The sequence below is a fragment of the Caulobacter sp. DWR3-1-2 genome (genome assembly GCF_049896225.1).
Classification (GTDB): domain Bacteria; phylum Pseudomonadota; class Alphaproteobacteria; order Caulobacterales; family Caulobacteraceae; genus Caulobacter.
In genome coordinates this window covers 113918-156013 of record NZ_JAFCTW010000010.1, presented here as the reverse complement: position 1 = coordinate 156013, position 42096 = coordinate 113918, and the positions used below count along the sequence as shown (strand labels likewise).

Here is a 42096-nt window from a genome sequence, read left to right as displayed (position 1 = left end):
GCTCGATCCGAGCCCACTGATCGTCCCGAAGAACTTCGCCTTCCAACACCGCCTCCAAAAAGCAGCGTTGAATCAGAACCGCCTCTCGATGGGAATCCTAAATCGTCACTACGGCCTAGTCAGTGGTCTGAACTATGATCCGAGCTGTTTCTTCGGGCTGGTCCCAGTGCGGAAAATGGCCGCACTTGTCAAACAAGTGCAGCTTGGCGTTCGGGAAAGCGGCCTGAGCGCGGTGGGCCTGTCGGGGTAGGAGAAGACGATCCTGACGGCCCCAGCCGATGGTCACGCGTCCGGGCGTGAAAGCCGTTCCAGCTTGTAACGGGCCGCTTGCCAACTCGTGCACCACCTCGTCGAAAACCCGGGTGGCGGCGAAGGTCCGCATCTCAGTCAGGACGATCTCGGGCGCGAGCGCCCACGGTCGGTCGGATAGCTGCGCCAGCAGGAGTGTCCGCGTGCCAGAATGGCGCGAAAGGAACGGCATCACCGGTTGGAGCCCTCGCACAAGCCGAATAGATGCCAAGATGGTGGTCTGGAAGAACCGCGTCTCCCAGCCTCGCCAGAATCCGCCCGGGTCCAAGGCGACGCAGTGGCGACCGACGCCCCGACGCGAGAGCTCCAGGACCAGGCGGGCGCCTACAGAACTGCCGACCAGATCCACCGCGCCAAGTCTTTCACGGTCGATGAAGTCTGTCAGGGCGTCGGCAAAGGCGGACATGGTTTGCCGTCCCGGGACCGGCGGCGACTCACCATGTCCGGGCATGTCGATCAGGATCAACTCGCGCGAAAGGCTGAGCGTCGGCGCGATGGTGTCCCACGACCGTATGCTTCCGCCAAGGCCGTGGACCATCAGCAGGGGAGGGCCAACGCCCATGCGCTCGAAATGCAAAGCCATGCTGACACAACGTCGCGTGGTTGCGGTGGTTCAACATAACACGCTGGCTTCTGAGTAAATGTGCGAAACTATAGGCCTCTCTTGGCGCTGTGTTTCTCACCGAGTTTTCTCGCCTCGATTTTGAGGTGAGCCGGACACGTTTAAGCATGTCACACCTCTTGCGAGGCGAAAGCGCTACAGCGTCTTCCATCTGCCGGAGGCCTCGTGGCCGTGACCAGCAATACTCTTGCGTAACAGCTTTCGCTGCTGCCTGAACGCGGAAAACGAGTGTAGAATTTAGAGGAGGGACGTTGGCGCGCTGGAGGCGTGACATGGCCCAGCTCGACCTTTTTCTTTCGCCCAAGCAACCTTGGAACCATCGCAAGCTCATCGGCCCCAAGCCGCCTTTTCAGCCCAAGCACGTTTGGGGGATCAGGCAGCAATTGAAGACCACGGGGCGTGTTCGTGACCTTACGCTATTCAACTGTGCGATCGATGCGAAGCTTCGCGGATGCGATCTGGTCAAGCTGCGGATTTGCGATGTCGCCCCAGGTGGTTCGCTGCGCGCACGCGCCACAGTCATCCAGCAGAAGACCGGCCAGCCGGTGCCGTTCGAGATCACCGAGCCGACGCGAGACTCTCTGGCTACCTGGCTGCAGCGCCGCGGTCGCCGAGCTGACGACTGGCTCTTCCCAAGCCGGTCCCGGCCTGGCGAGCACATCACGACCCGCCAATATGCTCGGCTCGTAAATCACTGGGTGGCGATGATCGACCTGGAGCCCTGCGCCTACGGCACGCATAGCCTGCGCAGAACCAAGGTGGCGCTGATTTACAAGAAGACAGGAAACCTCAGAGCTTGCCAACTGCTGCTTGGCCATCGAAAGCTCGAAAGTATCGTGCGTTATCTTGGGATCGAAGTGGACGATACTCTTGAAATGTCGGTGCAGGTCGCCCTGTAGCGCGCCTCCAAAATTTTAGGGGTGGAGCTATCGGACTGTCCCGAACGCTCCTCATCATTTTTACGGAAGTACTCGGCTATCGCTTTCCGTCGATCGTCGATTCTGAGGACTCGCGTCTCAAGCTGAGCAGCAAAATGTTCTGCTTGCGGGCAGCGCGTTAGGCCCGAGATATTGTTGTTGATGATCACCTGCTCACGCTGCCAAGCAATGTCGGCAGGATCTGAATAATTCGAGACCATAGCGTTGATAAGTGCGCGGTATCGCATCATAACATCGGTCAGACGTCGCACTAGCCAGGTGATTGGCTAGTTATCCATGCTTGGTGCTCGAAAAATGCTCTAGACATCGGTGAGCCTGAGGCTGCGCACCTCGGCGACCTGCTCGATCCCCGGATTGCCGGGAGCGGCCACCAGCCGGCGCACAGCGGCAACCGGCGATCTTCCAAGCCAGGGTGTGTTCGCGCCCACCGGATCCGACGAGGAGAATGGTCAGCTATTCTCTGAGCCGGGGCGTCGCGCGGGCCGGGCGCCGGGTCAAGGCGACTGCGCCGTCCACCAAACCGAACGCCCTCGACCAACAAATACCCCTTATCGTAGATATAATTGACACAACTCTCTATAAGGTAGCACCCTCCCGCCGCGTCTTGAGCGGTCTTGAGAACGCCAACCCGGGGGCATTGCCATGACGATCCAGAACATCGAACACATCGTCGTGCTCATGCTGGAGAACCGCTCGTTCGACAGTATGCTGGGGTGGCTCTACGAAAAGGACTCGCCCGCAGCCTACGTCCCGACGACCACCGGCGCGCCTTTCCGGGGGCTGCAGGCGATCAATCCGAACGACTTCGTCAACACCGCCTTGAACGGCAAGCTCAGCGTCAAGCCCACGCGCGGCGTCCAGGGCTTCACTGTCCCCGACATCGCGCCTGGCGAAGAGTTCGACCAAGTCCTAACCCAGTTCTACGGGACCAACAGCCCCGCCCCAGGCGCACCGGTCACGATGAAGGGCGTGCTGGAGGATTTCGTCGAGGTCCTGCAGAAGCGCAAGGTCGCCGAAGCCGACATCCTCCGCCTGGCGCCGATGGTCATGCAGAGCTTCACCCAGGGCCAGGCGCCAGTGCTGAATCAGCTGGCGCGGCACTATGCCGTCAGCGACGCCTGGCACGCCTCGGTGCCCTCGCAGACCAATCCCAACCGTTCGTTCCTGATGTGCGGCACCTCCAACGGGATGATCAACAACGGCGACCTGGAGACCGACCCACAGGCCAAGGCCCTGGAAAAGATCCTGGGCATGGCCATCGGCGACGACCGGGTAGACGCCCCGACGATCTTCAACGCCCTGCAGACGGCCGGCGTCGACTGGAACGTGTTCTACCAGACCAGCTACCTGCCGCAGAAGATCTCGGCGCTCCTGGAATACCGCACCGCCCTGCTGGCGCTGCTGGTGGTCAGCCCCCTGATGGCCGCCGCCGTGGCGGCTCTGCTGGTGGCGCTGGATCCCTACGTCAAATATCTGATGGACCTGACCTCGGGCGAGCTGGGCTCCTGCTACACTTGGCGCCTGTTCCCGCAGATCAAGGACAAGGTCCCCAACGCCGCCCAGAAGTTCCAGAAGCTGGACGACTTCCACCGCAAGGCTCGCGCCGGCCAGCTGCCGAAGTTCAGCTATATCGAGCCGTTCTGGTCGATCGCCCACAGCACGACCGACAACCCGACCTACGAGAACCTGTTTTCGGCGCTGGGCAACGACTACCACCCGCCCGGCAGCGTCCTGGCGGGCGAGCAGTTCGTCAAGGAGGTCTATACCAGCCTGATCTCCAACCGGGAGGCCTGGAACAAGACCCTCCTGCTGATCACCTTCGACGAGTTCGTCGGCTCGTTCGACCACCAGACGGCCGACATGCAGGCGGGCGCCGTGCAGCCGCCCTGGGCGCCGAACGGCCAGCCGCCCTACAAGAATTCGGCCGGCTTCAAGTTCGATCGCCTGGGTGCGAGGGTGCCGACGATCGTGATCTCGCCCTACGTCCAGAAGGGCACGGTGTTCCGGTCCTCGACCCAGACGCCCTTCGACCACGCCTCGGTCATCGCCACCACCCTGAACGCGATCGGCCGCAAGGACCTAGTGGCGCAGTTCGGCGCGCGGGCCAGCGCGGCGCCCACCTTCGACGGCGTCCTGACGCTGAACCAGCCCCGTTCGGACGCCGCGTCGCTGGCCTTCCTGGACACCCCGCGCGCAGCGGGCGACCTGGTTCACTACGGCGACACATTCAACCTGAAGAACCAGAACGGCCAGTATCTGAGCCCGGCCTACTGCACAATGAAAGTCGCCGGCGGCGGGTCGGTGATCCCAACCTCGCTGACGGAAATCTGCGCGGACCTGGGCGTGGCCGCCTACTTCCCGACGCTCGGCGCCCAACCGGCCCCGATGACCTTCGTGACGTCCGCGCCAGATCCGGCCGCCCAGATCGCCAACAACAGCCAGGTCCTGTTAGTGTCGCGCGAGTGGACCTCCGGGGCGCACAACATCCTGGGCGACTGGGCGGACTCCCACGACTGCTACTATTACGACGAGTACCTGGACGGCGATAATCTCAAGAAGCAGACTTGGATCGTCCAGAAGCTGGCCAACCCCGACCAGCCCCTGCGCTTCGGCGACCAGATCCACCTCGCCAACCTGTACGCCCAGGACAAGCGCCTGACGCGCGACACCCGGTTGTGGCAGTCCGAATGGATCGCCATCGCCGCCGAAGGGGACTACTGGACGGTCGAACCGGCTCCGGCCCAGGTGGCGTCCAACGGCTGGAACGGCGCGCCGCCCTTGGCCGCGATCGCCGCGTCGCAGCAAGGCGGCTCGCGCGGCGCCCAGCTGTGGGGGATCGACACCTCCGGCCAGCTGCGCTCGACCTTCCAGATCAGCGCCGGCGGTCCCTGGTCGGGGTGGTCGGAGGTCTGGAACGGCCTCTCGCCGGGTCAACTGCGGTCCCTGGCCGCCGCCCAGCAGAACGACGGCAAGGTGCGGCTCTGGGCCGTGGACGTCGGCAATGTCCTCTATTCCAACGCGCAGACCGCGCCGGGCGGCAACTGGACGGGCTGGTCGCCCGGCGGCTGGTCCAATCCGCCGCCGCTGCGCCTCATCGCCGCGTCGCAGCAGGGCGGGCCACGCGGCGCCCAGTTGTGGGGCGTCGACACCTCCGGCCAGCTGCGCTCGACCTATCAGGAGACGCCCGGCGGATCCTGGTCGGCCTGGTCGGGCGTCTGGAATGGCGCCTCGCCGGCCAGTCTGGTCTCCCTGGCCGCTACCCAGCAGAACGACGGCAAGGTCCGCCTCTGGGTGGTCGACGCCAACCACTTGCTCTATTCCAACGCCCAGGCCTCCCCGGGCGGCAACTGGACGGGTTGGTCGCCCGGCGGCTGGTCCAACCCGCCGCCGCTGCGCACCGTCGCCGCGTCCCAGCAGGGTGGTGCGCGCGGGGCCCAGCTGTGGGGGATCGACACCTCCGGCCAGCTGCGCTCGACCTTCCAGGAAACGCCCGGCGGATCCTGGTCGGCCTGGTCGGGCGTCTGGAACGGCGCCTCGCCGCCCAACCTGGTCTCGGTGGCCGCCGCCCAGCAGAACGACGGCAAGGTGCGGATCTGGGTGGTCGACGCCAACAATGTCACCTATTCCAACGCCCAGACCTCGCCGGGCGGCAACTGGACGGGGTGGTCGCCGGCCCTCTAGCGATCCTGTGACGGTAACTCGATCACTCAATCATCATCGACGAAGCCTTTTTGGCCTTGGCTCGCCGCACCATGAGCCAAGACCGCGTGGCTGGCATCGAAGTATCAGGGGAGCGCGCTTATTCGCGCGGCGAATGCTGGAACTGCTGGCGAGGGCTAACCGAATGGCCGCACCCTTCTCAACTTGGCTGCGCGCTTGCGCCGATAGGGTTTCTCCGGCGGCGCCCACAAGGATACAGAGTTATCGCTTGGCGCGCCTCGGGCCGACACGCCGTGATCTACGACGCAGGCGCGAGGGCATGATTGGGGACAATAAGGTCCTGGCCTCGTCGCCGGCGGTGGTCGTTGGCGGCGATCATTGCCGATCGGGCGCCGGCCTGACGGTCGTCTTTCCGGACCGACGCCAAAGTCCGCTTATGGCGCTAAACGCTGAAAACGAGTGTAGAATGGAGAGGAGGGACGTTGGCGCGCTGGAGGCGTGACATGGCTCAGCGCGACCTTTTTCTTTCGGCCAAGCAAACCTGGAACCATCGCCGACTCTTCGACCCCAAGCCGCCTTTCAAGCCCAAGCACGTTTGGGGGATCAGGCAGCAATTGCAGGCCGCGGGGCGTGTTCGTGACCTCGCGCTATTTAACTGTGCGATCGATGTGAAGCTTCGCGGATGCGACCTGGTCAAACTGCGGATTTGCGATGTCGCCCCAGATGGCTCGCTGCGCGCACGCGCCACGGTCATCCAGCAGAAGACGGGCCAGCCGGTGCCGTTCGAGATCACCGAGCCGACGCGAGACTCCTTGGCGATCTGGTTGCAGCGCCGCGGTCGCCGAGCTGACGACTGGCTCTTCCCAAGTCGGTCCCGGCCTGGCGAGCACATCACGACCAGCCAATATGCTCGGCTTGTAAATCACTGGGTAGCGATGATCGACCTGGAGCCCTGCGCCTACGGCACGCACAGCCTGCGCCGAACGAAGGTGGCGCTGATTTACAAGAAGACGGGCAATCTCCGAGCCTGCCAGCTTCTGCTTGGTCATCGAAAACTTGAAAGCACCGTGCGTTATCTCGGGATCGAGGTGGACGATGCGCTGGAGATGCCAGAGCAGATCGACCTTTGAAGTCACTTCACAGCTTGGATGAGGTCGTCCGTGGGTCGGGCTGTTGCTCTGCCCACTCCTGCGCCCTTCCCAGAAAATACTTTCAGCGCGGCCCGCTGATCTGCGGGGCTGAGATCCTGCGCTTCAAGCTCGGCGGCGAACCGCTCTGCGCGTGGACATCTGGCCAGGCCTGCGATGTGCTCATCTGCTCACGCGCCAAGCGATGTCGGCAGGGTCTGATGAGGTCCAGCGGCCCATGGCTTACCCTGTGCGCAGCCCCGAACATATCACCGGGGAAGACGTGGCGTCAGGTGAAACGAACGTCGTGTTCCTGGAGCGATCCCAAGGTCCGCTCCTGGCGCAACTCAGCTGCGCTTTCGTAGGGCGCGGGTGAAAATCTCGCCGCTTTCGACAAAACCCGTGGCGAGACAGAATGTGTGCAGATCCCCGTGCTCGGTCGGCGCGTGAAGCACAAGCTCGCCGCACCCCGCGGAGCGGGCGGCCTGGGAGACTGCCTTGAGAAGCAGGCGGGCGACCCCGTTTCGACGCCGGTCTGGATCGACGAGGAGGGCGGAGATCCACCCCACCTTCAGGTCGGCCGTGAGAACCGAATGCCAATGCACCGCGATGACACCCGACGGCGGACCCCATTCGTCGGCGATGAGCAAGGCCCCAGATTGGTCCTGCATGGCGCTCAGGCGCGGGGCAAGTTTGTCCCGGGCGATGGTCAGGCCCGCTGTTTTGAGCAGTTCAACCAATCCGTCCACGTCGCCATTGTCGGCGGCTCGAATAGACAGGCCATGGCGGCTCGACATGGCGGTTGCGTCTCCTGGTCGCGCGGGGTTGCGGTCCTGGCCGCTCACGCGCAAGCCATAGAACGCCTGTCTGGCTGTTGGAAGCGCGCCAGGGTTCTGGTTTGGCGGCAACGCCGCGGGCCCACATCGATTTTGTGGAGGTCGTGAGCGGAGGTTTGCCGCTCAGGCGAAGCGCTCGATCAAAAAGCGCGCGCCGAGCTGAAGACCCAGCTCGTCGATGCTGTGGCCCAGACCTGGCGAGACGTGGGATGCGACCTCGAAGTCCAGGCCTTTGAGCTGGACGTCGGCCTGATGCAGGGCTTCGACGGGTAGGACCTCGTCGCGGTCGCCGTGGATAAGCAGGATCGGTGGCTTGGTCACGACCTCGGCGGCCAGGGCGTCGGGGTCGGCCAGCATGCCCGAGAAGCCGATGACGCCGGCCAGGGTCCTGGTCCGGCGCGGTCCGATGTGCAGCGCCATCATCGTGCCTTGGCTGAAGCCGACCAGCGCCAGCTTGTCTTCGCTGAGGCTGTGGGCGGCGAGCTGGGCGTCGATATAGGCGTTCAGGGCTGGGGCCGAGACGCGCACGCCCGCCGCGCGCGCCTGCGGCGCCAGGCTGGTCAGGGGCCACCATTGACGGCCATAGGGCACGCCGTCGCAGGGCTGGGGCGCGTCGGGCGCGAGGAACAGCGTGTCGGGCAGGGCCGAGGCCCAGTGGGGCGCCAGGTTGATGAGGTCCGCGCCGTTAGAGCCGTAGCCATGCAGGAAGATCACCAGCGACTTGGCCGGGCCGCCGGAGGCGGGCGCCGCGCGGGGACCATCGTGCGTGGGAATCTGGGTCATGGTGGTTCCTGATCGGTTTGGCGGCTGGGCGCTCTTTATAGCCGCGTGGATTTCGGCGCGCCTAGACTTGAACAGAGCGTCGTCGGATCGTTTTGCGACCTTCGTCGGCGGCGTGAACCTGCCGATCGCCTGTCTTTGTACGCCACGGTACGACCGGCCGATTTGGCTGTTGAGATCGGCCGGGTCTAGGTCTTCTTACTCGTCCCCGTAAGCAACGGGGACCCGCCGTGGACCTTTCCGAAACCAAAGCCGGACTTGAGCGCAGCCGCCAGATGCTGCGCACCGCCCTGGGCCCCAGGCTGCTGGGGTTGCTGGAGGATCCGGGCGTGGCCGAGGTCATGCTCAATCCCGACGGCCGCGTCTGGATCGACCGCTTCGATGTCGGCCTGGTCGACGCCGGGTTGACCATTGGTGCGGCCGCCGCCGAGCGAATCTTGCGGCTGGTGGCCCATCACGTGGCCGCCGAGATCCATGCGGATCGGCCGCGGCTCTCGGCTGAGCTCCCCGGCACGGATGAGCGCTTCGAGGGCCTGTTGCCGCCCCTGGTGGCCGCCCCGACCTTCTCCATCCGCAAGCCCGCCAGCCTGGTGTTCTCGCTCGGCGACTATGTCCGCGCAGGCGTGATGACCGAGCGGGAAGGGCGGGTGCTGGCCGCCGCCGTCGCTGATCGGGCCAACATTCTGGTCGCGGGCCCGACCTCCAGCGGCAAGACCACCCTGGTCAACTCCCTTCTGGCCGAGGTGGCCAAGACCGGCGACCGGGTGATCCTCGCCGAGGACCTGCGCGAGATTCAATGCGCGGCCCCGAATCAGGTGGCCCTGCGCACGCGCGAGGGGGTGGCGAGCCTGTCGGACCTGGTGCGTTCGTCCCTGCGCTTGCGGCCCGATCGCATTATCATCGGTGAGGTGCGCGGGGCCGAGGCCCTGGACCTCATCAAGGCCTGGGGGACAGGCCACCCCGGCGGGGTTGGCACGCTTCACGCCGGCTCGCCGCTGGGCGCGCTCCTGCGGCTGGAGCAGTTGATCCAGGAAGCCGTGGTCACCGTGCCACGCGCCCTGATCGCCGAAACCATCGACCTGATCGCGGTCCTTTCCGGGCGAGGGCGACAGCGTCGCCTGGCGGACCTCGCGCGTCTGGACGGCCTGGCGTCCGACGGCGCCTACCAGCTCAGCCCTGCCTGAGATCCCGCCCCTAAAACCCCGGAGTTTTCCATTGTTCCACCGACATCGCGCGGCGGCTTCGCCGCACGCAAACCCTCACCCGCGCCCGCTGCTCAGCGGCTTGATGCTGGCCTCGCTCCTCGTGGCCGGCAGCGCCCAGGCCGCCGGCTCGTCCATGCCCTGGGAAGAGCCGCTGCAGCGCATCCTCGAGTCGATCGAGGGATCCGTCGCCAAGATCATCGCAGTGATCATCATCATCGTCACCGGCCTGACCCTGGCCTTCGGCGAGACCTCCGGCGGCTCGCGCAAGCTGATCCAGATCGTCTTTGGGCTCAGCATCGCGTTTGCCGCGTCCAGCTTCTTCCTGTCGTTCTTTTCGTTCGGCGCAAGCCCAGGCCTATCCGGTCAGCGCCTTTCCCGATCCGGTCTCGGCCTTGGTCGACGAGGAGCGCAAGGCCGCCTTCGTCCAGACCGGCGATCACTTCGAGAGCCGCTACTTCCTGACCCTGACCTATCTGCCGCCGGCCGATCGCCGAGGTCGCAATGAGAGTCTGTTCGTTGAGGGCCGAGCCCGGGCGGGGCTCGATTGGCGCGCCGAGCTGGCCGGCTTCGTTGATCGCTCCGATCGCCTTCTGGCCCTGCTGGATGGCCTGATGCCCAAGGCCGACTGGCTGACTGACGCCGCGACCTTGAGTTTCCTGCACGGGGCGGTCTCCACCACCCGCTAGGCGGTGGGTGTTCCCACGACGCCCATGCACCTGAACGCCCGGCCGGCGACGGAGGCCCTGACGGGCGGGCTCTAGCCGCGCCTGGGCCTCTTGTACCTGCGGGTCCTGACCCTGACCGGCTTCCCGTCCGCAACGGCCCCGGGCCTGCTCGACGAGCTCAATCGCCTGGGCATGACCTATCGCTGGACCACCCGGGCGATCTGCCTGGACAAGACCGATGCGGCCAGCCTGCTGGGCAAGATCCGGCGTCAGTGGTTCGCCAAGCGCAAGTCGGTGCTGGTCCTGCTGCGCGAGGCGCTGACCCAGGAGCCGTCGCCGCTCGTCGATAACGACGCGGCCAACAAGGCCGCCGACGCCGATCTGGCCCTGCAGGACCTCGGCGGCGACGCGGTGGCCTATGCCTATGTCACCGCCAGCCTGGTGGTCTGGGACGAGGACGCAGGATTAGCCGCCACCAAGCTGGCCCTTGCCGAGAAGGTCATCCAGGGCCGCGACTTCACCGTCATCCGTGAGAGCGTCAACGCCGTGGAGGCCTGGCTGGGTACCATCCCGGGTCATGCCTATGCCAATGTCCGCCAGCCGCCGCTCTCGACCCTAAACCTTGCCCACATCGCCCCGATGTCGGCGGTCTGGGCCGGGCCTGCGCGCAACGCCCATCTGGATGGCCCGCCTCTACTGATCGCCAAGACGGCCGGCTCGACCCCGTTTTGGTTGAGCCTGCATGTCGGCGACGTCGGCCACACCCTGATCGTCGGGCCGACCGGAGCGGGCAAGAGCGTGCTGCTGGCGCTGCTGGCCCTGCAGTTTCGGCGCTACCCGCAAGCCCGGGTCTTCGCCTTCGACTTCGGCGCCTCCAGCCGGGCGGCCGTGCTGGGCATGGGCGGGGAGTTCCACGACCTCTCCGGCGACGGCGGGCCGGCCCTGACCCTGCAGCCCCTGGCGCGCATCGACGAGCCCGACGAGCGGGGTTGGGCGGCCGGCTGGCTCGCTGCGGTTTTGGCGCGGGAGGGCGTGGCCATCACCCCGGCCGTGCGCGACCACCTCTGGGCGGCGCTGGCGAGCCTGGCCAGCGCGCCGGTCGCCGAGCGCACCCTGACAGGCCTGGTGGCCCTGTTGTCGAACCAGACGCTCAAGGCCGCGCTCGGGCCCTTCATCCTGAGCGGACCGTTCGGCCGGTTGCTTGACGGCGCGGGCGAGGCGTTCGGGAAAGCCAGCGTCCAGGTCTTCGAGACCGAAGGCCTGGCGCGCGGCGCGGCTGCCCCGGCGGTCCTGGCCTATCTCTTTCACCGCATCGGACGGCGGCTGGACGGTCGGCCGACCCTGATTCTGATCGATGAAGGCTGGCTGGCGCTCGACGACCCGGCCTTCGGCGCCCAGCTGCGCGAGTGGCTTAAGACCCTGCGCAAGAAGAACGCATCGGTGATCTTCGCCACCCAGTCGCTGGCCGATGTCGTCGAAAGTCCAATCGCCGCCTCGATCGTCGAGAGCTGCCCGACCCGGATCTTCCTGCCCAACCCGCGCGCCCTGGAGCCGCAAGGGGCGGCGGCCTATGCCCGGTTCGGATTGAACGATCGGCAGATCGAGATCCTCGCCCGGGCCACGCCGACCCGCGACTACTACCTGCAATCGCGGGTCGGCGACCGCCTGTTCGACCTGGGTTTGGGGCCCGTGGCCCTGGCCTTTTGCGCAGCCTCCTCCAAGGCCGACCAAGCCGCGATCGGCGAGGTCTGGCCGCCCATGGCCCCGAAGGCTTCGCCGCCGCCTGGCTGCGTCGCCGGCGCTTGCCCTGGGCCGCCGGACTGCTGGTCGGCTCCTCGGCGGACGCCACGCGCGCGCCCCGTCACCTTCCAACCCCCTCATCGGAGATGCTGTCATGACCCTGACCCGACGCCGTCTGGCGGCGGCGCTTCTGGCCGGCCCGGCCCTGGCCGGTCGCCCACGACGAGGTCCATGTTTTCTGGTCGCGCTAGGCGCCGGGCAGGAGGTACATGAGCGCCCAGGCGGCCGCGCCGACGATCAGCGTCACGGCGAGCAGGCTGGCCCAACCGGCGGGGGTCAGCAGGCGGGCGGTGGGGCGAAGGCGAGGGGGCATGGAGAGAACCTAGAGCAGGGCGGAACGGCGCGCTAGCCGATCAGCGCCGGTTGGGGCAGGCGCTCGGCCGGCGCGGCTTGGAAATTGGACACCGTCACCCCGACCAGGCGGACGCCCTTGGGCGAGGGCAGGACCGAGCCGATCAGGTCGCGGCCCAGGCGGCGCAGGTGCTCGCGGTCCGCCACCGGGCCGGGCGCCGAGCGGCTGCGGGTCGCTTGCTGGAAATCGGCGAACTTGATCTTCACCGTCACCGTGCGGCCAAACGCCTGGGCGGTCTCGCACCAGCCCCAGACCTTGTCGGCCAAGGCCAGGACCTCCGCCTCGATGGCGGCCGGGTCGGTCAGGTCGGTCTCGAAGGTGGTCTCCGAGCCCGATGACTTGCGCACTCGCTCGCCATTGACCGGGCGATGGTCCTCGCCGCGCGCTATGGCGTGGTACCAAGGCCCAGACTTACCGAAATGCTGCTGCAGGAAGGTCAGCGACTGGCGGTTCAGGTCCTCGCCGGTGTGGATACCCAGGCGCTTCATCTTAGCTTCGGTCACCGCGCCGACGCCATAAAAGCGGCCGATCGGCAGGGTCTGGACAAAGGCTTCGCCCTTGCCCGGCGCGACCACGAACTGGCCGTTGGGTTTTCGCTGGTCGGAGGCCAGCTTGGCCAGGAATTTGTTGTAAGAAATCCCCGCCGAGGCCGTCAGGCCCGTGGCCTCCAGGATGCGGGCGCGGATTTCCTTGGCCGTGTCGGTGGCGGTGGCCAGGCCCGCGCGATTGGCGGTGACATCCAGATAGGCTTCGTCCAGCGATAGCGGTTCGATCAGGTCGGCATAATCGGCGAAGATCTCGTGGATCTGGCGCGACACGGCCTTGTAGACCTCGAACCTGGGCGGCACGAACACCAGCTGCGGACATTGGCGCAGCGCCGTGGTCGAGGGCATGGCCGAACGCACCCCAAATTGGCGCGCCTCGTAGCTAGCGGCGGCCACCACCCCGCGTCGCGCTCCATGGCCAACGGCAAGGGGGCGGCCCTTCAGGCTGGGATCGTCGCGCTGTTCCACCGACGCATAGAACGCGTCCATGTCGATATGGATGATCTTGCGCGGGAACTTGGTCATGACGACCCCGACCCTAGCAGAGCTAGAACGGAACAGGAACTGTTCGCTGCTTGAGTCTGGCTTTACCCCGGTTCGCCGGCCATCATGTGGAAGAGCGCCAATTATCGATTGAAGCCGTCGTAATGGGCGTCCGAAAAAGATGCGAAAGTCAGCAAATTTGGGCGACTATAACGCGAATTTTATGTCAAAAAGTCTAAGTTAAAACAAGGGTTTAGCGCGATCCAAAATGACGTAATTGGTGACGGCGTTTAACGAAACGTACAGTAGGAAAAGTGGGTCAAAATAGCCGCTTGGCTGAACCGTTGATGATTGAATGGGAATGACGGGGCGTCGTTTCTAGGCTGATCCGGCCGCTGGCTTTGCGTTCGCTGTAGCGATCAACCAGGTAGTCGGCACGGTCTCGGGTCAGCAGCGTGAATTTCACCAGCTCCTCCATCACGTCGACGACGCGATCGTAATAGGCGGAAGGCTTCATGCGGTCGTTATCGTCGAATTCCTTGTAGGCCATCGCGACCGACGACTGGTTGGGGATGGTGATCATCCGCATCCAGCGACCCAGCAGGCGCAGGGTGTTGACCGCGTTGAACGACTGTGAGCCCCCGCTGACTTGCATGACGGCCAGGGTGCGGCCCTGGGTCGGCCTCACGCTGCCGATCTCCAGCGGGATCCAATCGATCTGGGCTTTCATGATCCCGCTGATGGCGCCGTGGCGTTCCGGGCTGCACCAGACCTGGCCCTCGGACCATAGCGACAGCGCCCGAAGCTCCTGGACCTTGGGATGGTCCGGACCCGTCGCGTCGGGGAGCGGCAGGTCGCGCGGATCGAAGATCCTGGTCTCGCACCCCAGCAGTTGCAGAATGCGCGCCGCCTCCTCGACCAGCAGCCGGCTGAACGAGCGTTCGCGGAGTGACCCATAGAGCAGCAGGATCCGAGGCGCATGAGCCGCGGGCGCCTTTGGCTCAAGCTGGCCCTGCATTGGCGCGGTGAGAAATTGCGACTGGAGCGCGGGCAGGTCGGTCATGATTTCCAAATTCCTCGAACTGTCTTGGCTTCGTCACACGTTTCCATTAAATTAGAAATATGGAATCTAAGGTCGCCGTCGCAAGTCTCTCCGCACTCGGCCACGAAGGCCGGTTGGCGATCTTCCGTCTGCTCGTCAAGGCTGGCGACCTGGGCGTTTCGGCCGGCGAGATCGCGCGCCAGCTTTCGATGATCCCCAACTCCCTGTCGGCCAATCTCAATGTTCTGAGCCATGCCGGACTGATCGTGTCTCGCCGCGATGGCCGCTCGATCATCTATTCGGCCGCCTACGGCGCGATGACCGGCCTGCTGGGCTTCCTGATGGAAGACTGCTGCGGCGGCAATCCCGAGATTTGCGCGCCCCTGAACGAAATCGTCGCCCGGGCCGCCGAGTGCGATGGGACCTGCCTTGTCGAATTGGAGACAGCATGACCGCCACCCAAGCTGACGTGAAGCACGTCCTGTTTCTCTGCACCCACAATTCGGCGCGATCGGTTCTGGCCGAGTCGATCATGAACCGGGTCGGAGCTGGGCGTTTCAAGGCCTATTCGGCCGGATCGATGCCCAGCGGCACGATCAATCCCTACGCCATCAACCTGCTCAAGCACCTCAACTACAAAACCGACACCCTGCGCTCCAAGGCCTGGGATGAGTTCGCCAAGGCGGGCAACCCCGACGCGCCGGATCTCGATTTCGTGTTCACCGTTTGCGACAACGCCGCCGGGGAGGTTTGCCCGATTTGGCCCGGCCAGCCGATGAGCGCCCACTGGGGCATTCCTGATCCGTCAGCGGCCGTCGGAACCGAGGCTGAGATCGCCTTGGCCTTTGCTGAAGCCTATCGCCAACTTAACAGCCGCATCACCCTGTTCTGCGCGCTGCCGATGGCGTCGATCGACAAGATGTCGCTGCAAAAGCGGCTCGACGAAATCGGCAAGTCCAGGGCGCCCGACGAGCCTGCCGCCTAACGCTCTTCCTCCGACCAAGGCTGCTTCATGTCTATTTTCGAACGCTACCTCACCGTTTGGGTGGGGCTGTGCATCATCGTGGGCGTCGCCCTTGGCCACTTCTTCGCGCCGGTCTTCCACGGGATCGCCGCGCTTGAGGTCGCCCAGGTCAACCTGCCGATGGCCGGCCTGATCTGGCTGATGATCATCCCCATGCTGATCAAGGTCGATTTCGCCGCCCTGGGCGAGGTCAAGAACCACTGGCGCGGGATCGGCGTGACCCTGTTTATCAACTGGGTGGTCAAGCCGTTCGGCATGGCGGCGCTGGGCTGGGTGTTCATCGCCCATGTCTTCCGCCCCTACCTCCCGGCCGACCAGATCAACAGCTATATGGCCGGCCTGATCCTGCTGGCGGCGGCTCCTTGCACGGCCATGGTGTTCGTCTGGAGCAATCTGACCGACGGCGAGCCCCACTTCACGCTCAGCCAGGTGGCGCTCAATGACACCATCATGGTCGTGGCCTTCGCGCCCATCGTCGGCCTGCTCCTGGGCCTGTCAGCGATCACGGTGCCGTGGTCGACCCTGACCCTGTCGGTCGGGCTCTACATCCTCGTGCCGGTGATCGCCGCTCAATTGATCCGGAAGGCGCTGCTGTCGTCCGGCGGTCAGGCCGCGCTGGACGCCTTGATGTCCAATCTGCAGCCGCTGTCGATGATCGCCTTGCTGGCGACGCTGGTCCTGCTGTTTGGCTTCCAGGGCGACCAGATCCTCAAGCAGCCACTAATCATCGCCATCCTTGCCGTGCCGATCCTGATCCAAGTCTATTTCAACTCTGGCCTGGCCTACATTCTCAACCGCCTGACTGGCGAAGCCCACTGCGTCGCGGGCCCGTCGGCCCTGATCGGCGCCAGCAACTTCTTCGAGCTGGCCGTGGCCGCCGCGATCTCGATCTTTGGTTTCCAGTCCGGGGCTGCGCTAGCCACTGTGGTCGGGGTGCTGATCGAGGTCCCGGTTATGCTGTCAATCGTCGCGATCGTGAACGCCAGCAAGCCTTGGTACGAGCGCGGCGCCGCAGTTCGCAAGCTCTCGCTAGGCCGTAAACCCCTTTCTTCCTCTTCGCACCGGTGACCCATGAGCGACGCTGACTTTCCTGTGGTGATCTTTCACAATCGCGCTTGTGGTACGTCTCGCAACGTCGTCGAGATGGTCCGCTCCGCCGGCTACGAGCCCAAGATCGTAGAATATCTGCAAGCCGGCTGGACCCACGATCAACTGCGCGCTCTGGCCCGTGAAGCCGGCCTGACCTTTCGCCAGTTGATGCGCGAAAAGGGCACGCCAGCCGCCGAACTTGGCTTGCTGGGGGACGGCGTCAGCGAGGATGCGATCCTCGACGCCATGGTCACAACGCCAGTTCTCGTTAATCGCCCGCTGGTGGTCACGTCCAAGGGCGTGAAGCTGTGTCGGCCGTCCGAAGTCGTCTTCGATCTGCTCGATCGCAAGCCCGACAGCTTCACCAAGGAAGACGGTGAAGTCGTTTCCCTGACCGCCAACCCCCAAGACTGATCAGGAACATCCCGATGAAAACCTTGCTATGCGTCGCCGCCGCCGTAGCCCTTCTGATCGGCGCCTCGACCGCCTAGGCCGTCCGGGACACGGTTTGGGCGGTGGGATCCTCGACCGTCTATCCGCTCTCCATCACCGTGGCAGAAGCCTTCCACAAGAAGACCGGCAAGAAGCCGCCGCGCATCGAGAGCCTGGGCGCCGGCGGCGGCTTCTAGCGCTTTTGCGCCGGGACCGGCGACAAATTCCCTGACATCGCCAGCGCCTCGCGCCCGATGACCAAAGCCGAGTTCGCCGCCTGTCAGGCGGCCGGGGTGAAAGGCATCGTCGAACTGAAGATCGGCCTGGACGGCATCGTGGTCGCCACCGACGACAAGTCGCCCGACTACGCCTTCAAGCTTGAACACCTATACTTGGCACTTTCCGCCAACGTGCTGCGCGGCGGCGACCTCGTGAAAAACCCCTACAAGCAATGGAACGAGGTCGGCGCCGAACTGCCGGCCAGCAAGATCATCGTCTATGGTCCGCCCGCCAGCTCGGGTACTCGCGACGCCTGGGTGGACCTGGCCATCGAGCCGGGGGCCCGCAAGTTTCCGACCAACGAGGCGCCGCGCGCTCAGGATCCGGCGGCCTTCAAGGCCAAGGTCGATCCGATGCTGTCGGACGGCGGCTGGGTCGACGCCGGCGAGAACGACGAGGATATCGTCGGCCTGATCGAAAAGATCCCCGGCACGCTGGGGGGCTATTCGTTCCTTGACGAGCACAAGCGGCAACTGAAGGCCGCTTCCATCAATGGCGTCAAACCCACCCCGCAAACCATCATCGACGGGTTCTACCCCTGTCTCGCCCGCTCTACATCTACGTCAAGAAGGCTAATGTCGGCGTGACGGCGTGCCTGCGTGCCTGCGGGAATTCGTGGCCGGGTTCGTCTCCGACGCCGCCATCGGGCGTGGAGGGTATCTGCAAGGCCACGGCTTGGCGCCGCAGCCGCGGCCCAGCAACAGGCCGCCAAGACGACCGCGATCAAGCTGACGCCGATGGCGGCTTCGTCCAAATAGCATCGCCATCGGCATCGGCATCGGCATCGGCATTGGCTGGCGTCGCGGACGGCTCGACGCCCGCGACGCCAGGCTGGGGCAACCGGACAATGACCAGCAAGGGGCTACGCCCGCTGTCGGATCTGGAGCGGGAAAGCCTCGCCTGGGTCAATCGCCTACTATCTGGCGCTTTCACCCTTGAGAACGCCGAAGACCTCCTGCGCAGTCTGCCGCGCGCCGCGCATGACGCCCACCAGTGTCGCCGAAGCAAAGCCCGTCCATTCGCCATAACCGACCAGCCAGAGCCTTGGCTCGAGAACCGACCGCGTACCTTGGACGTCGATCTTGCCTTCCGTGTTGACGACTCCCAGCGAGTTCAAGTGTTTCAGAGCCGGCCGAAACCCGGTGCACCAAATTACCGCATCAACCGTACTCTCGCTCCCATCCTCCCAAAGGACGCCGGTCGCGACGAACCTGGTGAATGGGCGCACGGCATGGAGCACGCCACGACCGCGCGCTGCTTGAACCGCCGGGACCATCACGATGTCGCCCAGGCCACCAGGTGGCGGACCTTCCGGCCCTGTCCCTCCCTGAGCCTTCCAACGTTGGGTGGCGCGCTCAAATAGAACCCGCCCGTCGACATCGTCAGGCAGAAAGCTTGGAGGTTGCTGTGTCACCCAGGCCGTCCCGGCCACTTGCGAAGCCTCGGCTAGGATTTGGGCTCCGCTATTGCCGCCGCCGACGACCAGAACGGCTTGGCCGGCGAATGGCTCGGGGCCTTGATAATGGGCCGAATGGACCTGACGGCCCCGGAATTGGTCACGGCCTTGGTAGTCGGGGATATGGGGCGCACGCCAGGTGCCGGTGGTGCTGATCACGGCGCCGGCGCGCCAGGTCCCCTTGTCTGTCGCCACCTCCATGCCGTCAGAATTCGCGGTCACGTTCAGGACCTCGACCGGACGTTCGATTCGCAAGCCGTACCGAGCCTCGTAGCGACTCAGATAATCGATGACCTCCTCGCGGCTGGGATAGGCGTCCCCGGTGGGCGCCATCGGCCAGCCCGGGAGTGAACTCCATTGCCCCGGGGAAAAGAGACGCAAGGAGGGCCAAGCGTGACGCCATGCGCCGCCAGCCGCCGGTTCGCCGTCGAGAATGACGAAGGACAGGTTGGTGCGGCGAAGAAAGTAAGCCGTCGCCAAGGCTGATTGGCCACCGCCGATGATCGCGACATCGCGGGTCCGAGTTTCATTGGCGACCATCTCATCACCTCCGGGCAGCTTCGATCGAGAGCACTATCGCTGCTGGGGCGAGGCCCTCGACGCGTTCGGCGGCTTAAAAGCTCATTGAGGACCCTCTGTCCGCTGGATCGTCCAACGCTCGACGACGGTGAGGACCTCGCGATGGCCCGGTGGGGTCGCATAGTCCACCAGGGTGATGATTTGAGGTTGGGCTTCCAGCAGAACGACGCTGTTGGCGCCAGGGTGCGGTGTGAACCCGGACTCGGGTGGTAGGGCCTGGATCGTCTTGTTCAGGCGTTCGATCAGTTCGAAGTCGCGAACTTCGGTGGCATGGGCGGACATCGACAGGCTGTAGGGACCCGCCGCGCCGCCGCCGATGGCGATCGACACCCGCGGGTCTCGGGTAATGTTGGCGAACTTCTGGCTGCCGGTGGCGACCACGAAATAGAGCGCGTGCTCGCGCCGGAAATAGTTCACCAGCGTGACCTGGGGCCAACCGTCGGGCCGGTTCGTCGCCAGGGCCATCAGATGGCGACTGTCGAGGACAGAGAGGATGCGCGCCTGAAGGTTGGCTTCATCGGCGCTCTGCGGGATCTGACTTGGAGGCGGGGGCGTAAGGGGCATTGCTGTCTTCCTTTTCTAGCGGCTGAGATGGGTCATCAAGTTGAGCGGCTTGGCAGGCGCGCGCCCAGGGTTCGGACCAAGCCAAACCAGCCGCCACTGGCGAACCCGACCAGCAGGGCGCTGGCCAACAGGCCCGGTGAGGGCGGCGCGACCTTGAAGATGGCGTCCAGGGTCGGCACAGCGAAGATCAGGGCCAGGAAGCCCGCTGCGGCCGAGGTGATCAGCCAGTAGATCTTGCGATGCGGCGCGAACAGACGCCCCCCTGACGACGAGGCGTCGGCCAAGGCCAGCGTGAGGTTGCCGGCGACAAGCGTCAGGAAGGCCGCGCCTCTGGCCTGCTCCTCCCCTTGATGGCCGAGCGACCAGAGATAGACACCCAACACCCCGGCCAGGACGCCGGCGCCCTGCAACATGGCCAGGCCAAGTTGCCTGGGGCCAAATAGCGGCTCATCACGCGGTCTGGGCGGCTGCTTCATCGCGCCGGCGCCGCCCGGTTCGGCCTCGAACACCATGGCGCAGACCGGATCGATGACCAGTTCCAGAAACACGACGTGCATGGGGTAGAGCAGGGGCGGCAGACCCATGACGATCGGGATCAGCGCCACCCCGGCGATGGGAACGTGGATGGCGGTGATATAGACCAGCGCCTTGCGCAGGTTGGCGAAGATCCGTCGGCCCAATCGGACGCCACCGACGATCGAGGCGAAGCTGTCGTCGAGAATGACGAGGTCGGCGGCCTCGCGGGCCACATCGGTGCCCCTCTGACCCATGGCGATGCCGATATGCGCCGCTTCGAGGGCCGGCGCGTCATTGACGCCGTCGCCGGTCATGGCGACGACCTGGCCGCCGGCCTTGAGAGCCTGGACGATGCGAAGCTTCTGCTCGGGCATGATGCGGGCGAAGACCTGGGTCCGGCCAAGGCGCTCCGCCAGGGCGGCGTCGTCCAGGGCGGCGATCTCGTCGCCGAGCAAGACGCCGCCAGAGACATCCAGGCCCGCCGCCTTGGCGATGGCCAGGGCGGTGGCGGGATGATCGCCGGTGATCATCAGCACGGAGATCCCGGCTTCTCGCGCCTCTCTCAGGGCCGCGGGCACGTCTGGACGGACGGGATCGAGGAAACCGACAAGCCCAGCAAATGCGAACGGCGCCTCCACGGGGTCATCCGGGAAGGGGGTCTTCGTCTGGCAGGAGGCCACGCCCAGGACGCGCAGACCCTGGACGGCGAACTCTTCGACAAGGGAAGTCAAGCGCTCGGCCTGGTCATCGGGCAAGCGGCAAAGCCTGAAGATCGCCTCGGGCGCGCCCTTGGCGGCGGCCTGCCACTCACCTCCGGGCGCTGACCAGACCTGGATCATGGCCATCATTTCGGGGCGAAGCGGCCAGGTCCTGGCGGGCTCACTCGCGGTAACGGGCGAGACCGTGTCGCCTGGCGTCAGGAGCGCTCGAACGGCCTTGTCCATTGGATCGACCGGGCGAACGGCGCAGGCCAGTCCGGCGATCTCCAGCAGTTGCTCCGCGCCGCCGCCAGGCGCTGTATCCGGTTCGACGAGGCAGTCGCCGTCTTCCGTCCACAGGCGCGCGACCCGCATCTTGTTTTGGGTGAGGGTGCCGGTCTTGTCGACGCAGAGAAAGGAGGCGCCGCCCAGCGCCTCGATCGCGGCGCTACGACGGACCAGCACCTTTTGCCTGGCCAGCCGCCCGGCGCCCAGCGCCAGGAAGACGGCCAGCACCATCGGGAATTCCTCGGGGATCAGGGCGATGGCGACAGTGATCCCGGCCAGCATGCCCCCGACCCAGTCCTGGCGCAGCAGACCGTAGGCAAGGGTGACGAGGCCGCAAAAGGCGATGGCCGCCAGGCCAAGCAGCGTGACCAGGCGTCCGGCCGTTTTTTGCAGCGGCGTAGGCTCATGGACGATGGCCGCCAGCGACACCCCGATCTTGCCCAGCGCCGTTCTGGGACCGGTCTTGCCGATCCGGGCCACGGCCTGGCCGCGAACCACCAAGGTGCCGGAGAACAGATAGGGTCCCGTCTCGGCGCCGGGCTGGGTGTCGGCATCGGCCGTTTCACCGTCCGTCAACGGACGTTTTGAAACCGGTGCGGACTCGCCCGTCAACGCGGACTCGTCGACGCTCAGGACGTCGCCGGCCACCAGCGCGCCGTCGGCGGGCAGGCGCTCGCCTTCGCCAACCAACACGATGTCGCCGGGGACCAGGTCACGCGCGGCCAGGCGCGCTTCTACCCCATCGCGGATTACCCGGGCGTGCGGTTGCGAGAGATCACGCAGCGCCGAAAGGGCGCGCTCGCTACGGGCTTCCTGCAGGACCACCAAGCCGATGGTGGCTAAGGCCCCGGCCATCAGGAATAAGCCCTCGCCCAGGTCTCCGAGCACCAGATAGAGGCCGGCGGCGCCGATCAGCAGCAGGAACATCGGCTCACGCAGGGTGTCGAGGATGATCCGCGCCAGCCCTCGGGCCGAGGCTTGCGGCAGGGCGTTGGGACCAAATTCGGACAGGCGCTGGGCGACCTCGGTCTTGGTCAGTCCCCTCAGGACGTCGCGTGCCATAGTGCAGATCCGATCCGCCGGCGCTCGCCGGTCTTAGAGGTCAGTGCGACAGAAGGACGGGGCAGCCTGGACGCGCCAGCATGTGCTGGGTGGCGCCGCCCAGCAGGAATTCCTGGGTGCGGGAATGGCCGTAGGCGCCCATGACCAGCAGGTTCGGCGCCGTCCCATCGAGATATCGGTCAAAGGCCGGTCCGATCGCTTCGCCGCCGGCATCCACCTCGTCCAGCGTGGTGTTGACCCCATGAGCAGCCAGATGACGCTGCGCCTGGGCGCCGGTCGTCGATAGGACGCCAGGCTTCTCGTTCAAGACGGTCAGGATCCGCACATGCTTGGCGCGGATCAGGATCGGCAGCGCGTCCGCCAGGGCTCGGGCGGCGTTGCGGCTGCCGTCCCAGGCGACCACAACCTCCTTTGGGCCTTGGGTCAGCGCCGCCGCCGTACCCGGTCGGAAGGTCAGAATCGGTCGTCCGGACTCGAAGATCACACTTTGCGCGGTGTCGAGCTGACCGTTGGGGCCATCGACCAATGGCAACAGGCAAAGATCATAGGTCCTGGCGACCTTGGCGACCTTGCCGGCGACATCATAGTGATTTGCTTTGGCGGAGATGGCGTCCTTGTAGACCCCCGCGTCCCTCGCCCGGCCGATAAAATGCCCCAACACGTCCTGACAGGCTTGGCTGCTGCGCGACTCCTCGGCGGCGGCCATGGCGCTCAGCCCGATCAGGTAGTCGGCCAGGCGATTGCTATGAACGGCGATCTCGATCTCGAAGGCCAGGCCGGTGACCTTGTCGCCAAGGCTGGCGGCCAACAGGACGGCTTCCTCGATCACGGCCTCCGGCGTGGGCGTCGGATAGGTGTCGATATGCATCAACAGGTCACGGAAGGCCATCTCGACAACTCCGGATTTTGGTGGGATCAAAGGTGTCATCGGGCGGCGCGCGTGCCCGTCGGCCGATATCGACGACAGCGGAACGTTGGGGGAGAGCAGGTCACGGGGCTTGCCTAGGATCAGAGGCCAAGGGAGTGAGCTCGGCGATGACCGGTCGCCCAAGGCCAAGGTCATAACGTTCACCCTCGACCCAGAGCACCATCGCCCCGCCGGATTCCAGGGTCGCCTCCAGCCGACACGTCCTGCGGTCGATCTTGATCCTGACTTGGCGACCGCGCCATTGGACGGGGAAGGTCAGGCCGAGCCAGGCGTCGGGCAGTCGCGGTTCCAATGACAGGCCGTCGTCGCGCAGGCCCAGGCCCGCCAACCCGAGCACGGCGATCATCCAGACCCCGCCCTGGGCGGCGGTGTGGATGCCGCCGGCGATAGCCACATGGGTGTCGCCCAGATCTATGGCGGACGACTGCAGCAAATAGGACAACGCCTTGTCGAGCTGTCCCAGGCGAGCGGCGACCAAGCCATGCAAGGCCCGACTAAGCGAACTGCCGTGACCGCATCGCGCCTCGTAATAGGCGAAGTTTGCGCGTGTGGCTTGCGGCGTGAACTCGTCCGGTAACAGCGCCAGCAGGGCTACCACGTCGGCCTGTTTGATCACCTGGGACCGGGCGGTGCGATCGCGACCCAGCACGGTATCCATCGGCACGGACCGCCCGGCATAGGCGGCCAGGTCGATGTCTTCCAGATCGAGAAAGCCCTTGAACTGTGCGGTCAGGCCCGTCGCCAGGTCCTCGCCCGTAGCCATCGTTTCGGCGACACGGGACCAGTCGCTCATCTCGACCCGCGTCAAGCCAAGCCGACCCGAGAGCGCCGTCCACGCCGCTGGCCACCGCGCGGAGAAACAGGCCGCGACCTCCAGGGCCCGGCGGATGTTCCAGCGTGCCATGAGGTTGGTGTAGGCGTTGTCATCAACGCCTACGTGATACTCGTCAGGCCCGATCACGCGCCGGATGTGATGCACACCGTCTGTGTCCGGAGCGGCGCGGCTGGCCCAGAAGCGTGCAGTCTCCAGTAGAATCTCCGCGCCCGCTTCGCGCAGGAACGCCTCATCGTCGGTCGTCCGCCAATATTGCCAGACCGCATAGGCGACGTCGGCGCTGATGTGCTGTTCCTGCTCGCCGGTGAGGATATCGAGGACCTGACGATCGGGACCGACCCACTGGTCTGGGGTCGTTTCCGCGCCGGTGTCGGCTGACTCCCAGGCATATAGGGCCCCGCGCCAGCCCATGGCCGCCGCCTTGGCGCGCGCGCCTTCCAGGGTGTGGAAGCGGTACATCAACAAAGCCCTCGCCGCGCTTGGCCAGGTGAAGGTGTAGAAGGGCAGCAGGAATATCTCGGTGTCCCAGAAGGTATGACCCAGATAGTCCTCTCCGGTCAGGGCCCGCGCGCCGATAGACACGTGCTCGTCCTCCGGGTCGGCCGCGCCGTTCAGGTGATGCAGGGCGAACCGCAGGGCCTGCTGAGCGGCCGGGTCGCCGTCAATTTGCACGTCGCTTGATGTCCAGCGCTCGGCCCAGGCGGCGGCATGGTCCGCGATCAAGCCCGCAAAGCCGCGCCGGACGGCTCGGGCCAGGACCGACGGGGCCGCCTTGACAACATCGACGTCAAAGTCGGCGGCGTCCGTGCGGACAAAAGCAACGATGCGCTCGAAATCGATCTGCTGCCCCGGACTGGCCTTCCACGTCCAGCGCCGATGGAAGGGACTCAAGACTTCGCCCGCCAGCGTTTCGCCATCGATCAACACGGACGCCGTCGAGGCGATCGCCAGTCGCTTTGCCGAGCGCCGCGTGCGCCAAACGCCCCGGTCCCGCTCCTGGCATTCGGGGATGAGCCCCAGATCGAGGCCCTCGAAGTCGGCCTCCAGCGTCAGGTCACTCTCGCCGTCATCGACGCGGAGACGCAGCCCCTGAAGCCCGATCTGTCTTTGGCTCAGCGACACCAGGCGCAGCGACCGCACACCCAGGCGCAAGCCCCTAGCCTCGACGGAGTGGCAATCGCTCGATACAAGGCCGCGCCTCATGTCGAGCGTCATGCTGTGCTCGGAGATCGCCTCGGGATCGTGGGCGAGGAGTCCCGCAGCGGTCGCGAGCCGAACCCGTAGCCAATCGGGACCGGGCGCCAGGGCCGAAACCGACCCTTGCGCCGAGGCGGTGTCGAACAGGCCCGCGACATAGGTGCGGCTTGGCGCGACCCGGCCTCCGCCGCGATTCAGGGCCGGAGCGCCCCTGACACCCAGAAAGCCATTGCTGATCGCCAAGCGTGTCTCGCGGCTGCTCTGGCGCAGCGGGTCGCAGCCCGCCTCCGTCCATAACCAAGTGGGATCGGCTGTCGGCGCGAACGGGTCGGTCATCGCTCAACGTCCGTTCCCGCCAGGCGAAGGCCAAGTCGGCCCTGCTTAAGGCTGCGCAGGCTTATTTCATCGAGGCTGGAGACCACCAGATCGGCTCCGGCCGCGCGCAGCGGCGCCGCATCGTCCAATCGCGCGACGCCCAGCGCGGTCATGCCCGCGGCCCGCGCCGCCATGATCCCGGACGTCGCGTCCTCGATGACCAGACAACGATGGGGGTCAATGCCGAGTTCCGCTGCGGCCAGGCTGAAAATCTCGGGGTCCGGCTTTCCCCGGGCCAGGTCACGGCCACAAATCTCGGCGGCAAAAAAGTCAGCGAGGCGGCGGCCGCCCGTCAAGGTGATCACCCGCAACATGGCGCTCGCGTTCTTGGAGGCCGAGGCGACCGCCATGGGAAAGCCAAGGCTCGCCAAAGCCGCCACCAATCTTAGGGCGTCAGGAAAGGCGCGCACGCCGCCCTTTGCGATCAGGGCTTCGAGGCGGGTCTGCTTGGCTTTGGCATAGGCGCCCGCCTGGATTTCCCAGTTGGCCACCCCCAAGGCCTCAAGCGCGGCCCGCGCCCCATCCTGGCGCGACTTTCCAGCGACCTTGGCTTGATAGAGCCCCGTCGTGAATTGCGCCGAATCGCCGAATCCGGTCAGCGCCTCACGCCAGGCCCGCTCGTGAGGCGACGCCAGCAGCACACCATCTACGTCGAAAATGACGGCGGCCAGCGTGCTGGGTTCGCGCTGGGCGATGGGGCCGGGGGCAAGTCCCTGGACTTCAGGCGGGGGAACCATAAGGTCCTTCAGGCCGCCGCCAGGCAGGCCTGCCGGGTGTGTTGCAAGACCCGAAAGCGGCGGGCTCCGTCGAACACCACCAAACCTTCGGCCTGAATCTGGGTGACCATCCGCGACACGGTTTCGATCGTCAGGCCCAGATAATCGGCAATGTCCTGGCGGCTCATGGACAACTGGGTCCATGCGCCACGCGCTGGAGCGCCTATCTCGAACAGGAAACCCGACACGCGCTCGAAAGCGCTCTTGCGGGTGAGAAGCATCATGTGGTCTTCGGCGCGCTGAAGTTCGAGCCCCGTGGCTAGCCAACTCATACGCTCAACGCGGACCCCGTCTTCGCCATGGTATTTGAGCGCCGAGCGCTCGATGACGAGCACCTTCGCCGCATCCAAGGCTTCGGCCGAGGATCGGTGCTGGCCTCCGATCTCAAGGCCAAAGAAGTCGCCTGGGAAGTAGAAGCCGCCCACTTGCCGGCGGCCGTCTTCCAGCAGGCGGGTCCGGCGCACCGAACCCACCAGAACCCGGTAGAGCAGATCGGCGTCTTCCTCCTGAGCATAGATCTCCTCGCCCGCCTCGAAGCGCAGATGCGCGCCGATGGCCTCGAAAGAATCTTGCGGGGCGCATCCGGCGATCGAGATCGGCGCGCGATCAGGCGTGAGGGTGCAGAAGGTCATCCGGCGTCTCCAGGAACGCCATCATGGATATGGCGTCGCGGGGAGCGGTGACATTGGTGACAATACTTAGAGCGCCGCCGCCGCTAGAGCATTTTTCGAGCGAAGTGGTTCCGGTTCGCGTGAAGAAAAATGCGTCAAAACAGAAGATTAGAGCTCACGGCCTGACGAAGTCAGGTCGGGAAATGCTCTAGCGCCGGTTAGACGGCCAAGACCGAAGCGCGAACCCGCTGGAGAAGATCGTCGGCGGCGTCCTGGCGCATGGGGGCGACGATGCCGCCCAGGTGCTCATGTCCCAGGACCCGAAGGCCCGTCACCGCCGCCAAATGTAGATCGAACACGCTCATCAGGGCATTGAGGGCGCCGGTGGAGTCGATCCAATGTTCCGGCGCGCCAGAGGTCGAGAAGGTCATCAGGGTCTTGCCGACTAGAAGGGGATCGCCGCCGTGGGATCCAGGCTGGTAGCCAAAACCCATGCTGAACACCCGATCGATATAGCCCTTGAGAATGGCTGGCGGCGCGTTGAACCAGAAGGGGTAGACGAACACGAAATGCTCGACGTCAGCCAGGAGAGCACGTTCGGCGATGATGTCGGGCGCCATGGTCCAGCCTTGCGGCGTCGGGAGCTCGCCGGTCTTGAGGCGAGGATCGAAGTCCATCGCATAAAGATCCCGCAGCACCACCTCCGCGCCCGACGCCTCGATCGTCTCAACACAGGTGCGGCTGACCGCGGCGCAGAAGCTTGACGGCTTGGGGTGGGCGAGGATGACGGCGGTCTTCATGACGACTTCCTAGGAGGTGGACGGGCTGCTGGCGCCATCGCTAGCGGCAATTGGGCGCCTCGCCTTGATCCGGATCATGCGCCTTCGAGATCGGATGGCATGCACCTAAGGGAAATTGCGGATGTCGGCGGCGATCAGGGTGAACGACAACGAGCCGTGCCGCTGCGGGAGATCTCCATGCTCAGTTCACAATCGGACTTTGAGTTCGCCGAAAGTTCTCATCGCGAAACGATTCACGACCTGCGCAATCTTTTCACGGTCATCGTCTCCGCGCGACGTCTGCTGGGCAGGGACCGCACCTCCCAGCGGGGTGAGGATCTGTTGGCCGCCATTGAAGACGCGGCCTTTCGCGGAAGCCAGCTGACGACGAACCTCTTGGCGAGGGACGGGCAGGAGGCGGCTCCGCTCACGCGCGCGGAATAGCGCGGAGCCCTTCCCGGCTCAGCCGCCTGGCATGAGCGAGGCGGGCAGGGTGAGCCTGCGCTCCACGATGCGCAGCGCCGGCTCGTCGGGCAGGCGCGGACCGTGAAGCCCATCTCGCATTCCAGGCGGATCGCCCGATCACTGTCAGCGCTCTCGATCGATTCCACGACCTTCGCGCCCCGGGCGCGCGTGTAATGCAGGACATGGTCGAGCAGGGTCCAGCCCAGACCCTTGCTCTTCGGGTCCGAGCGCACCGAAAGGACGACCTCGGCGCGCTCCGGATCGGCTCCGGTGGCGAGCATCGCCGTAGCGATCACCGTCTGCCCGTCCTCAGCAAAGGCCAGGAAGGTGATCGTGCGGCAATAGTCCACCTGGGTCATCATCGCCAGGCGGCCACCATCGGCGGCGCTCAGGCTGCTGAGGAACCGGAGCGCAGGTCCTCGGGCGTCAGATCGGCGAAGAACGTGGTGATCGCCGGCTCGTCGTCGGGGCGAACCGGGCGAACGTGGAGGGCCAGGCCAGAGCGGGTCTTCAGATCGGCTGCGCAGTCAATGGCGCCGGCGCGATGACCATGCGTGTGCCTTGGCTGGCGTGCGCCGTTATGACGATCCGGGCGTCGAGCGCCAGGACGCCTTGGGCGTCGACCAGCAGGGGGTTGATGTCGAGCTCCAGGATATCGGGCAGGTCGACGGCGATCGCCGACAGCGCCTCCAGCACGGCGATCACGCCCGACACATCGGCGGGCAGCTCATCGCGATAGCCCGCCAGGAGCCGCGATATACGGGTCCGGTCGATCATGGCGCGCGCCAGGGCGTCATCGAGTGGCGGCAGGCCGAGCGCCTTGTCGTTCAGGACCTCGACGGCCTTGCCGCCAGCCCCGACCATGATCACGGGGCCGAAGGTGGCGTCGTCGGCGATCCCGACGATCATCTCGTGGCTTCCCGCGCGGACGACCATGGTTTCGACGGCGAAGCCCTTGATGTCGAACTCCGGATGCTCCCAGCCGATCCGCTCCGCCATGGCCCGTGCCGCCGCGACGGCCTCGTCGGCGTCGGCGAGGTCTAGAACCACGCCGCCGACGTCCGACTTGTGACTGATCCGTGGGGAGATGATCTTGACGGCGTAGGGCGCTTTGAGCCCTTCACAGGCCTGGCCGACATCGTCGGCGGTGGCGGCGAACCGGGTCGGGACCACGGGAACCCCGTAGGCTGCGAGCAGCGCCTTGGCCTCGATCTCGCTGAGCAGGGTGCGGCCTTCGACACGCGCCGAAGCGATCAGCGCCTGGGCCGCAGCCTGGTCGCCGACCCCCTCGACACGACCGGTCGGGGCGTCCGTCAAGCTCGCGCGGGCGCGTTGCGCGGCGACGAGGTAGCCGAACCCGCGGATCGCGGCGTCCGGCGTGTCGAACAGCGGGATCCTGGCCGCCGCGAAGATCGGGCCGACGGCCTCTCGATTGGTGTCGCCCAACCAGCAGGCCAGGATCGGCTTGAGCGATCGGCGCGCCGGCGCCTGCGTAAGGCCGGCGATCAGGTCCCTGGCGATTTCGTCAGGGGAGGAGAGGGCGGTCGGGCAGTTGATCACCAGGACCGCATCGACCCCGGCGTCCTCAAGCACGATATCGAGCGCCGCGCGATAGCGGCCGGCATGGGCGTCGCCCATTACATCAATCGGATGGCCATGCGACCAGCCTTCGGGAAGCGCGAGGTCGAGTTTTGAAAGCGTCTCCGGAGACAGATTGGCCAGTCTCGCGCCGGTGGAGGTCATAGCGTCGAGCGCCAGGATGCCCGCCCCACCGCCGTTGGTGACGATCGCCAGGCGGGAACCGGGAAGCGCCGATCGCGACGACAGGGCCGTGGCGGCGTCGAGCAGGCCGCTCAGCGTCTCGACCATGACAATGCCCGCGCGCTCGAACGCGACGGCATGGACGTCGTAAGCCCCGGCCAAGGCGCCGGTATGGGAAAGCGCCGCCTTGCCGGCGGCCGCGGTTCGTCCTGCCTTCAAGGCGATCACCGGCTTGATTCGCGTCGCCGCTCGCGCCGCCGACATGAACTTGGCGGTGTTGGTCACGCCCTCGACGTACATCAGGATGGCGTCGGTGTGCGGGTCGGCGGCGAACAGGTCGAGGAGGTCGCCCAAGTCCGCCTCGGCCATGTCTCCCACCGAAACGATCCCCGAAAAGCCGATATCCCGCGTCGAGGCCCAATCGACGATGCCGCTGATCAGGGCCCCGCTCTGGGAGATCAAGGCCAGGCGTCCGGGCGCGGCCGCGCCGCGCGCGAAGGAGGCGTTGAGCCGCGCCGGCGGAACCAGGAGGCCCAGGCCGTTTGGGCCGATGATCCGCAAGCCCGACGGCTTGGCCGCCGCCAGCATCGCTGCGCGCAATCCATTGGCGTGAGTGATTCCGGAAGAAATCACGACCGCCACCTTCACGCCCCGCGCGCCAAGTTGAGCGATGACCTCAGGCACGGCAGGTCCTGGCGTGATCACCACGGCCAGATCGGGAACCGAGGCAAGACCCGCGATACTGGCCGACCACAGGGCGCCGGCAACTTTCACCCGACGTGGATTGACGATGTGAACGGCGCCGGCAAAGCCCCCCACCATCAAGTTGGAAACCACAACCTGTCCCACCCCGCCTGGACGGTCCGACCCGCCGACAACGACCACGGAGTCCGGTGACAGCAGCTTGGAAAGGTTGTGCAGGGACATGGCGACCTCGGGCGGCGCACGCGGCGCGTGAAAGCCCAGGGACTTGGCTCAGGCGAGCGCGGTCCGGCTATCCGTAGAGTCCCTCAATCAACCGGCGAGGCCGGTTGTCGTTTGCGCCACGCTCACCAGACGGGCATGGTTGATATCTGGTGCGCGGTCCGGGGCGTCCTGTCCGCGTCGCGCTCCAGCGATGCCTGGCGGAGGGCCCATGCCAGACATCCGTCGCAGAGCCCAGATCCTTGCGCAGGGCTACGGCGCCACGTTCGTTACGGTCCTGCTCGCGGCTCTGGTCGGTTGGGTTTTGCAAACCTGGTTCGGGCTTCGCTCGTCCTACCTCCTGTTCATGGTTCCGGTCGTCGCCGCCGCGGCGTTGGGCGGGGTCGGCGCCGGGGTATGCGCCGCTGTCCTGGGGTTGCTTGCGAGCTTGCTCATCAGTGGCGGCCTGTCGCCGCAAGGAGAAAGGTTGATCGAACCGATCAGCTTCGTGATCGCCGCCAGTGGCGTGATCTTTATCGGAAGCCGGATCGGGGGCTTCCGGCGGCGTGCCATCGCCAGCGAGCTGGGCGCCGAACACCGCGCCCAGGAAGCCGCCCGCGTGGCTCGCGAGCTCAATTTGCTAATCGACGGCGCAACGGAATACGCGATCTACATGCTCGATCCGCAAGGTCGCGTGATGATCTGGAACGCGGGCGCCGAGCGTCTAAAGGGGTGGGAGGAGGGCGAGGCCTTGGGCCTCGATCTGTCGACTTTTTATCCGGAGGACGCCCGGCAGGCCGGAAAGCCTCAAGCCGATCTGGCGCGCGCTCGGGCGCAAGGTAAGTTCGAGGAGGAAGATTGGCGGCTGCGCAAGGATGGGTCGGAGTTCCTGGCTCATGTCTCGATCACCGCGCTACTTGACGAGACCGGAGTCCTCCAGGGGTTCGCCAAAGTCCTGCGTGATATCACCGACCAGCGGGCCAGCGAGCAATCCTTGAGCGCGGGCGCCAACCATCTGCGGTCCATCCTCGCGACCGTCCCGGACGCCATGATCGTCATCGACCAGAGTGGATCCATCCTGTCGTTCAGCGCCGCGGCGGAGCGTCTGTTTGGCAGTCCGGAAGCGCAGATGCTGGGCCTTAACATCCGATGTCTCATGCCGCAGCCGGATCGCGAGCGACATGACGGCTACCTCGAACGCTACGTCACGACCGGCGAGCGTCGCATCATCGGTATCGGTCGGGTGGTGGTCGGCATGCGGCGGGACGGATCCACCTTTCCCATGGAGTTGTCGGTCGGTGAGGCGGTCGGGGACGGGCAGAGGGTGTTCACCGGCTTCATCCGCGACCTCACCGAAAAACAGCGTACCCAAGCCCGACTAGAAGAGTTGCAGGCCGAACTCATCCATGTCGCCCGGGTCAGCGGCATGGGAGCCATGGCCTCAACCCTGGCCCACGAACTCAACCAGCCGATCACCGCCGTGACCAACTATGTCGAGGCGGTGCGTGATCTGCTCGCCACGCCTGATCTGAACGATATGCCGATGATCCGCGAAGCTTTGGCCGATGCCGCCGGCCAAGCCCTCCGGGCTGGCCACATCGTGAGACGTCTGCGTGATTTCGTCGCGAGAGGCGAGGTCGACAAGACTGCGGAAAATGTCGAGGCCTTGGTGCGCGAAGCCGCGGCCTTGGGCCTGATGGGCGCGCGAGAGAGTGGCGTGGCCTTGGAGTTTTCCCTCGATCCGGCGATTGGCGCCGTCCTGGTGGATAAGGTGCAGATCCAGCAGGTACTGATCAATCTGGCGCGCAACGCCGCGGAAGCGATGGCGGATCGTCCCGATCGGCGACTGTGGCTGTCTAGTCGCCCGGACGGTGAGAACCTGGTGCGGATCACCGTCGCTGATAATGGACCTGGCGTCGCGCCGGCTGCCGCCGACGGACTGTTCACCGCCTTTGTCAGTACCAAGAGCGATGGCATGGGCCTGGGGCTGTCGATCTGTCGCACCATCGTCGAGGCCAATGGCGGCCGCATCTGGTTCGAGGCGCGTCCTGGCGGCGGCGCGCAGTTTCACTTCACGCTGGTCAGAGCAGAGCTGGAGCCTGGCGATGGCCGATAGGCGAATGATCCACATCGTCGATGACGACGAGGCAATCCGGCGCTCGGCCGGTTTCATGCTCAAGACATCGGGCTATGCGGTGACGACCTTCGCGTCGGGTGTCGCCTTCCTGAGCGCCGCCAAGACCGTCGAGCCGGGGTGCGTGCTTCTGGACGTCCGCATGCCGGACATGGACGGCCTGGAGGTGCAGCGCCAGTTGGCCGAACGGGGTGTCTCGATGCCGATCGTCGTGCTCACCGGCCATGGCGACGTGTCCATTGCCGTGCGGGCGATCAAGGCCGGCGCGGTCGACTTCATCGAAAAGCCGTTCGAGAAGATCGTCTTGTTGAGCGCCATCGTGGCGGCGTTCGAGCGGCTCGACGACGCCAACGGACGCTCGGCCCGCGCCACCGACGCCGCAGTGGCCATCGCGGCCTTGACGGGGCGCGAGCAGGACGTCCTCGGAGGCCTGGCTCAGGGCCTGCCCAACAAGACCATCGCCTTCGATCTTGGCATCTCGCCCAGGACGGTCGAGGTGCATCGCGCCAATCTGATGACCAAGCTGCAGGTCAACAGTCTGTCCGAAGCCCTGCGGATCGCTTTCGCAGCGGGGCTTCAGGATGGGCAGCCTAGGACCAATACGTAACGACGGCCTGGTAATGCCGTGCGACATGGTGCCCAAGCGTCACCTTTGTCAGGCCGCGTCCGACAGGCCCTAAAATGAACCGCGATTTGATCCCGTCCGAGCAAAGTCGCCCCCAGGTGTTGCTGGTCGAGGATGACCACGGGGTCCGACGCTCTCTTCAATTGCTCTTGCGCGGCCGGGGCCTGGATGTCCGCGCCTACGCCTCAGGGGCGGCGCTGCTCGCCGACCCTCGTGCGCTATCGGCCGCCTGTCTGGTGGCCGACTACAAGATGCCGGAGCTGAGCGGGTTCGACGTTCTGAGGGGACTGCTTGATCTGGGTTGGACGGGCCAGGCGCTGCTGATCACCGGTTTTCATACCGCCGAACTCGTGGCGCGCGCTCACCAGGCGGGGTTCAGCGGTGTGGTCGAAAAGCCGCTGGTGGACAGCGTTCTGGTCGAGGCCGTGGAGCGACTGACCCGGGTCCCCCTCGATCCGGCGACCTAAGTAATAGTCCCAAATGCGCTCGCCGCGCCGGGTCGATATCCAAGGTGTGGATACACGCCGACCGGCTCTTGCTTGGTCCTGCGCCTTTGGAGATACGCCATGGACAAGACCATGAAGGCCGCCTCCGTGCGGTCGTTCGGCCAGCCGCTGGTCATCGAGGAGGTGAAGATCCCCAATCCCGGCCGTGGCCAGGTCCTGGTGAAGATCGCCGCCTGCGGGGTTTGTCACACCGACCTTCACGCGGCGCATGGCGATTGGCCGATCAAGCCGTCTCCGCCATTCATCCCCGGTCACGAAGGGGTGGGAACCGTGGTGGCGGTCGGCGAGGGCGTCGAGCACGTTAAGGAAGGCGACAGGGTCGGCGTGCCCTGGCTGTTCTCGGCTTGCGGCCACTGCGTCCATTGCCTGGGTGGCTGGGAAACGCTCTGCGAGGCCCAACAGAACACCGGATATTCGGTGAATGGCGCATTCGCCGAATATGTCGTCGCCGACGCCGACTATCTGGGTCACTTGCCCGACAACATCGGCTTTCTTGAGATCGCGCCGATCCTCTGCGCCGGAGTCACCGTATACAAGGGCCTAAAGGTCACCGACGCCAAGCCGGGCGACTGGGTAGCGATCTCCGGGATCGGCGGCCTGGGCCACATGGCGGTCCAGTACGCCAAGGCCATGGGCTTCAAGGTCGCGGCCGTCGACATCGACGACGACAAGCTGAGCCTGGCCAAGAGCCTCGGCGCGTCTGTCACCGTCAACGCCCGCAACATCGATCCGGGTCCGTTCCTGCAAAAGGAGATCGGCGGCGCCCAGGGCGTCCTGGTCACGGCGGTCTCGCCCACGGCGTTCGCCCAGGCGATGGGTATGGTCCGGCGCGGCGGAACGGTGGCGCTGAACGGCCTGCCCCCCGGCGATTTTCCCCTGTCGATCTTCGACACCGTGCTGCGCGGGATTACCGTACGCGGCTCGATCGTCGGCACCCGCCTGGACCTCCAGGAGGCGCTGGCCTTCGCCGCCGACGGCCGGGTGAAGGCCATCGTTCACGCCGAGGGGCTTTCGAACATCAATAGCATCTTTGATCGTATGAGCCGTGGCGAGATCGAGGGCCGGGTGGTGCTCGATTTCCAGGATAACGCCTGATGAAGACGTTCAATGTCGCGACGCTGGCCACCGGCGTTCTGCTGGCCAGTCTGGTCGGAGCCTGCACGTTGGCCGGGGCCCAACCTCAACGGCCGCCGACCGGGATGTCGGGCGGCCAACGGATCGCGGAACGTAACTGCGGCGGCTGTCACGCGGTGGCGGCGGGCGACAGCAAGCTCGCCGATGCGCCGCCGTTCCGCACGCTGCATGATCGCTATCCGCCTGGCGGCCTCGACGTGATCCTGCAAGAGGGCATGTTGCGTCCCAGCCGCATGCCCGAGGAAGGCTCACCGCCGTCTCACCCGCGCATGCCGATGGCCGATCTCGACGATGACGAGGTCGCTCAGCTCAAAGCCTATCTAAGAAACCTCGATCCGCGCCCGCTGGCCATCCAACCGCCAAGCCGCTGAAGCTCGACGCCGGGCCAAGGCTTGCTGCACCGCTCAAGCAACTGAAGCTAGGTGGAGCGCATTGGAGATTTCATGAATTCGCACCCGATCCCTTCGCCCTCGACCACCGTCAAGGATCCGGTTTGTGGCATGAGCGTCGATCCGGAAACCGCGCGCCACCATGTCGAGGCCCAGGGAGCAACGGTCTATTTCTGTTCAGCCAGGTGCCTGGGCAAGTTTGTCGCCGATCCAGGAGCCTACCAAGCCAAGCCCGAGCCCCCTCGGGCCGCCGCGTCAGGCGGGGCGCTCTACACCTGCCCGATGCACGCGCAAATCCGCCAGGTCGGTCCCGGCGTCTGTCCAATCTGCGGCATGGCTCTGGAGCCCGTGACGGTGACGGTCGACAGCGGCCCCAACCCCGAACTGGCCGACATGACCCGGCGCTTCTGGGTTGGTCTGGCGCTCGCCCTGCCGGTCTTTGTCCTGGAGATGGGCGCCCACGTGATGGGCCATGGCCGATGGGTTCCGGCTCAGATCTCCAGCTGGATCCAGTTCGCCCTCTCGACCCCGGTGGTGCTGTGGGCCGGCTGGCCGTTCTTCACGCGCGGCTGGACATCGTTGGTGACGCGCAAGTTCAACATGTTCACCCTGATCGCCATGGGCGTGGGCGTGGCCTACGGCTACAGCCTGTTTGGCCTGTTCGCGCCCGGACTGTTCCCGCCCGCCATCCGCGACGCCATGGGCGGCGTGCCGGTCTATTTCGAAGCCGCTGCGGTGATCACCGTCCTGGTGCTGTTGGGCCAAGTGCTGGAATTGCGGGCCCGCGAGCGGACGTCGGGCGCGATCAAGGCCTTGCTGGACCTCGCGCCCAAGACCGCTCGGCGGATCAAGGCCGACGGATCGGACGAAGAGGTGACGCTGGACCTGGTGGCTGTGGGCGATCGTCTGCGCGTGCGCCCCGGCGAGAAGGTCCCCGTGGATGGAGAATTGACCGAAGGCCGGGTGTCGATTGACGAGTCGCTGGTCACCGGCGAGTCCATGCCTGTCACCAAGGAAGCGGGAGCCAAGGTGATCGCCGGCTCGATCAACAAGACCGGGTCCTTCGTCATGCGGGCCGAAAAGGTCGGTGCCGAGACCCTGCTGTCGCGCATCGTCCAGATGGTGGCGGAGGCTCAACGCAGCCGCGCTCCAATCCAGCGCATGGCCGACCAGGTCTCGGCATGGTTCGTGCCGGCGGTGATCGGCGCGGCGCTTCTCGCCGCCGTCGTCTGGGCGCTCGTCGGACCCGAGCCGCGTCTGGCCTATGCGCTCGTGGCGGCGGTGTCGGTGATGATCATTGCCTGCCCCTGCGCGCTGGGACTGGCGACGCCGATGTCGATCATGGTCGGGGTCGGCCGCGGCGCCCAGGTCGGCGTCCTGATCAAGAATGCCGAGGCGCTGGAGCGCTTCGAGAAGATCGACACCCTGGTGATCGACAAGACCGGCACCTTGACCGAGGGGCGACCGGCGGTGACGGCGATCAAGCCGGCCGCCGGCTTCGACGAGGTCGAATTGCTGCGCCTCGCCGCCAGTCTGGAGCGCGGCAGCGAGCACCCCCTGGCCGACGCCGTTCTGCGGGCCGCCAAGGATCGCCAGCTGACCCTTTCCGAAGCCTCGGAATTTGACTCGCCCGTCGGCAAGGGGGTCGTCGGTGTGGTCGATGGCAAGCATGTGACCCTGGGCGGCGCCCGCTTGATGGCCGAACAGGGCGTGGATCTTTCGTCGCTGGAGGCCACGGCCGACGCCTTGCGCAAGGATGGCGCGACGACGATCTTCGCGACGGTCGACGGCAAGCTGGCCGGTGTCCTGGGGATCGCCGATCCGATCAAGGCCACGACGGCCGAGGCCATCCGCGCCTTGAAGGCCGACGGTGTGCGGTTGGTGATGATGACGGGCGACAACCGCACGACCGCCCTGGCCGTGGCCGCCAAGCTGGGCATCGACGAGGTCGAGGCCGAGGTGCTGCCGGAAGACAAGGCCAAGGTCGTGCAGAAGCTGCGCGCGCAGGGTCGGTCGGTCGCCATGGCGGGCGATGGCGTCAATGACGCGCCCGCCCTGGCCGCCGCCGAGGTGGGCATCGCCATGGGCGCAGGCGCCGACGTCGCTATCGAGAGCGCTGGGGTGACCCTGCTGCAGGGCGATCTGCAGGGCATCGTCCGGGCCCGGCGGCTATCGCGGGCCGTGATGCGCAATATTCGCCAGAACCTGATCTTCGCCTTCGCTTACAATGTCGCTGGCATTCCGATCGCGGCGGGCGTTCTCTATCCGACCCTCGGATGGCTGCTCTCGCCGGCCGTCGCCGCCCTGGCCATGGCCTTGTCTTCGGTCAGCGTAATCGGCAACGCCCTGCGACTCCGCACAGTGAAGCTCCGGGCATAGCGGGGTTGGGGGCTAATCGTCTCTCGGAGTTGCCGCCGTTGTCCAAATTCCCGGAACACTACGGGTCTTCGCGAGGGCTTATCTCACAGGCCAAGGTGAGCATAGGTTGATGAGCCCAAAACAGCTCCGCCCCTGGCGCACTTCGGATCGGCTTCCGCCCAAATTCGGTCGTGACGGGAGCGGTCGACAGGCTGGTCAGCAACGCCCTGCGGCCGGGTCCCCGCGAAGCCACCCCTCCGTAGTCGGTCTTGACCCTGCCGGTCGTCTTCCAGGCCACGCTCTACTGCGCCGTTTACGGACCCACCGACGCTCGATCGGACTTTGAAGGCCTTAAGCTGTGGCTTATCAGACACTTGGGTCGACGTCAGCCATGGGGCTTAATCGGCTCAGCGCCCCGCGCCACCGGAAGAGCAAGCACGGCCGTGAGCGTCAAAAGGGCTATTAATGCCCACGCTTCGTTGATTGCGCGGACCAGCGCGAGGTGTTGCACCATTGGCGCCAGGATCGCCACGGTGTCCGCGTCGGCGGGTCCTGGTCCGCGGGCGAGGAACAGGTCCAGGGGTATGCCTACGGCCTTTGCGGTTTCGACGTCGCCGGCCTCCAGCCGTCCGGCGATTGCCCGGCCGAGGATCGGCGCTCGGCTGTAGATCACCGTGTCGATCAGCGCCAAGCCAATCGCGCCGCCGAGGTTGCGCATCAGGTTGAAGAGACCACTGGCGTCCGGAACCCGCGACGCTTCCAAGTGCCCCAGAGCCAGACGGGTGGGCGGCAGCAGGCAGAACATGATCGCCACGCCGCGCAACACCTGCGGCCAGAGCATCTGCGAAAAATCGGTGTCGGCGGTCTGGAAAGCGCTGAGGCCAAGGCCAACGGCGAAAAGAAGAAACCCCGCGCCTGATAGCAGCCGCGCATCGACGCGGCGTTCCAGCGCCACGGCGATCGGCGCGGTGATTAGTTGGGCCATACCCGTCACCAACATGATCTTGCCGATTTCGAAGGCGTCATGGCCGCGCACGAAGGCCAGGAAGACAGGCATAAGATAGACCGAACCGAACAGCCCAATACCGAGGACAAAGCTCAAGAGGCAGCCGATGGCGAAGTTGCGATCCTTGAAGGTCCGCAGGCCCACGATGGGATGACCCGCCCTGAGGGTGCGCCGCGTGAAGAACCCAGACGCCACCAGGCTGAAGGTCAGGAGGCTCACCACCAGCGGCGAAAGCCACCCACGCTGCGGCGCCGCCTTGAGCGCCAGCTCCAAGGCCGCCAAGGCCAGCGCCATCAGCACAAGTGACAGGATGTCCAGGCGCCGGGCCTCCCCCGCCACCGGTCGTTCCACCGGCAGCAGCCAGGCAGCCAGCAAGGCGCAGATCAATCCCGGCCCGACATTTACGAGAAAGAGCCACCGCCACGAAAAGGTGTCGGTGACCCAGCCACCGACGATCGGGCCAATCGTGGGAGCCAGGACGGCCAATACGCCGGCGATGGTCGTGGCCACGGCCTGCCGGCGTTCAGGAAAGAGCAGAAATACCGCCGAGAACACCGCCGGGATCAGCGTGCCACCTGAAAATCCCTGTAGCACCCGCCAGGCGACGAGAGGCGCGAAGCCAGTGCTCATGGCGCAGCCCAGAGAGGCCAAACTGAACACGCCGATGGCAAGGACGAAAAGCCAGCGCATGGTCAGCAGGCGCGTCAGAAACCCGGTCAGTGGAATCGCGATCACTTCGGCGATCAGATAGGCCGTCTGGATCCAACTCATCTGGTCGGGCGCGATCGCCAGGGCCTGCTGAATGGTCGGCATCGAGGTAGCGACGATCTGGATGTCCAGGATCGCCATGAACATGCCGAGGCACATGATGGCGAAGCCGGCCCAGACCCTGGCCGGCACGCGGTCGTGTTCGAAGATATGGGGCAAGGCGAGCGTCCCGCAGCCGTGCCGGCCCCCCGGCGAGGCCGTGACGCGACGCTTGGCAAATGCGTTGGCGATGGATGACGTTCCGTCGTCCGGCGGCCAATACCACATGGGCGGAACCTTGAGCGCCGTCGACTGGTTAAGCTGATGACCACAAACCGACCGCGCGTCCGCCGCCGCGAGCGCCTGGTCGGAGTTGCATCATGCCAGCCCCCGTCGCCTTGCTGTCGCTGTCGACCGCGTCGCCGCCCCATCAGATGCCGCAGGGCCAGGTGGCCGAGGTCGCCCGGAGGCTTTTCGAAGGAAAATTTCCGCAGTTTGACCGGATGGCCAAGGTGTTTGAGACCGCCGGGATCAGCACGCGCCAGTCGATCTTGCCGATTGAATGGTACCTGCAACCGCGTTCCTGGCCAGAGCGGACTGCGGCCTATCTGCACGGCGCCGTCGAACTCTTCGTCGAGGCAGCTCAGACCGCGCTCGATGAGGCCAGATTGAAGGGGGCTGATGTCGACATCATCGTCACCGTCTCCTCGACGGGCATCGCCACGCCAAGCCTTGAAGCCCGGGCCATGGCGCGCGTCGGTTTTCGGTCCGACGCGGCGCGAGTCCCGGTGTTCGGCTTGGGATGCGCGGGCGGGGCCACCGGCCTGGCGCTGGCGAGCCGCCTGGCCAAGGCCACGCCGGGGGCAGTCGTGCTCCTGGTGATCGTCGAGCTTTGCACCTTGGCCTTCCGGCTCGAGGACCTGTCCAAGGCCGACATCGTGGCCACGGCGCTGTTTGGCGATGGCGCGGCCGCCGCTGTCCTGCGCTGTGACGAAGGCGGCTTTGCTCATGTGGAGGGCATGGCCGAGCACACCTGGCCGGGTACCCTGGACATCATGGGCTGGCGCGTCGATCCCCAGGGGCTGGGCGTGATCTTCGCCCGCGCCATCCCGCCGTTTGCCCGCGCCAATCTGCGGCCGGCCATGATTGAAATGCTCGCAAGCCAGAGACTGGGTCTGGAAGACGTCGATCGTTTCATTTGCCACCCGGGCGGCATGAAGGTGATCGACGCCATGGAGATGGCCCTGTCGATGGAGCAGGGATGCCTGGATCACGAACGTGCGGTGCTTCGCGACCACGGCAACATGTCGGCTCCGACGGTCCTCTATGTTCTTGATCAAGCGCGCCGCGCCGGCCTTCCGGGCAGGTCGGTCGTGACCGCCTTGGGCCCGGGCTTCACATCAAGCACCGTCACCTTGAGATCTGCGGCATGACGCTGTCGATCATCGTTCTCGGCCTGGTGACCGTCCAAAGACTGGGCGAACTCGTGCTCGCCAATCATAACACCCGCCGTTTGCTGGCCCGAGGCGCGGTGGAGACGGGGGCAGAGCACTATCCGCTCATCGTCATCCTGCATGCGGCATGGCTGGCAGGACTGTGGCTGCTGGCCTGGAACCGGCCGACCAACCTATTGTTGCTGGCGATCTTCATCGCGCTGCAATTGGCGCGGGTCTGGGTGATCGCGACCTTGGGCGATCGCTGGACGACGCGGATCATCACCTTGCCTGGGGCGGATCTCGTGCGAAGGGGACCATACCGCTTCGTGTCTCATCCAAACTACGTGGTGGTCGCCGCCGAGATCGCCATCCTTCCCCTGACTTTCGGCTTGCTCGGCTTCGCCGTCCTGTTCTCGTTTTTGAACGCCGCTGTCCTGTGGATACGCATTCGCAGCGAGGAGCGCGCGCTCGCGTCGGCGACCCAGGACCGGCCGCGCTCATAGCCGCGCGCACGTGGCGCGAAGATCTGAGTGTCCTAGCCACCGTGCTTGCGGACATAGGCCTCGAGATCGGCCTTGGCCTTGGTATTCTCGTCCACCGTGGCTTGGGCCAGCCTGCGGGCTTCGGGATCATCGCCGGTCTTCAGCACGCTTTGGCTCATGTCGATGGCGCCTTGGTGGTGAGCGATCATCACCTTGGCCCAAAGGACATCGATGTCGGGCGCGCGTGCCGACATCATGCCGCGGCTCATGCGCATGCCGTCCGATTTCAGCGCTTCAG

The 42096-nt window shown here is 65.8% G+C and carries 35 protein-coding genes and 4 pseudogenes (1 of these 39 running past the window's edge); 20 read left to right on the top strand and 19 right to left on the bottom strand.

The features are described 5' to 3' along the window. Positions 1–115: 115 nt before the first annotated feature. Positions 116–892, bottom strand: a complete 777-nt coding sequence (locus tag ACP696_RS14975) for an alpha/beta fold hydrolase (RefSeq protein WP_426011308.1) — start codon at positions 890–892, stop codon at positions 116–118. A 311-nt stretch (positions 893–1203) separates the two neighbouring features. On the opposite strand from ACP696_RS14975, the gene ACP696_RS14970 reads away from it, so the two are divergent. After that, positions 1204–1830 (top strand): tyrosine-type recombinase/integrase, encoded by a 627-nt coding sequence (locus ACP696_RS14970; protein WP_426011309.1) that lies wholly within the window; start codon positions 1204–1206, stop codon positions 1828–1830. A gap of 344 nt (positions 1831–2174) precedes the next feature. On the opposite strand, the pseudogene ACP696_RS14965 reads toward ACP696_RS14970, so the two are convergent. Then, positions 2175–2322, bottom strand: a pseudogene (locus ACP696_RS14965) (phosphoribosylamine--glycine ligase N-terminal domain-containing protein); the annotation flags it as partial. A 189-nt stretch (positions 2323–2511) separates the two neighbouring features. Between ACP696_RS14965 and ACP696_RS14960 the strand changes: the two are divergent. Together ACP696_RS14960 and ACP696_RS14955 are read left to right on the top strand one after the other, a co-directional pair. Then, a complete protein-coding gene (locus ACP696_RS14960) occupies positions 2512–5550 on the top strand; it encodes an alkaline phosphatase family protein (RefSeq protein ID WP_426043982.1) in 3039 nt (1012 codons plus the stop codon). Between the two features lie 482 nt (positions 5551–6032). Beyond that, entirely contained in the window at positions 6033–6659 is a 627-nt protein-coding gene (locus ACP696_RS14955; RefSeq protein WP_426043981.1) for a site-specific integrase, read from the top strand. Positions 6660–7003: 344 nt separating this feature from the next. Here the strand turns inward: ACP696_RS14955 and ACP696_RS14950 are convergent, their stop codons facing one another. Next, positions 7004–7453 carry a GNAT family N-acetyltransferase gene (locus ACP696_RS14950; protein ID WP_426043980.1) on the bottom strand — a complete coding sequence of 150 codons (450 nt, stop codon included), beginning with the start codon at positions 7451–7453 and terminating at the stop codon, positions 7004–7006. A gap of 162 nt (positions 7454–7615) precedes the next feature. Further along, on the bottom strand, positions 7616–8275 hold the full coding sequence (locus tag ACP696_RS14945; RefSeq protein WP_426043979.1) for an alpha/beta hydrolase: 660 nt from the start codon (positions 8273–8275) through the stop codon (positions 7616–7618). Between the two features lie 272 nt (positions 8276–8547). On the opposite strand from ACP696_RS14945, the gene trbB reads away from it, so the two are divergent. The 3 genes and pseudogenes from trbB to trbE all read left to right on the top strand — a co-directional run. Next, positions 8548–9456, top strand: coding sequence for a P-type conjugative transfer ATPase TrbB (gene trbB / locus ACP696_RS14940; protein WP_426043985.1), 909 nt, complete (start codon positions 8548–8550; stop codon positions 9454–9456). A gap of 103 nt (positions 9457–9559) precedes the next feature. Then, positions 9560–9820: pseudogene (locus ACP696_RS14935) on the top strand (TrbC/VirB2 family protein); the annotation flags it as partial. 1 nt (position 9821) lies between these two features. Beyond that, a pseudogene (trbE, locus tag ACP696_RS14930) lies at positions 9822–12040 on the top strand (conjugal transfer protein TrbE); the annotation flags it as partial. An 89-nt stretch (positions 12041–12129) separates the two neighbouring features. Here the strand turns inward: trbE and ACP696_RS14925 are convergent. The 3 genes from ACP696_RS14925 to arsH all read right to left on the bottom strand — a co-directional run bounded on the left by ACP696_RS14925 (position 12130) and on the right by arsH (position 14385). After that, on the bottom strand, positions 12130–12255 hold the full coding sequence (locus ACP696_RS14925; protein ID WP_426012443.1) for a hypothetical protein: 126 nt from the start codon (positions 12253–12255) through the stop codon (positions 12130–12132). A gap of 32 nt (positions 12256–12287) precedes the next feature. Beyond that, complete coding sequence (gene dinB / locus ACP696_RS14920) at positions 12288–13364, bottom strand: DNA polymerase IV (RefSeq protein WP_426043978.1); 1077 nt, start codon at positions 13362–13364, stop codon at positions 12288–12290. A 277-nt stretch (positions 13365–13641) separates the two neighbouring features. After that, the gene (arsH, locus tag ACP696_RS14915; protein WP_426043977.1) at positions 13642–14385 is read right to left on the bottom strand and encodes an arsenical resistance protein ArsH; all 744 of its coding nucleotides are present in this window, start codon (positions 14383–14385) and stop codon (positions 13642–13644) included. Positions 14386–14444: 59 nt separating this feature from the next. On the opposite strand from arsH, the gene ACP696_RS14910 reads away from it, so the two are divergent. The 5 genes from ACP696_RS14910 (at position 14445) to ACP696_RS14890 (ending at position 17775) form a co-directional block, all read left to right on the top strand. After that, positions 14445–14816, top strand: coding sequence for an ArsR/SmtB family transcription factor (locus ACP696_RS14910; RefSeq protein WP_426029679.1), 372 nt, complete (start codon positions 14445–14447; stop codon positions 14814–14816). After that, positions 14813–15349, top strand: coding sequence for an arsenate reductase ArsC (locus ACP696_RS14905; protein ID WP_426043976.1), 537 nt, complete (start codon positions 14813–14815; stop codon positions 15347–15349). Before ACP696_RS14910 ends, ACP696_RS14905 begins: the two co-directional genes overlap by 4 nt. Positions 15350–15376: 27 nt before the next feature. Further along, complete coding sequence (gene arsB / locus ACP696_RS14900; protein WP_426011319.1) at positions 15377–16456, top strand: ACR3 family arsenite efflux transporter; 1080 nt, start codon at positions 15377–15379, stop codon at positions 16454–16456. A 3-nt stretch (positions 16457–16459) separates the two neighbouring features. After that, complete coding sequence (locus ACP696_RS14895) at positions 16460–16891, top strand: arsenate reductase family protein (protein ID WP_426043975.1); 432 nt, start codon at positions 16460–16462, stop codon at positions 16889–16891. A gap of 272 nt (positions 16892–17163) precedes the next feature. Continuing rightward, a complete protein-coding gene (locus ACP696_RS14890; protein ID WP_426011321.1) occupies positions 17164–17775 on the top strand; it encodes a substrate-binding domain-containing protein in 612 nt (203 codons plus the stop codon). Positions 17776–18104: 329 nt separating this feature from the next. Here the strand turns inward: ACP696_RS14890 and ACP696_RS14885 are convergent, their stop codons facing one another. From ACP696_RS14885 to ACP696_RS14850, 8 genes are all read right to left on the bottom strand, one after another. After that, positions 18105–19184 (bottom strand): ArsO family NAD(P)H-dependent flavin-containing monooxygenase, encoded by a 1080-nt coding sequence (locus ACP696_RS14885; protein WP_426043974.1) that lies wholly within the window; start codon positions 19182–19184, stop codon positions 18105–18107. Between the two features lie 81 nt (positions 19185–19265). Next, positions 19266–19787 (bottom strand): pyridoxamine 5'-phosphate oxidase family protein, encoded by a 522-nt coding sequence (locus tag ACP696_RS14880; RefSeq protein WP_426043973.1) that lies wholly within the window; start codon positions 19785–19787, stop codon positions 19266–19268. A gap of 35 nt (positions 19788–19822) precedes the next feature. Beyond that, positions 19823–22360, bottom strand: coding sequence for a cation-translocating P-type ATPase (locus tag ACP696_RS14875; RefSeq protein WP_426011826.1), 2538 nt, complete (start codon positions 22358–22360; stop codon positions 19823–19825). 31 nt (positions 22361–22391) lie between these two features. Next, positions 22392–23240: a universal stress protein gene (locus ACP696_RS14870; RefSeq protein WP_426011324.1), complete on the bottom strand. Its 849-nt coding sequence runs from the start codon at positions 23238–23240 to the stop codon at positions 22392–22394. 100 nt (positions 23241–23340) lie between these two features. Beyond that, a complete protein-coding gene (locus ACP696_RS14865) occupies positions 23341–25647 on the bottom strand; it encodes a glycoside hydrolase family 65 protein (protein ID WP_426011325.1) in 2307 nt (768 codons plus the stop codon). Then, positions 25644–26423 carry an HAD family hydrolase gene (locus ACP696_RS14860; protein ID WP_426011326.1) on the bottom strand — a complete coding sequence of 260 codons (780 nt, stop codon included), beginning with the start codon at positions 26421–26423 and terminating at the stop codon, positions 25644–25646. Before ACP696_RS14860 ends, ACP696_RS14865 begins: the two co-directional genes overlap by 4 nt. A gap of 8 nt (positions 26424–26431) precedes the next feature. Continuing rightward, a complete protein-coding gene (locus tag ACP696_RS14855) occupies positions 26432–27094 on the bottom strand; it encodes a cyclic nucleotide-binding domain-containing protein (protein ID WP_426011327.1) in 663 nt (220 codons plus the stop codon). Positions 27095–27291: 197 nt separating this feature from the next. Next, positions 27292–27873, bottom strand: a complete 582-nt coding sequence (locus ACP696_RS14850; protein ID WP_426011328.1) for an NAD(P)H-dependent oxidoreductase — start codon at positions 27871–27873, stop codon at positions 27292–27294. A gap of 99 nt (positions 27874–27972) precedes the next feature. On the opposite strand from ACP696_RS14850, the gene ACP696_RS14845 reads away from it, so the two are divergent. After that, positions 27973–28296, top strand: a complete 324-nt coding sequence (locus ACP696_RS14845; protein WP_426011848.1) for a hypothetical protein — start codon at positions 27973–27975, stop codon at positions 28294–28296. Positions 28297–28460: 164 nt separating this feature from the next. Here the strand turns inward: ACP696_RS14845 and ACP696_RS14840 are convergent. Next, positions 28461–28598 (bottom strand): annotated as a pseudogene (locus tag ACP696_RS14840) (hypothetical protein); the annotation flags it as partial. Between the two features lie 229 nt (positions 28599–28827). Then, complete coding sequence (locus ACP696_RS14835) at positions 28828–31005, bottom strand: acetate--CoA ligase family protein (protein WP_426011329.1); 2178 nt, start codon at positions 31003–31005, stop codon at positions 28828–28830. Between the two features lie 208 nt (positions 31006–31213). Here ACP696_RS14835 and ACP696_RS14830 point away from each other — a divergent pair, with 208 nt between their 5' ends. From ACP696_RS14830 to ACP696_RS14805, 6 genes are all read left to right on the top strand, one after another. Continuing rightward, complete coding sequence (locus tag ACP696_RS14830; RefSeq protein WP_426043972.1) at positions 31214–33097, top strand: PAS domain-containing sensor histidine kinase; 1884 nt, start codon at positions 31214–31216, stop codon at positions 33095–33097. After that, entirely contained in the window at positions 33087–33722 is a 636-nt protein-coding gene (locus ACP696_RS14825) for a response regulator transcription factor (protein WP_426043971.1), read from the top strand. The genes ACP696_RS14830 and ACP696_RS14825 overlap by 11 nt, the downstream gene beginning before the upstream one ends. A gap of 74 nt (positions 33723–33796) precedes the next feature. Next, positions 33797–34207 carry a response regulator gene (locus ACP696_RS14820; protein ID WP_426011332.1) on the top strand — a complete coding sequence of 137 codons (411 nt, stop codon included), beginning with the start codon at positions 33797–33799 and terminating at the stop codon, positions 34205–34207. A gap of 99 nt (positions 34208–34306) precedes the next feature. Continuing rightward, positions 34307–35341, top strand: a complete 1035-nt coding sequence (adhP, locus tag ACP696_RS14815; RefSeq protein ID WP_426043970.1) for an alcohol dehydrogenase AdhP — start codon at positions 34307–34309, stop codon at positions 35339–35341. After that, positions 35341–35751 (top strand): c-type cytochrome, encoded by a 411-nt coding sequence (locus tag ACP696_RS14810; protein ID WP_426011334.1) that lies wholly within the window; start codon positions 35341–35343, stop codon positions 35749–35751. Before adhP ends, ACP696_RS14810 begins: the two co-directional genes overlap by 1 nt. 72 nt (positions 35752–35823) lie before the next feature. Continuing rightward, positions 35824–38148, top strand: a complete 2325-nt coding sequence (locus ACP696_RS14805) for a heavy metal translocating P-type ATPase (RefSeq protein WP_426043969.1) — start codon at positions 35824–35826, stop codon at positions 38146–38148. A gap of 364 nt (positions 38149–38512) precedes the next feature. Here the strand turns inward: ACP696_RS14805 and ACP696_RS14800 are convergent, their stop codons facing one another. After that, the gene (locus tag ACP696_RS14800; protein WP_426043968.1) at positions 38513–40060 is read right to left on the bottom strand and encodes a DHA2 family efflux MFS transporter permease subunit; all 1548 of its coding nucleotides are present in this window, start codon (positions 40058–40060) and stop codon (positions 38513–38515) included. A 200-nt stretch (positions 40061–40260) separates the two neighbouring features. Here ACP696_RS14800 and ACP696_RS14795 point away from each other — a divergent pair, with 200 nt between their 5' ends. Further along, on the top strand, positions 40261–41313 hold the full coding sequence (locus ACP696_RS14795) for a type III polyketide synthase (protein WP_426043967.1): 1053 nt from the start codon (positions 40261–40263) through the stop codon (positions 41311–41313). Then, positions 41310–41819 carry an isoprenylcysteine carboxyl methyltransferase family protein gene (locus tag ACP696_RS14790; protein WP_426043966.1) on the top strand — a complete coding sequence of 170 codons (510 nt, stop codon included), beginning with the start codon at positions 41310–41312 and terminating at the stop codon, positions 41817–41819. Before ACP696_RS14795 ends, ACP696_RS14790 begins: the two co-directional genes overlap by 4 nt. Before the next feature lie 32 nt (positions 41820–41851). On the opposite strand, the gene ACP696_RS14785 is transcribed toward ACP696_RS14790, so the two are convergent. Continuing rightward, positions 41852–42096, bottom strand: partial view of a DUF305 domain-containing protein gene (locus ACP696_RS14785; RefSeq protein WP_426043984.1) — the 3' portion only. Its footprint extends 139 nt past the window's final position; only the last 245 of its 384 coding nucleotides appear in the window; its start codon lies off the right edge, out of view; the stop codon is at positions 41852–41854.

Excerpts from the sequence above, each read along its gene's own strand:
- ACP696_RS14845 (WP_426011848.1), top strand. The coding sequence starts at position 27,973 with ATGCACCTAAGGGAAATTGCGGATGTCGGCGGCGATCAGGGTGAACGA.
- ACP696_RS14855 (WP_426011327.1), bottom strand. The coding sequence starts at position 27,094 with ATGACCTTCTGCACCCTCACGCCTGATCGCGCGCCGATCTCGATCGCC.
- ACP696_RS14790 (WP_426043966.1), top strand. The coding sequence starts at position 41,310 with ATGACGCTGTCGATCATCGTTCTCGGCCTGGTGACCGTCCAAAGACTG.
- ACP696_RS14865 (WP_426011325.1), bottom strand. The coding sequence starts at position 25,647 with ATGACCGACCCGTTCGCGCCGACAGCCGATCCCACTTGGTTATGGACG.
- ACP696_RS14835 (WP_426011329.1), bottom strand. The coding sequence starts at position 31,005 with ATGTCCCTGCACAACCTTTCCAAGCTGCTGTCACCGGACTCCGTGGTC.
- ACP696_RS14925 (WP_426012443.1), bottom strand. The coding sequence starts at position 12,255 with ATGCCCCCTCGCCTTCGCCCCACCGCCCGCCTGCTGACCCCCGCCGGT.
- ACP696_RS14955 (WP_426043981.1), top strand. The coding sequence starts at position 6,033 with ATGGCTCAGCGCGACCTTTTTCTTTCGGCCAAGCAAACCTGGAACCAT.
- adhP (WP_426043970.1), top strand. The coding sequence starts at position 34,307 with ATGGACAAGACCATGAAGGCCGCCTCCGTGCGGTCGTTCGGCCAGCCG.
- ACP696_RS14870 (WP_426011324.1), bottom strand. The coding sequence starts at position 23,240 with ATGGCCTTCCGTGACCTGTTGATGCATATCGACACCTATCCGACGCCC.
- ACP696_RS14885 (WP_426043974.1), bottom strand. The coding sequence starts at position 19,184 with ATGGTCGCCAATGAAACTCGGACCCGCGATGTCGCGATCATCGGCGGT.
- ACP696_RS14975 (WP_426011308.1), bottom strand. The coding sequence starts at position 892 with ATGGCTTTGCATTTCGAGCGCATGGGCGTTGGCCCTCCCCTGCTGATG.
- ACP696_RS14825 (WP_426043971.1), top strand. The coding sequence starts at position 33,087 with ATGGCCGATAGGCGAATGATCCACATCGTCGATGACGACGAGGCAATC.
- ACP696_RS14820 (WP_426011332.1), top strand. The coding sequence starts at position 33,797 with ATGAACCGCGATTTGATCCCGTCCGAGCAAAGTCGCCCCCAGGTGTTG.
- ACP696_RS14795 (WP_426043967.1), top strand. The coding sequence starts at position 40,261 with ATGCCAGCCCCCGTCGCCTTGCTGTCGCTGTCGACCGCGTCGCCGCCC.
- arsB (WP_426011319.1), top strand. The coding sequence starts at position 15,377 with ATGTCTATTTTCGAACGCTACCTCACCGTTTGGGTGGGGCTGTGCATC.
- trbB (WP_426043985.1), top strand. The coding sequence starts at position 8,548 with ATGCTGCGCACCGCCCTGGGCCCCAGGCTGCTGGGGTTGCTGGAGGAT.
- ACP696_RS14970 (WP_426011309.1), top strand. The coding sequence starts at position 1,204 with ATGGCCCAGCTCGACCTTTTTCTTTCGCCCAAGCAACCTTGGAACCAT.
- ACP696_RS14830 (WP_426043972.1), top strand. The coding sequence starts at position 31,214 with ATGCCAGACATCCGTCGCAGAGCCCAGATCCTTGCGCAGGGCTACGGC.
- ACP696_RS14895 (WP_426043975.1), top strand. The coding sequence starts at position 16,460 with ATGAGCGACGCTGACTTTCCTGTGGTGATCTTTCACAATCGCGCTTGT.
- ACP696_RS14805 (WP_426043969.1), top strand. The coding sequence starts at position 35,824 with ATGAATTCGCACCCGATCCCTTCGCCCTCGACCACCGTCAAGGATCCG.
- ACP696_RS14880 (WP_426043973.1), bottom strand. The coding sequence starts at position 19,787 with ATGCCCCTTACGCCCCCGCCTCCAAGTCAGATCCCGCAGAGCGCCGAT.
- ACP696_RS14810 (WP_426011334.1), top strand. The coding sequence starts at position 35,341 with ATGAAGACGTTCAATGTCGCGACGCTGGCCACCGGCGTTCTGCTGGCC.
- ACP696_RS14850 (WP_426011328.1), bottom strand. The coding sequence starts at position 27,873 with ATGAAGACCGCCGTCATCCTCGCCCACCCCAAGCCGTCAAGCTTCTGC.
- ACP696_RS14910 (WP_426029679.1), top strand. The coding sequence starts at position 14,445 with ATGGAATCTAAGGTCGCCGTCGCAAGTCTCTCCGCACTCGGCCACGAA.
- ACP696_RS14905 (WP_426043976.1), top strand. The coding sequence starts at position 14,813 with ATGACCGCCACCCAAGCTGACGTGAAGCACGTCCTGTTTCTCTGCACC.
- ACP696_RS14890 (WP_426011321.1), top strand. The coding sequence starts at position 17,164 with ATGACCAAAGCCGAGTTCGCCGCCTGTCAGGCGGCCGGGGTGAAAGGC.
- ACP696_RS14960 (WP_426043982.1), top strand. The coding sequence starts at position 2,512 with ATGACGATCCAGAACATCGAACACATCGTCGTGCTCATGCTGGAGAAC.
- ACP696_RS14945 (WP_426043979.1), bottom strand. The coding sequence starts at position 8,275 with ATGACCCAGATTCCCACGCACGATGGTCCCCGCGCGGCGCCCGCCTCC.
- ACP696_RS14950 (WP_426043980.1), bottom strand. The coding sequence starts at position 7,453 with ATGTCGAGCCGCCATGGCCTGTCTATTCGAGCCGCCGACAATGGCGAC.
- arsH (WP_426043977.1), bottom strand. The coding sequence starts at position 14,385 with ATGACCGACCTGCCCGCGCTCCAGTCGCAATTTCTCACCGCGCCAATG.
- ACP696_RS14860 (WP_426011326.1), bottom strand. The coding sequence starts at position 26,423 with ATGGTTCCCCCGCCTGAAGTCCAGGGACTTGCCCCCGGCCCCATCGCC.
- dinB (WP_426043978.1), bottom strand. The coding sequence starts at position 13,364 with ATGACCAAGTTCCCGCGCAAGATCATCCATATCGACATGGACGCGTTC.